54 protein-coding genes and 3 tRNA genes (1 of these 57 cut by a window edge) are annotated in these 55,989 nt (G+C 59.6%); 38 read left to right on the top strand and 19 right to left on the bottom strand.

All coding sequences use genetic code 11. The annotated features are described in order from the left end of the window. Nucleotides 1-166 precede the first annotated feature (166 nt). Nucleotides 167-242 (bottom strand) — tRNA-Val (locus tag FHT73_RS05990). Nucleotides 243-634: 392 nt separating this feature from the next. Between FHT73_RS05990 and FHT73_RS05985 the strand changes: the two genes are divergently transcribed. From FHT73_RS05985 to FHT73_RS05880, 22 genes are all read left to right on the top strand, one after another. Then, nucleotides 635-711 (top strand) — tRNA-Asp (locus FHT73_RS05985). A gap of 48 nt (nt 712-759) precedes the next feature. Then, nucleotides 760-836 (top strand) — tRNA-Asp (locus tag FHT73_RS05980). 258 nt (nt 837-1,094) lie between these two features. After that, on the top strand, nt 1,095-1,460 hold the full coding sequence (locus tag FHT73_RS05975; protein ID WP_034489570.1) for an NADH-quinone oxidoreductase subunit A: 366 nt from the start codon (nt 1,095-1,097) through the stop codon (nt 1,458-1,460). Then, the gene (locus FHT73_RS05970) at nt 1,451-2,032 is read left to right on the top strand and encodes an NADH-quinone oxidoreductase subunit B (protein ID WP_183710355.1); all 582 of its coding nucleotides are present in this window, start codon (nt 1,451-1,453) and stop codon (nt 2,030-2,032) included. The genes FHT73_RS05975 and FHT73_RS05970 overlap by 10 nt, the downstream gene beginning before the upstream one ends. 18 nt (nt 2,033-2,050) lie before the next feature. Beyond that, entirely contained in the window at nt 2,051-2,653 is a 603-nt protein-coding gene (locus FHT73_RS05965; RefSeq protein WP_112337529.1) for an NADH-quinone oxidoreductase subunit C, read from the top strand. A 66-nt stretch (nt 2,654-2,719) separates the two neighbouring features. Beyond that, entirely contained in the window at nt 2,720-3,910 is a 1,191-nt protein-coding gene (locus tag FHT73_RS05960; RefSeq protein WP_112398588.1) for an NADH-quinone oxidoreductase subunit D, read from the top strand. Then, the gene (locus FHT73_RS05955) at nt 3,910-4,227 is read left to right on the top strand and encodes a hypothetical protein (protein ID WP_183710353.1); all 318 of its coding nucleotides are present in this window, start codon (nt 3,910-3,912) and stop codon (nt 4,225-4,227) included. The genes FHT73_RS05960 and FHT73_RS05955 overlap by 1 nt, the downstream gene beginning before the upstream one ends. 15 nt (nt 4,228-4,242) lie before the next feature. Next, the gene (locus FHT73_RS05950; RefSeq protein WP_183710351.1) at nt 4,243-5,364 is read left to right on the top strand and encodes an NADH-quinone oxidoreductase subunit E; all 1,122 of its coding nucleotides are present in this window, start codon (nt 4,243-4,245) and stop codon (nt 5,362-5,364) included. Nucleotides 5,365-5,374: 10 nt separating this feature from the next. Further along, nucleotides 5,375-6,679: an NADH-quinone oxidoreductase subunit NuoF gene (gene nuoF / locus FHT73_RS05945; protein ID WP_112607157.1), complete on the top strand. Its 1,305-nt coding sequence runs from the start codon at nt 5,375-5,377 to the stop codon at nt 6,677-6,679. A 9-nt stretch (nt 6,680-6,688) separates the two neighbouring features. Next, nucleotides 6,689-7,447, top strand: a complete 759-nt coding sequence (locus tag FHT73_RS05940; protein WP_183710349.1) for a 5' DNA nuclease — start codon at nt 6,689-6,691, stop codon at nt 7,445-7,447. A 238-nt stretch (nt 7,448-7,685) separates the two neighbouring features. Then, a complete protein-coding gene (nuoG, locus tag FHT73_RS05935; protein ID WP_112607153.1) occupies nt 7,686-9,767 on the top strand; it encodes an NADH-quinone oxidoreductase subunit NuoG in 2,082 nt (693 codons plus the stop codon). A 12-nt stretch (nt 9,768-9,779) separates the two neighbouring features. Further along, entirely contained in the window at nt 9,780-10,823 is a 1,044-nt protein-coding gene (nuoH, locus tag FHT73_RS05930) for an NADH-quinone oxidoreductase subunit NuoH (RefSeq protein WP_034507519.1), read from the top strand. Between the two features lie 40 nt (nt 10,824-10,863). Then, nucleotides 10,864-11,355, top strand: coding sequence for an NADH-quinone oxidoreductase subunit NuoI (nuoI, locus tag FHT73_RS05925; RefSeq protein ID WP_092710917.1), 492 nt, complete (start codon nt 10,864-10,866; stop codon nt 11,353-11,355). A gap of 149 nt (nt 11,356-11,504) precedes the next feature. Further along, nucleotides 11,505-12,119: an NADH-quinone oxidoreductase subunit J gene (locus FHT73_RS05920; protein WP_015339514.1), complete on the top strand. Its 615-nt coding sequence runs from the start codon at nt 11,505-11,507 to the stop codon at nt 12,117-12,119. A gap of 31 nt (nt 12,120-12,150) precedes the next feature. Next, nucleotides 12,151-12,459, top strand: a complete 309-nt coding sequence (gene nuoK, locus FHT73_RS05915; protein WP_007689961.1) for an NADH-quinone oxidoreductase subunit NuoK — start codon at nt 12,151-12,153, stop codon at nt 12,457-12,459. A 7-nt stretch (nt 12,460-12,466) separates the two neighbouring features. Then, complete coding sequence (gene nuoL, locus FHT73_RS05910) at nt 12,467-14,461, top strand: NADH-quinone oxidoreductase subunit L (protein ID WP_112607151.1); 1,995 nt, start codon at nt 12,467-12,469, stop codon at nt 14,459-14,461. After that, entirely contained in the window at nt 14,461-15,972 is a 1,512-nt protein-coding gene (locus FHT73_RS05905; protein WP_112410596.1) for an NADH-quinone oxidoreductase subunit M, read from the top strand. The genes nuoL and FHT73_RS05905 overlap by 1 nt, the downstream gene beginning before the upstream one ends. Nucleotides 15,973-15,990: 18 nt before the next feature. Continuing rightward, nucleotides 15,991-17,433: an NADH-quinone oxidoreductase subunit NuoN gene (nuoN, locus tag FHT73_RS05900; protein WP_112607149.1), complete on the top strand. Its 1,443-nt coding sequence runs from the start codon at nt 15,991-15,993 to the stop codon at nt 17,431-17,433. Continuing rightward, a complete protein-coding gene (locus FHT73_RS05895) occupies nt 17,433-18,197 on the top strand; it encodes a biotin--[acetyl-CoA-carboxylase] ligase (RefSeq protein WP_112607147.1) in 765 nt (254 codons plus the stop codon). Before nuoN ends, FHT73_RS05895 begins: the two co-directional genes overlap by 1 nt. A gap of 14 nt (nt 18,198-18,211) precedes the next feature. Further along, a complete protein-coding gene (locus tag FHT73_RS05890; protein ID WP_183710347.1) occupies nt 18,212-19,885 on the top strand; it encodes a ribonuclease J in 1,674 nt (557 codons plus the stop codon). A 30-nt stretch (nt 19,886-19,915) separates the two neighbouring features. Then, a complete protein-coding gene (gene mce / locus FHT73_RS05885) occupies nt 19,916-20,320 on the top strand; it encodes a methylmalonyl-CoA epimerase (protein ID WP_183710345.1) in 405 nt (134 codons plus the stop codon). A gap of 150 nt (nt 20,321-20,470) precedes the next feature. Next, nucleotides 20,471-20,746 (top strand): DUF1467 family protein, encoded by a 276-nt coding sequence (locus tag FHT73_RS05880; RefSeq protein ID WP_183710343.1) that lies wholly within the window; start codon nt 20,471-20,473, stop codon nt 20,744-20,746. Nucleotides 20,747-21,121: 375 nt separating this feature from the next. Here the strand turns inward: FHT73_RS05880 and FHT73_RS05875 are convergent, their stop codons facing one another. Further along, entirely contained in the window at nt 21,122-21,385 is a 264-nt protein-coding gene (locus FHT73_RS05875; protein WP_146746692.1) for a hypothetical protein, read from the bottom strand. Between FHT73_RS05875 and proS the strand changes: the two genes are divergently transcribed. Genes proS through FHT73_RS05860 form a run of 3 tightly spaced genes read left to right on the top strand, consistent with a single transcriptional unit; the run spans nt 21,384 to nt 24,741 of the window. Further along, the gene (gene proS, locus FHT73_RS05870; protein WP_183710341.1) at nt 21,384-22,706 is read left to right on the top strand and encodes a proline--tRNA ligase; all 1,323 of its coding nucleotides are present in this window, start codon (nt 21,384-21,386) and stop codon (nt 22,704-22,706) included. The genes FHT73_RS05875 and proS overlap by 2 nt on opposite strands. A 26-nt stretch (nt 22,707-22,732) precedes the next feature. Beyond that, nucleotides 22,733-24,043, top strand: a complete 1,311-nt coding sequence (locus FHT73_RS05865; protein WP_183710339.1) for a lipoprotein-releasing ABC transporter permease subunit — start codon at nt 22,733-22,735, stop codon at nt 24,041-24,043. A 14-nt stretch (nt 24,044-24,057) separates the two neighbouring features. Further along, nucleotides 24,058-24,741 (top strand): ABC transporter ATP-binding protein, encoded by a 684-nt coding sequence (locus FHT73_RS05860; RefSeq protein ID WP_112337514.1) that lies wholly within the window; start codon nt 24,058-24,060, stop codon nt 24,739-24,741. 5 nt (nt 24,742-24,746) lie between these two features. Here FHT73_RS05860 and FHT73_RS05855 read toward each other — a convergent pair whose 3' ends face one another. After that, nucleotides 24,747-25,214, bottom strand: coding sequence for a DUF5680 domain-containing protein (locus FHT73_RS05855; protein ID WP_183710330.1), 468 nt, complete (start codon nt 25,212-25,214; stop codon nt 24,747-24,749). Between the two features lie 76 nt (nt 25,215-25,290). Further along, nucleotides 25,291-25,887, bottom strand: a complete 597-nt coding sequence (locus FHT73_RS05850; RefSeq protein WP_112607137.1) for a hypothetical protein — start codon at nt 25,885-25,887, stop codon at nt 25,291-25,293. Between the two features lie 353 nt (nt 25,888-26,240). On the opposite strand from FHT73_RS05850, the gene dnaE reads away from it, so the two are divergent. Then, complete coding sequence (gene dnaE, locus FHT73_RS05845; protein ID WP_183710328.1) at nt 26,241-29,735, top strand: DNA polymerase III subunit alpha; 3,495 nt, start codon at nt 26,241-26,243, stop codon at nt 29,733-29,735. A gap of 62 nt (nt 29,736-29,797) precedes the next feature. Here dnaE and FHT73_RS05840 read toward each other — a convergent pair whose 3' ends face one another. The 3 genes from FHT73_RS05840 to FHT73_RS05830 form a co-directional block, all read right to left on the bottom strand. Next, nucleotides 29,798-31,069 (bottom strand): L,D-transpeptidase family protein, encoded by a 1,272-nt coding sequence (locus FHT73_RS05840; RefSeq protein ID WP_183710326.1) that lies wholly within the window; start codon nt 31,067-31,069, stop codon nt 29,798-29,800. A gap of 190 nt (nt 31,070-31,259) precedes the next feature. Beyond that, nucleotides 31,260-32,303, bottom strand: a complete 1,044-nt coding sequence (locus FHT73_RS05835; protein ID WP_112398582.1) for a GH25 family lysozyme — start codon at nt 32,301-32,303, stop codon at nt 31,260-31,262. A gap of 190 nt (nt 32,304-32,493) precedes the next feature. Further along, the gene (locus FHT73_RS05830) at nt 32,494-33,783 is read right to left on the bottom strand and encodes a DNA polymerase IV (RefSeq protein WP_183710324.1); all 1,290 of its coding nucleotides are present in this window, start codon (nt 33,781-33,783) and stop codon (nt 32,494-32,496) included. Nucleotides 33,784-33,866: 83 nt separating this feature from the next. Between FHT73_RS05830 and FHT73_RS05825 the strand changes: the two genes are divergently transcribed. Further along, nucleotides 33,867-34,445 (top strand): GNAT family N-acetyltransferase, encoded by a 579-nt coding sequence (locus FHT73_RS05825; protein ID WP_112607126.1) that lies wholly within the window; start codon nt 33,867-33,869, stop codon nt 34,443-34,445. A 17-nt stretch (nt 34,446-34,462) separates the two neighbouring features. On the opposite strand, the gene FHT73_RS05820 is transcribed toward FHT73_RS05825, so the two are convergent. Together FHT73_RS05820 and FHT73_RS05815 are read right to left on the bottom strand one after the other, a co-directional pair. After that, nucleotides 34,463-35,110: a hypothetical protein gene (locus FHT73_RS05820; protein WP_183710322.1), complete on the bottom strand. Its 648-nt coding sequence runs from the start codon at nt 35,108-35,110 to the stop codon at nt 34,463-34,465. Between the two features lie 2 nt (nt 35,111-35,112). Next, the gene (locus FHT73_RS05815) at nt 35,113-35,421 is read right to left on the bottom strand and encodes a DUF3572 domain-containing protein (RefSeq protein WP_112337507.1); all 309 of its coding nucleotides are present in this window, start codon (nt 35,419-35,421) and stop codon (nt 35,113-35,115) included. Nucleotides 35,422-35,552: 131 nt separating this feature from the next. On the opposite strand from FHT73_RS05815, the gene FHT73_RS05810 reads away from it, so the two are divergent. Next, complete coding sequence (locus tag FHT73_RS05810; RefSeq protein WP_041677854.1) at nt 35,553-35,924, top strand: response regulator; 372 nt, start codon at nt 35,553-35,555, stop codon at nt 35,922-35,924. A 16-nt stretch (nt 35,925-35,940) separates the two neighbouring features. Then, complete coding sequence (locus FHT73_RS05805; protein ID WP_183710320.1) at nt 35,941-37,314, top strand: PleD family two-component system response regulator; 1,374 nt, start codon at nt 35,941-35,943, stop codon at nt 37,312-37,314. A gap of 816 nt (nt 37,315-38,130) precedes the next feature. Here FHT73_RS05805 and rpmG read toward each other — a convergent pair. From rpmG to FHT73_RS05760, 9 genes are all read right to left on the bottom strand, one after another. After that, a complete protein-coding gene (gene rpmG / locus FHT73_RS05800) occupies nt 38,131-38,298 on the bottom strand; it encodes a 50S ribosomal protein L33 (protein WP_003547442.1) in 168 nt (55 codons plus the stop codon). Nucleotides 38,299-38,394: 96 nt separating this feature from the next. Further along, a complete protein-coding gene (locus tag FHT73_RS05795; protein WP_183710318.1) occupies nt 38,395-39,579 on the bottom strand; it encodes an MFS transporter in 1,185 nt (394 codons plus the stop codon). A 306-nt stretch (nt 39,580-39,885) separates the two neighbouring features. After that, the gene (locus tag FHT73_RS05790) at nt 39,886-40,341 is read right to left on the bottom strand and encodes a DUF983 domain-containing protein (RefSeq protein ID WP_015339543.1); all 456 of its coding nucleotides are present in this window, start codon (nt 40,339-40,341) and stop codon (nt 39,886-39,888) included. A 32-nt stretch (nt 40,342-40,373) separates the two neighbouring features. Beyond that, nucleotides 40,374-42,752, bottom strand: a complete 2,379-nt coding sequence (rnr, locus tag FHT73_RS05785; RefSeq protein ID WP_183710316.1) for a ribonuclease R — start codon at nt 42,750-42,752, stop codon at nt 40,374-40,376. Then, nucleotides 42,749-45,418: a type I DNA topoisomerase gene (gene topA / locus FHT73_RS05780; protein WP_183711099.1), complete on the bottom strand. Its 2,670-nt coding sequence runs from the start codon at nt 45,416-45,418 to the stop codon at nt 42,749-42,751. Before topA ends, rnr begins: the two co-directional genes overlap by 4 nt. Nucleotides 45,419-45,697: 279 nt before the next feature. Beyond that, complete coding sequence (dprA, locus tag FHT73_RS05775) at nt 45,698-46,846, bottom strand: DNA-processing protein DprA (protein ID WP_183710315.1); 1,149 nt, start codon at nt 46,844-46,846, stop codon at nt 45,698-45,700. After that, complete coding sequence (plsY, locus tag FHT73_RS05770; RefSeq protein ID WP_183710306.1) at nt 46,846-47,463, bottom strand: glycerol-3-phosphate 1-O-acyltransferase PlsY; 618 nt, start codon at nt 47,461-47,463, stop codon at nt 46,846-46,848. The genes dprA and plsY overlap by 1 nt, the downstream gene beginning before the upstream one ends. A gap of 34 nt (nt 47,464-47,497) precedes the next feature. Beyond that, complete coding sequence (locus tag FHT73_RS05765; RefSeq protein WP_183710304.1) at nt 47,498-48,787, bottom strand: dihydroorotase; 1,290 nt, start codon at nt 48,785-48,787, stop codon at nt 47,498-47,500. After that, the gene (locus FHT73_RS05760; protein WP_112410580.1) at nt 48,784-49,740 is read right to left on the bottom strand and encodes an aspartate carbamoyltransferase catalytic subunit; all 957 of its coding nucleotides are present in this window, start codon (nt 49,738-49,740) and stop codon (nt 48,784-48,786) included. The genes FHT73_RS05765 and FHT73_RS05760 overlap by 4 nt, the downstream gene beginning before the upstream one ends. 184 nt (nt 49,741-49,924) lie before the next feature. Here FHT73_RS05760 and FHT73_RS05755 point away from each other — a divergent pair, with 184 nt between their 5' ends. The 6 genes from FHT73_RS05755 to FHT73_RS05730 all read left to right on the top strand — a co-directional run bounded on the left by FHT73_RS05755 (nt 49,925) and on the right by FHT73_RS05730 (nt 53,646). Beyond that, the gene (locus tag FHT73_RS05755) at nt 49,925-51,583 is read left to right on the top strand and encodes an acyl-CoA dehydrogenase family protein (protein ID WP_183710302.1); all 1,659 of its coding nucleotides are present in this window, start codon (nt 49,925-49,927) and stop codon (nt 51,581-51,583) included. A gap of 85 nt (nt 51,584-51,668) precedes the next feature. Further along, the gene (locus FHT73_RS05750; RefSeq protein WP_112607112.1) at nt 51,669-51,914 is read left to right on the top strand and encodes a type II toxin-antitoxin system ParD family antitoxin; all 246 of its coding nucleotides are present in this window, start codon (nt 51,669-51,671) and stop codon (nt 51,912-51,914) included. Next, a complete protein-coding gene (locus FHT73_RS05745) occupies nt 51,904-52,203 on the top strand; it encodes a type II toxin-antitoxin system RelE/ParE family toxin (protein WP_112607110.1) in 300 nt (99 codons plus the stop codon). Before FHT73_RS05750 ends, FHT73_RS05745 begins: the two co-directional genes overlap by 11 nt. A gap of 153 nt (nt 52,204-52,356) precedes the next feature. Continuing rightward, the gene (locus tag FHT73_RS05740) at nt 52,357-53,013 is read left to right on the top strand and encodes a TetR/AcrR family transcriptional regulator (RefSeq protein ID WP_112607108.1); all 657 of its coding nucleotides are present in this window, start codon (nt 52,357-52,359) and stop codon (nt 53,011-53,013) included. A 136-nt stretch (nt 53,014-53,149) separates the two neighbouring features. Next, nucleotides 53,150-53,317, top strand: a complete 168-nt coding sequence (locus FHT73_RS05735; RefSeq protein WP_162531105.1) for a hypothetical protein — start codon at nt 53,150-53,152, stop codon at nt 53,315-53,317. Further along, entirely contained in the window at nt 53,314-53,646 is a 333-nt protein-coding gene (locus FHT73_RS05730; RefSeq protein WP_041677358.1) for a DUF6105 family protein, read from the top strand. The genes FHT73_RS05735 and FHT73_RS05730 overlap by 4 nt, the downstream gene beginning before the upstream one ends. On the opposite strand, the gene ruvX is transcribed toward FHT73_RS05730, so the two are convergent. Further along, nucleotides 53,583-54,077: a Holliday junction resolvase RuvX gene (gene ruvX, locus FHT73_RS05725; protein ID WP_041677359.1), complete on the bottom strand. Its 495-nt coding sequence runs from the start codon at nt 54,075-54,077 to the stop codon at nt 53,583-53,585. The genes FHT73_RS05730 and ruvX overlap by 64 nt on opposite strands. Nucleotides 54,078-54,282: 205 nt before the next feature. Between ruvX and FHT73_RS05720 the strand changes: the two genes are divergently transcribed. The 3 genes from FHT73_RS05720 to gatA form a co-directional block, all read left to right on the top strand. Then, the gene (locus FHT73_RS05720; RefSeq protein WP_112607106.1) at nt 54,283-54,993 is read left to right on the top strand and encodes a metal-dependent hydrolase; all 711 of its coding nucleotides are present in this window, start codon (nt 54,283-54,285) and stop codon (nt 54,991-54,993) included. Nucleotides 54,994-55,079: 86 nt separating this feature from the next. After that, entirely contained in the window at nt 55,080-55,367 is a 288-nt protein-coding gene (gene gatC, locus FHT73_RS05715) for an Asp-tRNA(Asn)/Glu-tRNA(Gln) amidotransferase subunit GatC (RefSeq protein WP_037194314.1), read from the top strand. Nucleotides 55,368-55,425: 58 nt separating this feature from the next. Then, nucleotides 55,426-55,989 carry the start of an Asp-tRNA(Asn)/Glu-tRNA(Gln) amidotransferase subunit GatA gene (gene gatA, locus FHT73_RS05710; RefSeq protein WP_112607104.1) on the top strand. Its footprint extends 918 nt past the window's final position, so 564 of the gene's 1,482 nt are visible here — the first part of the coding sequence; the start codon lies at nt 55,426-55,428; the stop codon falls past the right edge of the window.

The following is a 55,989-nucleotide window of genomic DNA, read 5'->3' as shown; positions in this document are numbered from 1 at the left end:
TTGAAGGAGCTGCTGATCATCATAGCAGCCCTTGTGCTTGTTTCCGTGGTACTTCTGGGTGTGATTATTCTCGGCAACTACTGAGCCGCCGCGATAGCGCGCAACCTCGCTCATCGAGAGCGCAACAAAGCTGCTAGAAAATCAACTGACATTCAATCTGAAGAAGTGGTGGGCGATGAGAGACTCGAACTCCCGACATCCTCGGTGTAAACGAGGCGCTCTACCAACTGAGCTAATCGCCCTTCTGCGAAGCGGGTCATTGGCCCGCCGCGTTCGGTGGCCGTGATCTATGCGGAACGGGGAAAAACCGCAAGAGTGTTTATAAAGATTTTTTGATTTTTTTGATTTTTGCACATTCCTGGCCGCACTCGTCAACATATGCTGGCTCGATGCCCCGCGACGTTATTCCCATGCATATCAGGTTCTCATGAAATGCATGGGGTGGGAACCTGCCATGTGAAATCGAGAGGACCGAAAATTGCAGGAGTGCTTGTCCAAAACAATTCGCATTCTGTCATCGATTTGTATTCAAACCTGCTTGACACCCAAACACGAACCCCGTAGTTAGCCGCTCATCGAACGGCGAGGGCCGCTTTGATGGGTGCGGAAGCATCTGGAATGCTTGAAATGTAATGCGGGTGTAGCTCAGTCGGTTAGAGTGCCGGCCTGTCACGCCGGAGGTCGCGGGTTCGAGCCCCGTCACTCGCGCCATTTCAAGGCAAATTTCGGATCCGTACGGGCTGAAAGGCCAAACAATGCGCGGGTGTAGCTCAGTCGGTTAGAGTGCCGGCCTGTCACGCCGGAGGTCGCGGGTTCGAGCCCCGTCACTCGCGCCATTCTCTCCAAGCCATTACAATCAAACGTCAATTTATTGCGATTGCGAACGGGGCTTTTTGCGTTTGCGCCAATTTGTCGCGTTGTCGTCGCAACACATTGATATCTACCGCTCGACAGGACTCCGAACGACAGATTCAAAAGGCTTGCGCGCGCGCTCTGCCTGCGCTAACCACGGCTCTGTTGCAACGCTCTTTCGCTTGCTGGGCATTTGCTCAGATGCGCCGCCCCGGCGCTGACCGCAAGCAGGGATGGACATGATGACTGGACTGCTCAGTTCCTATATTCCGATAGCGATTTTCATTGGTATTGCCCTGGTGATTGGCCTGGCGCTGTTGATTACGCCGTTTGCCGTCGCCTTCAAGGCGCCTGACTCGGAAAAGCTGTCGGCTTACGAATGCGGCTTCAATGCATTCGATGACGCCCGCATGAAGTTCGATATCCGCTTTTATCTCGTATCGATTCTCTTCATAATCTTCGATCTGGAAGTCGCCTTCCTCTTCCCGTGGGCCGTATCTTTCGGTGCGATCGGCTGGTTCGGGTTCTGGTCGATGATGGTGTTCCTCGCGGTGCTGACCATCGGCTTTATCTATGAATGGAAGAAGGGAGCCCTGGAATGGGAGTAGCTCCAAGCAACACGACGCTCGTTGCGTCGCAGCCGAAAGGGATCATCGATCCCGCGACCGGCCGGCCTGTCGGCAGCAACGATCCGTTCTTCGGCGAGATCAACAACGAGCTCGCCGACAAGGGCTTTCTGGTCACCTCTACCGATGAGCTGATCAACTGGGCCCGTACCGGCTCGCTGATGTGGATGACCTTCGGTCTCGCCTGCTGCGCCGTCGAAATGATGCAGGTTTCGATGCCGCGTTACGACGTCGAGCGCTTTGGCTTTGCGCCGCGCGCTTCGCCCCGCCAGTCTGACGTCATGATCGTTGCCGGCACGCTCACCAACAAGATGGCGCCCGCTCTGCGCAAGGTCTACGACCAGATGCCCGAGCCGCGTTACGTCATTTCGATGGGCTCCTGCGCGAACGGCGGCGGCTATTATCACTATTCCTATTCCGTCGTTCGCGGATGCGACCGTGTCGTTCCGATCGACATTTATATTCCGGGCTGTCCTCCCACAGCGGAAGCGCTGCTTTACGGCGTGCTTCTGCTGCAGAAGAAGATCCGGCGCACCGGCACGATCGAACGGTAAGGCAGGGGACAAGGTATTATGAGTGAAGCCCTGAACGAGCTTGCCGCCTACCTCACGGAAGTCCGCAGCGCCTTGATCTCGTCGAGCGAGATCAAATATGGCGAGCTGACCGTGACGACGACGACCGAAAACGTTATCGCCCTGCTGACCTTCCTGCGTGATGACGCCAGGTGCGGCTTCGTCAACATGACGGATATTTGCGGCGTTGACTGGCCGCAGCGTGTCGAGCGTTTCGACGTGGTATACCATCTGCTGTCGCCCAAGAAGAACCTGCGCATCCGCGTCAAGGTTCCCGTCGGCGAAGATCAGCCTGTTCCCTCCGCCTGCGGTATCTATCCCGGCGCGGATTGGTTCGAGCGCGAAACCTGGGACATGTACGGCGTTCTCTTTACCGGCCATCCGGATCTGCGCCGTATCCTGACCGACTACGGTTTCGAAGGTCACCCGCTGCGTAAGGACTTCCCGACGACCGGTTTCGTCGAAGTCCGCTACGATGATGCCGCCAAGCGCGTCGTCTATGAGCCGGTGGAACTGAAGCAGGAATTCCGCAACTTCGATTTCCTGTCGCCGTGGGAGGGTACCGACTACGTGCTCCCGGGCGACGAAAAGGCGAAGGCCTGATTGTTGGCGTGTGGCGGGCTTCGGCCTGCCATCCTCTGAAATTCCGAAAACGCGAGCATCGCCGTCATGACAGAACATAACGTTCGCAACTTCAACATCAATTTCGGTCCGCAGCATCCGGCTGCGCACGGCGTTTTGCGTCTTGTCCTCGAATTGGACGGCGAAATTGTGGAACGCGTCGATCCCCATATCGGCCTGCTGCATCGCGGCACGGAAAAGCTGATCGAGACGAAGACCTATCTTCAGGCCGTTCCTTATTTCGACCGCCTCGACTATGTCGCGCCGATGAACCAGGAGCATGCCTATGCCTTGGCCGTCGAAAAGCTGCTCGGCATTGATATCCCGATCCGCGGCCAGCTGATCCGCGTCCTTTATTCAGAAATCGGCCGTATCCTGTCGCATCTTCTGAACGTCACGACGCAGGCTATGGACGTCGGCGCGCTGACGCCGCCGCTCTGGGGCTTCGAAGAGCGCGAAAAGCTGATGGTGTTCTACGAGCGCGCTTCCGGTTCGCGCATGCATGCCGCCTACATCCGTCCGGGCGGCGTTCACCAGGATCTGCCTGAAAAGCTCGTGCAGGATATCGGCGACTGGTGCGATCCTTTCCTGAAGGCGCTCGACGATATCGATGACCTGCTAACCGGCAACCGCATCTTCAAGCAGCGTAACGTCGATATCGGCGTAGTCTCGCTGGAAGACTGTTGGGCCTGGGGCTTCTCCGGCGTCATGGTACGCGGCTCCGGTGCTGCCTGGGACTTGCGCAAAGCGCAGCCTTACGAATGTTACTCCGATCTCGAATTCGATATTCCCATCGGCAAGAACGGCGACTGTTACGACCGTTACCTCATCCGCATGATCGAAATGCGCGAATCTGTCCGCATCATGAAGCAGTGCGTCAATCGCCTGCTCGGCGATGCCAGGACCGGACCGGTTTCATCGCTCGATGGTAAGGTGGTTCCGCCGAAGCGCGGAGAGATGAAGCGCTCCATGGAAGCGCTGATCCACCATTTCAAGCTCTATACCGAAGGCTATCACGTGCCGGCCGGCGAGGTTTATGCAGCCGTCGAAGCGCCGAAGGGCGAATTCGGCGTCTATCTCGTCTCGGACGGCTCCAACAAGCCTTATCGCTGCAAGATCCGCGCGCCGGGCTATGCGCATCTGCAGGCCATGGACTTCATGTGCCGCGGCCACCAGCTCGCCGACGTCGCAGCCGTGCTCGGTTCGCTCGATATCGTCTTCGGTGAGGTGGATCGCTGATGCGGATTTGGCAGGCGATAGTTCCGGCGCTTCTGGTCACTTGCGGTGCCTCGGCACAGCAGACCGGCAAAACGCCGAGCCTGCCGACCCTCAACATGCAGGGTTCGAATGCCACGAGCACGAATACTGCAAAAGGCGGAAATGAGGGTACGTCGGGCGGAGATTCAACCGTTGCGGACCTTCTCTCCCGTGGCTACCAGATCAAGGCCGCCGTGCCGAACGGCGGCAAGTTCGTTGTGTTTATGCAGAAAGACCAGTCGGCCTATGCCTGCGAATTCTCGTCTCTGACGAATACGCGGTGTGGGTCCTTAAACTGAGATAAGGCGTGAAAGATGTCCGTTCGTCGACTAGCCGAAGATCAATTCCAGCCTGCCGCCTTCGCTTTCAATGCGGAGAATTCGGTCTGGGCTGAAAAGACGATCCAGAAATACCCGGAGGGCCGCCAGCAGTCCGCGATCATCCCTCTGATGATGCGTGCGCAGGAGCAGGAAGGCTGGGTCACCAAGGCGGCCATCGAAACGATCGCCGACATGCTCGACATGGCCTATATCCGCGCGCTCGAAGTCGCGACCTTCTATACGCAGTTCCAGCTGCACCCGGTTGGCACGCGCGCCCACGTTCAGGTTTGCGGCACGACGCCGTGCATGCTGCGCGGCGCCGAGGGGCTGATCAAGGTCTGCAAGAGCCGGATCAACGATCACGCTTTCGAGCGCAATGCCGACGGCACGCTCTCCTGGGAAGAGGTCGAATGTCAGGGCGCCTGCGTCAATGCACCGATGGTGGTGATCGGCAAGGATACCTATGAGGATCTCACGCCGGCACGCCTGGAAGAGATCATCGATGCATTCGCCGCAGGCAAGGGTCATGAGATTCAGACCGGCCCACAGATCGATCGCGTTTTCTCCGCGCCGGAAGGCGGTTTAACGTCGCTCCTGTCGGATGAGGCTAAGGCAAAGAGCACGGCGAGCAAGGTGGCCAAGGCTACTGCTGATACCGTATCGATCCCGCCGTCCGAAGCTGCCCGTGCCAAGAGCACGGATGCGGAAACCAATAAGAGCCTAAAGACGCCGGCGACGGCGCCGAAGGAAGCGGCCAAGAACGCCAAGGCAGCGGAAACTCAGCCGCTTTCTGGGACTGCGGCTGCCGAGCCTGTCGCCGGAAAGCCGTCGCTCGACGACAAGAATCGTCCCGCCGGTATCGAAAGACCCGCGCAGCCGGACAATCTGCAGCTCATTTCAGGCGTTGGCCCGAAGATCGAAGGGACCTTGCATGAACTTGGCATCTTTACCTTTGCGCAGATTGCCAGCTGGCACGAAGCAGAGCGCCATTGGGTCGACGGCTATCTGAATTTCAAGGGCCGGATCGATCGTGACGACTGGGTCAGGCAGGCTGAGGCACTCGCTAAGGGTGGCGAAGCGGAATATATCAAGGTCTTCGGCAAGAAGCCGCGGTAAGAGGTGAAGCATGTTACAGGATCAGGATCGCATCTTTACCAATATCTACGGCCTCAAGGATAAATCCCTGAAGGGCGCGATGTCGCGCGGCCATTGGGACGGCACGAAGCAAATCCTCGAAAAGGGCCGTGACTGGATCATCAACGAGATGAAGGCATCCGGCCTTCGCGGTCGCGGCGGCGCAGGCTTCCCGACCGGACTCAAGTGGTCCTTCATGCCGAAGGAAAGTGACGGCCGTCCGCATTATCTCGTCGTCAATGCCGACGAGTCGGAACCCGGCACCTGCAAGGACCGCGACATCATGCGCCACGATCCGCATACGCTGATCGAAGGCTGCGTCATCGCTGGTTTCGCCATGGGCGCGAATACCGCTTACATCTATGTCCGCGGTGAGTACATGCGCGAGCGCGAAGCCCTGCAGGCAGCGATCGATGAATGCTACGATGCTGGATTGCTGGGCAAAAACAATAAGCTCGGCTGGGATTTTGATGTTTTCGTTCATCACGGCGCCGGCGCTTACATCTGCGGCGAGGAAACCGCGCTGCTCGAAAGCCTGGAAGGCAAGAAGGGCCAGCCGCGCCTGAAGCCGCCATTCCCGGCCAATATGGGTCTCTACGGCTGCCCGACGACGGTCAACAATGTTGAGTCGATCGCCGTTGCTCCGACGATCCTGCGCCGCGGCGCCGGCTGGTTCTCCTCCTTCGGCCGTCCGAACAATGTCGGCACGAAGCTGTTCATGCTCTCCGGTCACGTCAACCGTCCCTGCACGGTCGAGGAAACCATGGGCATCACCTTCCGTGAGCTCGTCGACAAGCACGCCGGCGGCATTCGCGGCGGCTGGGATAACCTGCTCGCCGTCATTCCCGGCGGCGCATCGTGCCCGGTCGTTCCGGCTGCTGACATCATCGACTGCCCGATGGATTTCGATGGCTTGCGCGAAGTCAAGTCGTCCTTCGGCACGGCTGCGGCGATCGTCATGGACAAGTCGACCGACATCATCAAGGCGATTGCCCGCATCTCGGCCTTCTTCAAGCATGAGAGCTGCGGCCAGTGCACGCCGTGCCGCGAAGGCACGGGCTGGATGTGGCGCGTTCTCGAGCGCATGGCTCGCGGCAACGCGCAGAAGCGCGAGATCGACATGCTGTTCCAGGTGACGAAGCAGATCGAAGGTCATACCATCTGTGCGCTCGGTGACGCAGCCGCATGGCCGGTTCAGGGCCTGATTCGCAATTTCCGTCCCGAGATCGAAAAGCGCATCGACCAGTATACCGCCAATGCGACAAGCCACGGCGCTGTTCTGGAAGCAGCCGAGTAAGGATCGAAGATGGCGAAGACCAACGATATCAGGCAGGAGAGCGGAGCGGCCGGTAACGCATCGGCCGATCTTGGCCGCACTGCTGCCGATATGTTTGGGAACGCGCCGATCATGCCGATCCATCCGCTGATGGCTCATCCGGCCGCAGCCATTGCCGCGGTCACCGCAATCGGTTTCGGCTTTACCTCGCAACTGGCCGGCGCGTTTTTTGGCGCTTTCCAGGGCGCGGTCGAAGCAACCACCCGGCTGGCCGATGCCCTTGAAGACGAAAAACATCCGGCTGAGGTCGCTGCGAAGCCAGCGGGCGTGGACGGTGGGGCAGGGGACGCCAAACCTGTAAAGCCCGAGGCTGCAGTCAAGGAGACTGCGGTCAAGGCTGTTGCACCGAAACCGGTTGCTGCGAAGCAGAGGCCGGCTGCCGTGAAGAAAGCCGAGCCGAAGCCCGCGGTTGTCTCACCCAAGGCGGTTACGGCTCCTGCAAAGAAGACGGCGAAGGTTGAAGCCGCTGCGCCCGTCGCCGTAAAGCCGGCTCCTGCGCGCGGCCGCAAGGCAGCCGAGAAGGCTGACGACCTGAAGCGAATTTCCGGCGTCGGTCCGAAGCTGGAGCAGGTGCTGAACGGACGCGGCATCAAGCGCTTCGCCGATATCGCCGCCTGGAGCGACGCGGATGTCGAGCGGATCGATGGCGAGCTCGGTTTCGACGGTCGCATCCGGCGCGATGACTGGGTTGGCCAGGCGAAGGCGCTGCTGCCGAAGGGCCGGAGTTAGGGTTTTCCTCGGCTGGATCGCGGCTGGGGAGGGTGAATGAAGGCGATGGAGACGATGTGGGTGCCCCACATGGCTCGATCGCAAAGCGGGTCTTGCGGGGACAAGGCTTGGCAAAGCTTATTGTGAGCAAGCTGGTGCTATCAGGCGTCTGAGCCGCCCCGATGGCAATCCGGTCTGCGATCATGAAATTGTCTGCGGCCAGGTTGGGCTGAAGACGTGACATAGGACTGAGTGGACGATGGCTAAACTGAAGATTGACGGTAAAGAGATCGAAGTTCCGGATCACTACACGCTTATCCAGGCGTGCGAGGAAGCCGGCGCCGAAGTCCCGCGCTTCTGCTTCCATGAACGACTGTCGGTGGCCGGCAATTGCCGCATGTGCCTCGTTGAGGTGAAGGGTGGCCCGCCGAAGCCGCAGGCGTCTTGCGCCATGGGCGTTCGCGATATCCGCGGCGGCCCGAACGGTGAGCTCCCGGAAGTCTTCACCAACACGCCGATGGTCAAGAAGGCCCGCGAAGGCGTGATGGAATTCCTGCTGATCAACCACCCGCTGGATTGCCCGATCTGCGATCAGGGTGGCGAATGCGACCTGCAGGACCAGGCCATGGCCTTCGGTATCGACAGCTCGCGCTATCAGGAAGACAAGCGCGCCGTCGAGGACAAATATATCGGCCCGCTCGTCAAGACGGTGATGAACCGCTGCATCCATTGCACGCGCTGCGTCCGCTTCACGACGGAAGTTGCCGGCATTTCCGAACTCGGTCTCATCGGCCGCGGTGAAGATGCTGAAATCACCACCTATCTCGAGCAGGCGATGACCTCCGAGTTGCAGGGTAACGTCGTTGACCTTTGCCCGGTCGGCGCACTGACCTCCAAGCCCTTCGCCTTCACGGCTCGTCCGTGGGAGCTGAACAAGACCGAATCGATCGACGTCATGGACGCTCTCGGCTCGGCAATCCGTGTCGATACGCGCGGCCGCGAAGTCATGCGCGTGCTGCCCCGCGTCAACGAGCAGATCAACGAAGAGTGGATTTCCGACAAGACCCGCTTTATCTGGGACGGCCTGAAGACCCAGCGCCTGGACAAGCCCTATGTCCGCAAGGACGGCCGTCTGCAACCGGCAAGCTGGAGCGACGCTTTCGCTGCCATCAAGTCGGCCGTTTCCGCCACCAGCGGCGACAAGATCGGCGCGATCGCCGGCGATCTCGCCTCGGTCGAGGAAATGTACGCCCTTGGCGAGCTGCTGAAGTCGCTCGGATCGGAAAATCTCGACTGTCGCCAAGACGGGACGGCGCTTGATCCGTCGCTCGGCCGCGCAAGCTACATCTTCAACCCGAGCATCCAAGGCATCGAAGCCGCTGATGCGCTGCTGATCGTCGGCGCCAATCCGCGCTTCGAGGCTGCAGTGATGAACTCGCGCATCCGCAAGCGCTGGCGTCGCGGCAAGTTCCCGATCGGCGTGATCGGCGAAGCTGCAGACCTTCGCTACTCCTATGACTATCTCGGCGCCGGTCCGGACACGCTGGCAGATCTCGTCAGCGGCTCGCACAGCTTCGCCGACGTGCTGAGGAATGCTCAGAAGCCGATGATCATCATCGGCCAGGGCGCCCTGATCCGCGAAGACGGTGCCGAGGTTCTGGCAAACGCCGCCAAGCTCGCTGCCGCCGTCGGCGTCGTCAAGGAAGACTGGAACGGTTTTGCCGTGCTGCACACGGCAGCTGCGCGTGTCGGCGGCCTTGATCTCGGCTTCGTGCCGGGTGCAAAGGGCGTCAATGCCGCTGCCATGCTGTCGTCGATGGAAGTCCTCTTCCTGCTGGGCGCCGATGAGCTCGACTTCAGCCGCAAGGGCGCGAAGTTTACGGTTTATATTGGCTCGCACGGCGATAACGGCGCTCAGAACGCCGATGTCATCCTTCCGGCGGCTGCCTACACTGAAAAGTCGGGCACCTGGGTCAACACCGAAGGCCGCATCCAGATGGGGAACCGCGCCGGTTTCGCACCGGGCGATGCCCGCGAGGACTGGGCGATCATCCGTGCCCTTTCCGACGTGCTCGGCAAGAAGCTTCCCTTTGATTCGCTGAGGGAATTGCGCGCCAAACTCTATGCAGCCTTCCCGCATTTCGCCGGCATCGACGAGATTGCCGAAGCTGATAGCGCCCAAATTGCCGCACTTGCGAAAAAAGCCGGCGCAATGGGCAAATCGGCATTTGCTTCGCCGATCAAAGACTTCTATTTGACGAACCCGATAACGCGCGCATCGGCTGTCATGGCCGAGTGCTCGGCATTGGCCCGCAACAATTTCCGCGTTGCGGCAGAGTAAGGGCAGAGGACTATGGATTCATTCGTTTCGACCTATCTCTGGCCGGCGCTGATCATGATCGGCCAGTCTCTGCTGCTTCTGGTCTGCCTGCTGATTTTCATCGCCTACATTCTGCTTGCCGACCGTAAGATCTGGGCAGCCGTGCAGCTGCGCCGTGGCCCCAATGTCGTCGGTCCCTTCGGCCTGTTCCAGTCCTTTGCCGACTTGCTCAAGTTCATGTTCAAGGAGCCGATCATCCCGGCTGGCGCCAACAAGACCGTGTTCCTGCTGGCTCCACTGGTTTCGGTGGTATTGGCGCTGTCGACCTGGGCTGTCGTGCCTGTCGCGCAGAACTGGGTCGTCGCCGACATCAACGTCGGCATCCTCTACATTCTGGCGATTTCGTCGCTCGAAGTTTACGGCATCATCATGGGCGGCTGGGCTTCGAACTCGAAGTATCCGTTCCTCGGCGCGCTCCGTTCGGCCGCGCAGATGGTGTCCTATGAAGTCTCGATCGGCCTCGTCATTGTAACCGTGCTGCTCTGCGTCGGTTCGCTGAACCTGACGGATATCGTGCTCTCGCAGCAGACCGGACTCGGCACCAAGCTCGGCCTGCCGGCCTCGTTCCTCGACTGGCACTGGCTGTCGCTGTTCCCGATGTTCATCGTGTTCTTCATTTCGGCGCTGGCTGAAACGAACCGTCCGCCCTTCGATCTTCCAGAAGCGGAATCGGAACTGGTTGCCGGCTTCATGGTCGAATACGGCTCCTCGCCCTACATGATGTTCATGCTCGGCGAATATGCCGCCGTCGTCCTGATGTGCTCGCTGACGACGATCCTCTTCCTCGGTGGCTGGCTGCCTCCGGTTGATATCTGGATCCTGAACTGGGTTCCGGGCATCATCTGGTTCCTGCTGAAGTCGTGCCTTGTGTTCTTCATGTTCGCGATGGTGAAGGCTTTCGTGCCGCGCTACCGCTATGACCAGCTCATGCGCCTTGGCTGGAAGGTTTTCCTGCCGCTGTCGCTCGCCATGGTCGTTATCGTTGCATTCGTGCTGAAGCTGACGGGATGGGCATGATGATGTCGATCCTCGCTTCAAGCAGATTTGGAGGTTGAAGATGGCCGGAATTTCCAACGCCGTCAGCTCGCTGTTCCTCAAGGAATTTGTCGGCGCATTCTTTTTGTCGATGCGTTACTTCTTCAAGCAGAAGGCAACGATCAACTACCCGTTCGAAAAGGGGCCGGTCAGCCCGCGCTTCCGCGGCGAACATGCGCTGCGCCGTTATCCGAACGGCGAAGAGCGTTGCATCGCCTGCAAGCTCTGCGAAGCCATCTGTCCTGCCCAGGCCATCACCATCGAAGCCGGGCCGCGCCGCAACGACGGCACCCGCCGCACGGTGCGCTACGACATCGACATGGTGAAGTGCATCTATTGCGGCTTCTGCCAGGAGGCATGCCCGGTCGACGCCATCGTCGAAGGGCCGAACTTTGAATTCGCCACCGAAACCCGCGAAGAGCTCTATTTCGACAAGGCGCGGCTTTTGGAAAATGGCGACCGCTGGGAACGCGAAATCGCGCGCAATATCGCGATCGATTCGCCGTACCGCTGAGCGGAGTTTTGAATATGTCGTGACAGGCGGCCGATTGTCGCCGTCGCGGTTGAATCTAGACCGGAGTTTTGTCGGACCTATCGTCCGGCCTGGCTCCATCGGGCAGGGAAACTCCCGGCTGCCCGGGGGAAGACGAAAAAGGCACCAACATGGGTCTGCAGGCTCTTTTTTTCTATATCTTCGCCTTTGTCGCTGTGGCGTCGGCGTTCATGGTCATCTCGGCGCGGAATCCGGTCCATTCGGTCCTGTTCCTCATCCTGGTATTCTTCAACGCGGCCGGCCTCTTCCTCTTGATGGGGGCTGAATTCCTGGCGATGATCCTGCTGGTCGTTTATGTCGGCGCCGTGGCGGTTCTCTTCCTTTTCGTCGTCATGATGCTCGATATCGACTTTTCGGAGTTGAGGGCTGGCATCCTGGAATATGCGCCGATCGGTGCTTTGATCGGGGTGATCCTTGCGGCCGAGCTCATCGTCGTCATCGGCGGCAGCGTGATTTCGCCGACTATCGCCAAGACCGTCGCCATGCCGATCCCGGCGCTGACGCAGCGGACCAACACCGCCGCCCTCGGCGATGTGCTCTATACCAATTACGTTTACTTCTTCGAAATCGCCGGCCTTGTGCTGCTGGTCGCGATGATCGGCGCAATCGTGCTGACGCTGAAGCATCGCACGCATATCAAGCGCCAGAACATTTCCCAACAGGTCGCCCGCACGCCCGCGACCGCCGTCGAGGTGGTCAAGGTCAAGCCGGGGCAGGGCGTCTGAGGCGAGGCACGAGGATCAAAGGAACAAGAACATGGTCATCGGACTTTCCCATTACCTCACGGTCAGCGCCATCCTCTTCGTGCTCGGCGTCTTCGGTATCTTTCTGAACCGCAAGAACGTCATCATCATCCTGATGTCCGTCGAGCTCATATTGCTCGCCGTCAACATCAACATGGTCGCCTTTTCGTCGTTCCTCAACGACATCGTCGGCCAGGTTTTCGCGCTATTCATTTTGACCGTCGCTGCCGCTGAAGCTGCGATCGGTCTCGCAATTCTCGTCGTCTTCTACCGTAACCGCGGCTCGATCGCGGTCGAAGACGTCAACGTGATGAAGGGCTGATAAAGCTATGTTCTTATATAAGGCTATCGTCTTTCTTCCCCTGATTGGCGCGATCATAGCCGGCCTTTTCGGCCGTGCGATCGGCGCCAAGGCTTCGGAATATGTAACCACCGGCCTGATGATCATCGCGGCCGTCCTTTCGTGGATCGTCTTCTTCACGGTGGCGCTCGGCCACACCGATGGCCCGATCAAGGTAGAAGTCCTGCGCTGGATCCAGTCCGGCGGCATCGACGTTTCCTGGGCGCTGCGCGTCGATACGCTGACCTCGGTGATGCTGATCGTCGTGAACTCGGTCTCGACCCTGGTTCACGTCTATTCGATGGGATACATGCATCACGATCCGCATCGCCCGCGCTTCTTCGCCTACCTCTCGCTCTTCACCTTCGCCATGCTGATGCTGGTGACGTCCGACAACCTCGCCCAGATGTTCTTCGGCTGGGAAGGCGTCGGTCTCGCCTCCTATTTGCTGATCGGCTTCTGGTTCAAGAAGCCGTCCGCCTCGGCCGCCGCGATGAAGGCCTTCATCGTCAACCGTGTCGGCGACTTCGGCTTCGTGCTCGGCATAGCCGGTGTCTTCGTCCTCTTCGGCTCGATCAATTTCGACGTCATCTTCGGCAACGCCCAGAGCTTTGCTTCCGGGCAGGGCGGTCAGCCGACCGATATCGTGCTCAATTTCCTGGGCATGCACCTCGATCGCGGCCACGCGCTGACGGCCGTCTGCCTGCTGCTCTTCATGGGCGCGATGGGTAAATCGGCGCAGTTCCTGCTGCACACCTGGCTGCCGGACGCCATGGAAGGCCCGACGCCGGTTTCCGCACTCATCCATGCCGCAACCATGGTCACCGCCGGCGTTTTCCTTGTCGCCCGCATGTCGCCGATCTTCGAATTGTCGCAGGATGCACTGACCTTCGTCACCATCATCGGTGCGATCACGGCCTTCTTCGCCGCGACCGTCGGCCTCGTGCAGAACGACATCAAGCGCGTCATCGCTTACTCGACCTGTTCGCAGCTCGGCTACATGTTCGTCGCCCTCGGCGTCGGCGCTTACGGTGCTGCGATCTTCCATCTCTTCACCCACGCCTTCTTCAAGGCTCTGCTCTTCCTCTGCGCCGGCTCGGTCATCCACGCCGTCGACGGCGAGCAGGACATGCGTCACATGGGTGGCCTGCGCCCACATATCCAGAAGACCTTCTGGATGATGGTCATCGGCACGCTGGCAATCACCGGCGTCGGTATCCCGCTGACCCATATCGGTTTCGCCGGCTTCCTCTCCAAGGATGCGATCATCCTGGCGGCCTTCGCCTCGCACAACGCAGCTGCAAGCTTCGCCTTCACGCTGCTGGTCATCGCTGCGATGTTCACCAGCTTCTATTCCTGGCGCCTGATTTTCATGACCTTCTTCGGCAAGCCGCGCGCTTCGCACGAGGTCATGCACCACGTGCATGAATCGCCGAACGTCATGCTGATCCCGCTTTACCTGCTGGCGATCGGCGCCGTCGCCGCCGGTATGTATTTCAATGCTGACTTCGTCGGCCACGCCTACGAGGAATTCTGGAAGCATGCGCTGTTCACGCTCCCGGACAACAAGATCCTCGAAGAGATGGAACATGCGCCTGTCTGGGTTGAGCTCAGCCCGTTCATCGCCATGCTTCTCGGCCTCGTTACCGCCTGGTACTTCTACATCAGGTCGCCGGAAACGCCGCGCCGCCTCGCTCAGCAGCAGCGCGTCCTTTACGAGTTCCTGCTGAACAAGTGGTACTTCGACGAACTCTATGATTTCCTCTTCGTCCGCTCCGCCAAGGCGCTTGGCCGCTTTCTGTGGAAGAAGGGCGATATCGGGGTCATCGACACCATCGGCCCGAACGGCATTGCCGCCCGCGTCGTCGATGTCACCAACCGCGTCGTGCGCCTGCAGACCGGCTACCTCTATCACTACGCCTTCGCGATGCTGCTCGGTATCGCAGCCCTCGTTACCTGGATGATGCTCGGGAGTTCCCTCTGATGACCGATTGGCCCATTCTTTCAACGGTCACCTTCCTGCCGCTGGTGGGCGTTCTCCTTCTGCTGTTCACGCAGGAGAACGGCGCCAACGGCCGCCGGAACGTCCTGAACATTTCGCTGGCGACGACCATCGTCACCTTCATCGTGTCGCTGTTCGTCTGGATCTGGTTCGACAATGCCAATCCGGGCTTCCAGCTGGTGGAAAAGCATGAGTGGCTGACGGGCGGCATCAGCTATCACATGGGCGTCGACGGCATCTCCATGCTGTTCGTCATCCTGTCGACCTTCCTGATGCCGTTCTGCGTGCTGGCAAGCTGGCTCTCGGTCGAAAAGCGACTGAAGGACTACATGATCGCCTTCCTCGTCCTCGAGACGATGATGGTCGGCGTGTTCGTGTCGCTGGATATCGTGCTGTTCTACGTCTTCTTCGAAGCCGGCCTCATCCCGATGTTCCTAATCATCGGCGTCTGGGGCGGCAAGGATCGCGTTTACGCCAGCTACAAGTTCTTCCTTTACACGCTGCTCGGCTCGGTGCTGATGCTGCTCGCCATCATGGCGATGTACTGGCAGGCCGGCACGACCGATATCCCAACGCTGCTCGCCTACAAGTTCCCGCCGCAGCTGCAGACCTGGCTATGGCTCGCCTTCTTCGCCTCCTTCGCGGTGAAGATGCCGATGTGGCCGGTCCATACCTGGCTTCCAGACGCGCACGTTCAGGCGCCGACGGCCGGCTCGGTCATCCTGGCAGGCATCCTTCTGAAGCTCGGCGGCTACGGCCTCATCCGCTTCTCGCTCGGCATGTTCCCGAATGCCTCGGAATATTTCGCGCCGCTCGTCTTTGCCCTTTCTGTCATCGCCATCATCTATACCTCTCTGGTCGCGATGATGCAGGACGATATCAAGAAGCTGATCGCCTATTCGTCGGTCGCCCACATGGGCTACGTGACGATGGGTATCTTCGCGGCGAACCAGCAGGGCGTGCAGGGTGCTATCTTCCAGATGCTGTCGCACGGCATCGTCTCGGGCGCGCTCTTCCTCTGCGTCGGCGTGATCTATGACCGCACCCATACCCGCGAAATCGCGGCTTATGGCGGCTTGGTCAACAACATGCCGAAATATGCCGTCGCCATGATGGTCTTCACCATGGCGAACGTTGGTCTGCCCGGCACCTCCGGCTTCATCGGCGAATTCCTGACCCTGATCGGCGTCTTCCGCGCCAATACCTGGGTTGCGCTCTTTGCCGCGACCGGTGTGATCCTGTCGGCCGCCTACGCGCTCTGGCTCTACCGCCGTGTCATTTTCGGCGCGCTGGAAAAGGAAAACCTGAAGAAGCTTCTGGATCTGTCGCCGCGTGAACAGCTGATCCTCTATCCGCTGATCGCGCTGACGATCCTATTCGGTGTCTATCCGGCTCCGATCTTCGATGCCACGGCGGCTTCGGTGGATCTGCTGGTGAACAATTATACCGCTGCCCTGCACGCTGCGCAGAATGTTGCGCTGTCGATGAATTGATGACGGGACTTATTCGACATGACTGCTGACACAATTCTTGCAAGCCTGCATCTTTCCATTCCGGAGCTCATCCTCGCGGTCGGTGCGCTTGTGCTGCTCATGATCGGCGTCTTCTCGGGCGAGCGGTCGGGACCCACGGTCACCGGTCTTGCCATCGCGGTCCTCGCGGTGGCAGGTCTCTGGATCATCTTCGTTCCGGGCGAAGGCCTGGCTTATGGCGGCGCCTATCTCGCCGACGGCTTCTCCCGCTTCATGAAGATCGTCGCGCTGGTCGGCTCGATCGTCGCCATGTTCCTCAGCATGGGGCATGCGCGCGAGCAGCAGCTCGACCGCTTCGAGTTCCCGGTTCTGCTCGTGCTCGCGACCCTCGGCATCCTGCTGATGATCTCGGCGCATGACCTGATCTCGCTCTATCTGTCGCTGGAACTGCAGTCGCTGGCCCTTTACGTCGTGGCCGCCATCAACCGCGACAGCCTGAAGTCGACCGAAGCCGGCCTGAAGTACTTCGTCCTCGGTGCGCTGTCCTCCGGTATGCTGCTTTATGGCATGTCGCTGGTTTACGGCTTCACCGGTCACACGAGCTTCGATGCGATCGCGACCGCACTCAGCGCCGAAACCCGTTCGCTCGGCCTCGTCTTCGGTCTGGTCTTCGTGCTTGCAGGCCTCGCCTTCAAGATCTCCGCCGTGCCGTTCCACATGTGGACGCCCGATGTCTATGAAGGTGCGCCGACCCCGGTCACAGCCTTCTTCGCGGCCGCGCCAAAGGTTGCTGCCATGGCGATCCTGACCCGCATCGTCGTCACCGCTTTCCATCCGGTGCTTGCCGACTGGCAACAGATCATCGTGTTCATCTCGATCGCCTCGATGCTGCTCGGCTCTTTTGCTGCAATCGGACAGCGCAACTTCAAACGACTGATGGCCTATTCGTCGATCGGTCACATGGGCTATGCGCTTGTCGGCCTCGCCGCCGGCACTAAGACCGGCGTCTCCGGCGTCATGCTCTACATGGTCATCTACATGGTCATGACGCTCGGCTCCTTCGCCATCATCATGGCGATGCGCCGCAAGGATGGCCGTCAGGTCGAAAACATCGACGATCTCGCCGGCCTTTCGACGACCAATCCTTTCATGGCGGTTGTCCTGACCGCGCTGATGTTCTCGCTGGCCGGCATTCCGCCGCTCGCAGGCTTCTTCGGAAAGTATTTCGTCTTCGTCGCCGCCATCCAGGCGCATCTCTATGCGCTCGCCATCATCGGCGTTCTGGCTTCGGTCGTCGGCGCTTACTACTATCTGCGCGTCATCAAGGTGATGTGGTTCGATGAAGCCAAGGATGAATTCGCACGCACGGCTGGTTCGCTGCGCCTCGTCTTCGGTCTCTCCGGTCTGTTCGTCATCGCCTATGTCTTCTTCGGTGGCGCAATCGGTGGTGCTGCCGATCTGGCCGCTGCGACGCTGTTTTGATGGCGTCTGACATGAATAGCCGGAAGTCGCTCGCCGACTTCCGGCATGATGCCCTTCAGGAAACCTCGTCCACAAACAGCGTCTGCCTCGAGCGGGCGCGCGCAGGCGACCCTGGAAACCTTTGGGTCACCGCTGAGCGCCAGACGGGGGGACGTGGTCGCCGCGGTCGTCCCTGGGTGTCGGAAGCCGGCAATCTCTACGCATCTCTTCTTCTGATCGATCCCGCTCCCATGGACCGCCTTGGCTCTCTGCCGCTTGCGGTGGCGCTCGCCGTGCATCAGGCGGTACGCGGCGTGCTGCCGCTCGCCGCCGAGCCGGTCGAGATCAAATGGCCGAACGATATCCTGATCGGTCGCAAGAAGACCTGCGGCATCTTGATCGAGGGCGAAGCGCTGCCGGACGGCCGGTATGCGCTCGTCATCGGCATCGGCATCAACATTGCCGTGATGCCTGACAATCCGATGTATCCGGTTACATGCCTGAGGCAGCAGGGTTCCATGGTGTCGCCGGAGGAATTGTTTGCCCATCTTTATGCCGCGATGTCGGAGGCGCTCTACGTCTGGAGCCGTGGTAAGGGCGTTCGCGAGATCACCGCGCGCTGGCGTGAATTTGCGTGCGGCATCGGGGAAAAGATCACGGTAAACTTGCCGGATCGCTCGATTTTGGGCCATTTCTCGGGAATCGATGATAATGGCTTGTTGATGCTCGAAACCGAGGACGGCAGGATTATGCCGATCGCGGCGGGCGACGTTTTCTTTAGATAATGGTTGGGGATCAGATGGCGAAGCAAGACGAACTGGTGTTTCTGCCACTCGGCGGCGTCGGCGAAATCGGCATGAATCTCGCGCTCTACGGCTACGGTCCGGCTGAGCAGCGCCAGTGGATCATGGTCGATTGCGGCGTCACCTTCCCGGGGCCGGATCTGCCGGGTGTCGATCTCGTCTTGCCGGATATCCGTTTCCTCGCCAAGGAACGCAAGAACCTCAAGGGCATCATCATCACCCACGCGCACGAGGATCACTACGGCGCGCTTAATGATCTTTGGCCCGGGCTGAACGTTCCGATCTACGCCTCGGCTTTTACCGCCGGTCTTCTCGAAGCAAAGCGCGATTACGAGAAATCGATGGGCGAGATCCCGGTGACGCTGTTCAAGGCCGGCGACCGCATCAATGTCGGCCCGTTCGAGATCGAAGGCGTGGCCGTCAACCACTCGATCCCCGAGCCGATGTCGTTGATGATCCGCACGCCGCTCGGCAATGTCGTTCATACTGGTGACTGGAAGATCGATCACGAGCCGTCGCTTGGGCCGCTGACCGACGAGACCCGCTTCCGCCAGCTCGGTGAAGAGGGTGTGCTGGCGCTGATGTGCGATTCCACCAACGCGTTGCGCGACGGCGTTTCGCCTTCGGAAAAGGACGTCTCGCAAAGCCTGCGCAAGATCATCGAGGATGCCGAGGGCAGGGTGGCGATCACGACGTTCTCGTCGAATGTCGGCCGCATCCGAACCATTGCCGAAGCTGCCGAAGCTGCCGGCCGCGAAATACTGCTGCTTGGCAGCTCGCTGAAACGTGTCGTCGATGTCGCCCGCGACATCGGCCTGATGGAAGGCATCAAGCCTTTCATCGCTGAAGACGAATATGGCTATATCCCGCGCGACAAGGTCGTGGTGATCTTGACCGGCAGCCAGGGTGAGCCGCGCGCAGCGCTTGCCAAGCTCTCCCGGGACGAGATGCGCAACGTCGCATTGGCGGCTGGCGATATCGTCGTCTTTTCCTCGCGCGCCATTCCCGGCAATGAGAAGGCCATTCAGGACATCAAGAACGGTCTGATCGAACAGGGCGTTCATGTGGTGACGGATGCTGAGGCGCTCGTGCACGTCTCCGGCCATCCCCGGCGCAACGAATTGCAGAAGATGTATGAATGGACGCGCCCGAAGGTCGTCATCCCCGTGCATGGCGAGGCGACGCATCTGACCGCCCATAAGGAATTGGCCGAACAGAGTGGCATTGCCACCGTGCCGCGCGTACGCAACGGCGATGTCGTGCGCCTTGCGCCCGGTCCGGTCGAGGTGATCGACGAGGCCCCGCATGGGCGCATCTTCAAGGACGGTATTCTGATCGGCGATTTCGACGAGATGGGCATCGGCGAGCGCAAGAAGCTTTCCTATGTCGGCCATGTCGCCGTCAATGTCGTGCTCGATGCCCGTTACGACATCGTCGGTGACCCTGACCTCGTGCCGATCGGCCTGCCGGCCTATGATGATGAAGGTGAGGAGATGGAGGACACGCTCTTCGACGCCATCGTCAGCGCCATCGAAAGCATTCCGCGCGCTCGCCGCAAGGATCTGAATATGCTGCAGGAGGCGGTACGCCGCGCGGTGCGCGCCGCCGCCAATCAGGGCTGGGGCAAGAAGCCGATGGTGACCGTGTTCGTGACGCGAACCGGCGGCTGAGTTCAACGGCCGATCGGGGAGGAGAGTACCGTGCTGGGACGGATCAATCATATCGCGATAGCCGTGCCGGATATTGCGGCGGCTTCTAAGGCCTATCGTGAAACGCTCGGTGCTACAGTATCTCAGCCGCAGACACTGCCAGAACACGGCGTTACCGTCGTTTTCGTAGAGCTGCCGAATACCAAGGTCGAACTGCTCGAGCCGTTGGGCGAAGCCTCGCCCATCGCTGCCTTCCTGGCCAAGAACCCGGATGGCGGCATGCACCACATTTGTTATGAGGTCGCCGATATCTTCGCCGCTCGCGATAAACTTGTTGCGTCGGGAGCACGCGTGCTCGGCAATGGCGAGCCGAAGATCGGCGCGCATGGCAAGCCCGTGCTCTTCCTGCATCCGAAGGATTTCTTCGGCACGCTTATCGAGCTTGAGCAGGTGTGATGCCGGAGCGGGATGATTTTTGCCGGAGCTGGCCCAGAATCTGAATCCGCTTTAAAGTGCGCTGATCTGCGCTTTGAAAGACAACTGTTTTGCCCCTATAAGCAGTTTGGAAGAGGAGGAGACGAGCGGGCTCGTCTCGAAGGGAGCATAATGGCACAGCAGATCATCGCCAGTTTCGCCGTTTATTTCGTCATCTGGTGGATTACGCTTTTTGCCGTTCTACCGTTCGGTCTGCGCACCCAGGCCGAAGACGAGCATGTGATTCTAGGTACGGTCGAAAGTGCACCAACGAAATTCCACGCTTGGCGAGTGGTTCTCATCACGACGCTGGTGTCGGCTCTCCTGTACGCCACTTGGTATGTTGCATCGCATTATTTCGGGCTGAGCATAGATTCCATTCCAAGGTTCGTGCCGAACTACAATTGATGTAAAGGGCGCAGTAGAACACGGATCAATCATTTGAGCCGTCTCTTTGCTTGCGCCTCGCAATCGCCATCAATTCGTCACACGTCTGTCATGTGCATGGCGCATCAAATCCCGGACGACATTTGAGTTGTTCTGCCGAAAGGCCGAAGACACTTTCTCGCAATTGGACTGATCTGTAGTAGATCGAGCTGAGAAAGCAAAAAAAAACAAGGCCATAAGCCTTGTTTTAAAGTATCGCGTGATCCTTATCCGTTACCGGGGCAGCGAGCGAGCGCGCCTAAGATCTGATCCTCCCAAGACTTGACCGCGAAACGACAAGAATTTAGCCTTCCTGCCTCTTTTGTGAGCTGAAATTAGCTCAAACATTGAGCTTTGTCATCCTTTTTTTTGCTTTTTTGCTACAGTCGCGCAGAATTTTTCTGTTAGCGGATTTTTGCCGTAAATCCTTATAAATGTGTGCTTTTTCGAACCAGCCGAAATAGGCGCTTTCCCTTGCATTTCCGGGCTTTTACCAAAATCTTCTGTTGAAGAATGCGGGTTTCCTTCCTTCGCCGAAGCAGTTATGAACTGCCTCCAGTACATAATTTGCCAACGATTCCGCCGCGAGCGGAACGTCAAACCATCTGGAACAAGCGTCATGCGTCTGTCTCGTTACTTCATGCCCATCCTGAAGGAAAATCCCAAGGAGGCTGAAATCGTTTCCCATCGGCTTATGCTGCGCACCGGCATGATCCGGCAGCAGTCGCAGGGCATCTATTCCTGGCTACCGCTGGGCAAGCGCGTACTGGACAAGGTCAATAAGATCATCCGCGAGGAACAGAACCGTTCCGGCGCCATCGAGCTGTTGATGCCGACACTGCAGTCGGCCGAGCTTTGGCAGGAAAGCGGCCGTTATGACGCCTATGGCAAGGAGATGCTGCGCATCAAGGACCGGCAGGATCGGCCCATGCTTTATGGTCCGACCAACGAGGAGATGGTCACCGACATCTTTCGGTCTTACATCAAGTCCTACAAGGACTTGCCATTGAATCTCTATCACATCCAGCTGAAGTTCCGCGACGAAATCCGTCCGCGTTTCGGCACGATGCGCTCGCGCGAATTCATGATGAAGGATGCCTATTCCTTCGATCTGAAGCAGGAAGGCGCCGTGCAATCTTATAACAAGATGTTCGCCGCTTATCTGCGCACTTTCAATCGGCTCGGCCTGAGAGCAATCCCGATGCGCGCGGATACCGGTCCTATCGGCGGCAATCTCAGTCACGAATTCATCATTCTTGCCGATACCGGCGAGTCCGAAGTTTTCTGCCATAAGGATTTCGTCAATTTCGACATTCCGGGCGAAGACACGGATTTCGATGATGCCGCCGGCCTGAAGGGGATTTTCGACAAGTGGACCTCGGTCTATGCCGCAACCTCGGAAATGCATGACGAAGCCGCCTTCAACGCTATTCCCGAAGGGGATCGCCTGTCTGCGCGTGGCATCGAGGTCGGCCATATCTTCTATTTTGGCACCAAGTATTCCGAGCCGATGGGCGCGAAGGTGCAGGGTCCCGACGGCAAGGAACATGCTGTCCACATGGGATCTTACGGTATCGGCCCGACACGCCTTGTTCCCGCCATCATCGAAGCATCGCATGATGAGAACGGAATCATCTGGCCGGCTTCGGTCGCGCCGTTCGATGTCGTGGTGATCAACATGAAGGCCGGGGACCAGGCCTGTGACGAAGCTTGCGAAACGGTCTATGCCGCGCTGTCGAAGGCCGGCAAGGACGTGCTGTACGACGATCGCGACGAGCGCGCCGGAACGAAGTTCGCCACGGCCGATCTGATCGGTGTGCCCGTGCAGATCATCGTCGGCCCGCGTTCGATCGCGAGCGGCGAAGTGGAAGTGAAGGACCGTAAGACCGGCGCTCGCGAGACGATGACGGTCGAGGCAGCGATCAATCGGCTGGCAGGCTGATTGACGATACAAAGGATGAAAGGCGAATGGCGGTGAGCGCGGCAGTGGAACAGCAGGAAAATTCGTTCAAGGCCGGCCCATCGTCTCGCCCGTTCTCCGGTTTCGAGCGGCTCGTCGCCTGGCGCTATCTGCGCTCCCGGCGCAAGGAGGCCTCGATTTCGGTAATTGCCGGCTTCTCGTTGGTCGGCATCATGCTCGGTGTCGCTGCCCTGATTATCGTCATGGCCGTGATGAACGGTTTCCGCGCCGAGCTCTTCAAGCAGATTCTCGGCTTCAACGGTCATGTCGTCGTGCAGCCGATTGATTCGCCGTTGAACGATTATGCTGATCTGGCAAAGAAGTTTTCTGCTGTTCCCGGCGTCACCATGGCCCTGCCGCTCGTCGAGGGCGAAACACTTGCTTCCGGCCGCGGCGGCTCCGGCACTGGCGCACTGGTCCGCGGCATCCGTTCGGAAGATCTGACCAAGCTCAAATCGGTCTCCGATCACATCGTTTCCGGTGACATTGTCGGCTTTGCTTCCGGACAGGGCGTTCTTGTCGGCAGTCGGTTAGCCCGGCAACTGGGATTGACGGTCGGCGATCAGATCACCCTTACGGCACCGGATGGCGACGTCACGCCCTTCGGCGTCAACCCGCGCGTCAAGGCATACACGATCTCCGGTATCTTCGAAGTCGGCATGTCGGAATATGATTCTTCCGTCGTCTTCATGCCGCTGGAGGAGGCACAGGTCTTTTTCAATGCCGAGGGCATTGTCGAGAAGATCGAGCTCTTCGTCACCAATCCGGATGACGTCGATCAATTGCGGCCGAAGATCGAAGAGGCGGCGGGGCGACAGATTTTCCTGACGGACTGGCGGCAGGTCAACGCCACTTTCTTCTCGGCACTCCAGGTCGAGCGCAACACGATGTTCATGATCCTGACGCTGATCGTTCTCGTCGCCGCGCTGAATATCATTTCCGGCCTGATCATGCTGGTGAAGGACAAGGGCAGCGACATCGCCATCCTGCGCACTATGGGGGCGACGTCGGGCGCGATCATGCGCATCTTCTTCATGACGGGGGCGGCGATCGGCGTCGTTGGAACGTTCGCCGGCGTCATACTCGGTGTCCTGGTCTGTCTCAATATCGAGTCCATCCGCCAGTTCTTCTCCTGGATTTCCGGCACCGTGATTTTCAATCCGGAGGTCTATTTCCTCAGCAAATTGCCGGCCCAGATGAATCTCAGTGAGACCATCTCCGTCATCGTGATGGCACTCACTCTGTCCTTCCTTGCCACCATCTTTCCCGCCTGGCGGGCCTCGCGGCTCGATCCGGTGCAGGCGCTGCGCTACGAATAAGGATATTTCATTTGATGAAACGCAACGTCGTTCTCCAGCTCTCTGGCGTGGAGCGTCACTACGGGCAGGGCGAGACGCGGCTGTCGATCTTGAAGGGGGCGGATTTCACGCTGCACAGCGGCGAGATTGTTGCGCTCGTCGCGCCGTCAGGCACAGGTAAATCAACGCTTCTGCATGTGGCCGGGCTGCTTGAGCATCCGGATGGCGGCGAAGTGCTCGTCAACGGTCAGGCCTGTGAGGACTTGTCTGACGATAGACGTACGGCCGTGCGCCGCAGCGAGATCGGCTTCGTCTATCAGTTCCATCACCTGCTTCCGGAATTCTCGGCGCTTGAGAATATCATGATGCCGCAGCTCATTTCCGGCCTTTCGCGGAAGGATGCCAGCGAGCGAGCCGCTCAGCTTCTAGACTACATGCGTATCGGCCATCGCGGTGATCATCGCCCCGCCGAATTGTCCGGCGGCGAGCAGCAACGCGTCGCAATCGCGCGGGCCGTCGCCAATGCCCCGCTGGTGCTGCTGGCGGATGAGCCCACCGGCAATCTCGATCCGGCGACCGCGCATTACGTCTTCGATGCACTGGAGGCGCTGGTGCGCCAATCCGGTCTTGCGGCCCTGATCGCCACGCACAATCACGAACTCGCTGCCCGCATGGATCGCCGTGTTACCTTGAGCGAAGGCAAGGTTGTGGAGGTCTGATCCTTTTACGGGATGATCAGGCCGCCGCGATAATCCAGTTCGTAAGCCTTGCGTTCGCTAACGATGATAGCTTCGTAGCCGCTGAAATGGTGGCAGTCGCCAATGTTTTCATCGATGTAAAGCCCATAGGCATGCTCGAACTCGAAGCCGCCGAGAAAGCGCCTTTCGTCAAGATAGAGCCGCAGGAGGGCCGCCTTGATCACCATGCCGGCGCGCGTTCCGTCGATCAGGTCGTGTTCGACGATATGGCCGAAATAGTTCATGGCCCATACCGGCTCGCCGTCATGCCATACGAGCTCTTGTCCGGCGAAGTCCGTGCCGCCGAAGTAGCTGTCGAGATAGCGCCAGCGCCCGCTCGCATAGCCAATGTCATGCGAGCCGCTACGGCAGGATGGCAGCCTCTCGCCGTCACCGACATAGGTTTCGGCTTTGGCGACGACAATAAAATCGTTCAGCTCGGCAAGATCCGGCATGACCCTCTCCAATTTTGGTAAGCGGCCAAGATGCCATTCAATGCGAGATTTGTAAAGAACAAAAAGAGAACATTTGCTAGCGATGGCTGCTTTCGCAGGCCTTCTGGCCGATATCATCCTGCCAGTCCTGTATGCTGATGGTCTTGGCATCGGCCTTTAGTATCTTGTCGTCCTTGGTCACCTTGCCGGTCAGGACGTTGTAATCGCAGCTATAGCTGTTACCGGGTTCGAGGTTGTCACGAAAATCGTAACTATAGCCGGCAACCAAAAATGCGCTGTTGCGATAGGCAAGCGTCAAAGTCTGATGCCATCGGTCGCGCCCGATCGCATCGTTCTGCGAGGTGATCGCGATTGAACCGCTCGGCAGTGCGGCGATCGATGGTTCCTGGCCGTAGATGCCGCCAGGCTCAGCGCGGCCCCATACCTTATCAGGGGCGGCGGCGGCAAGCTTCAGTAGCTCGTGCTCCTTGTCGCGGAGATAGATGTAGATCCCGATCTCATAATCTGCCTCGTCATTCGGCGGCATCGTCACCAGTAATGCAAGGTCCGGCTTGCCGTCCTTGTTCCAATCGCCGATCGCCGCGTCGATGATGCGGTCGGAAGCAATGGTGTCTTCGGCGCGAGCCGCGATTGCGGTCAAAAGAAGAATGAGAGCGCAGCCAAGTGACTTCATCGTGACCCCCGGTTTGCCTCTGCATAGCGCCGGGCCGCGCGGGCGTCCATCGCGGGCTAAAAAGTTCTCTGATGAAATTTACTGATGCTTCTATTGACTCTCGAACAAAAATGGAACAAAAAGAAAACATAACGAGTAAGGAGCGCCTAAATGACCGACATTATTCGAGACGTTGCAGCATTCACTTCCATCGTCATGTTCGTCGCCAGCTTTTCCCTCATCATGATGGCGATGTAAGTTTTATCCCCGTTTGCACATGCTGTTCCCATATTTGATGGGAGTAACTTCTGGACTTTATGGTCCGCAATGCCGAAAATGTCGCTGATTCATTCAGGCGTGCGGAAGGGTATGAAATGGCGGATGCAGGTGGCAGCGGCGTGGCAGCGCCGGTCGGCGAAATGCCGGAGTTTGTGCACCTCAGGGTTCATTCCGCCTATTCTCTGCTAGAGGGCGCATTGCCGCTCAAGAAGATATTGGCCAAGGCTGCCGGGGACAGTCAGCCGGCCATTGCGATTACCGATACGAACAATCTGTTCGTCGCCCTGGAATTCTCGCAGAAGGCGATGGATGAAGGGCTGCAGCCGATCATTGGCTGTCAGGTATCGATCGATATGGAGGATGGCGGCGAGAGCGAGAAGCGCGGGCCGCAGCAAGCTTTGGCGAAGATGCCATCCATCGTGCTGCTTGCCGCGACCGAGCGGGGATATGAGCGCCTCGTCGATCTCGTCAGTCGGGCCTATCTCGGCGGCGAGGGCAACAGCGCCGTTCACATCGCAGCCTCATGGCTGGATGAGATCGGTACGGGAGGGTTGATCGCGCTCACCGGTTCGCTCACCGGCCCGGTCGATATGGCTTTGAAAGAAGGGCATGCCGCACAGGCGCTCTCCCGGTTGTTGAGACTGAAGCAGCTGTTCGATGACAGGCTCTATGTCGAATTGCAGCGCCACGGCACCTATGATCGTCGTCACGAGCAAAAGATGATCAAGCTGGCTTACGAGCACGAGATCCCGCTTGTTGCCACCAACGAAGCCTTTTTCCCGACGCGGGACGATTACGATGCGCATGACGCCTTGATGGCGGTGGCCCACAATGCCATCGTCTCGGACGATACGCGATTTCGCCTGACGCCGGATCACTATCTGAAGAGCCGCGCAGACATGGCAAAGCTTTTCGCCAACTTGCCGGAAGCGCTTGAGAACACGGTCGAAATCGCTCGCCGCTGCTCCTTCGTGTTGAAGACCCGCTCGCCGATCCTGCCGCGCTTTACCGGGGCGACTGACGACCCTGAAGAGGCCGGGCGCGCCGAGGCGGCCGAGCTGCGCGCTCAGGCGGTAGAGGGCCTCGAGCAGCGCATAACCTCGCTTGGTATGGCACCGGGTTACGAGGAGAAGGACTATCGCGATCGGCTGGAATTCGAACTGAGCGTCATCGAGCGCATGAAGTTTCCCGGCTACTTTCTGATCGTTGCCGATTTCATCAAATGGGCCAAGCGCCACGATATCCCTGTCGGCCCCGGTCGCGGTTCCGGTGCGGGTTCGCTGGTCGCCTACGCCCTTACCATCACCGACGTCGATCCGCTGCGCTTCTCGCTGCTGTTCGAGCGCTTCCTCAACCCGGAACGCGTCTCCATGCCGGACTTCGATATCGACTTCTGCCAGGATCGGCGTGAAGAGGTGATTCGCTACGTGCAGGCCAAATACGGCCGCGAGCAGGTGGCGCAGATCATCACCTTCGGTTCGCTGCAGGCACGCGCCGCCTTGCGCGATGTTGGCCGCGTGCTGGAAATGCCCTATGGCCAGGTCGATAAGATCTGCAAGCTGGTGCCGAACAATCCTGCCAATCCGACCCCGCTGAGCAAAGCGATCGAGGAGGAGCCGCGCCTGCAGGAGGAGGCGGACAAGGAGCCGGTTGTCGCCCGTCTTCTCGATATCGCCCAGAAGATCGAAGGCCTCTATCGCCACGCATCGACACATGCCGCCGGTATCGTCATCGGCGACCGCCCGTTATCGAAGCTCGTGCCGATGTATCGCGACCCGCGCTCCGACATGCCCGTCACCCAGTTCAACATGAAATGGGTGGAGCAAGCCGGCCTGGTGAAGTTCGACTTCCTCGGTCTGAAGACGCTGACCGTCCTGAAAACGGCGGTCGATTTCGTCGCGAAACGCGGTATCTCGATCGATCTTGCCAGCATCCCGCTCGACGACAAGAAGACCTACGATATGCTCTCGCGCGGTGAGACGGTCGGCGTGTTCCAGGTGGAAAGTGCGGGCATGCGCAAGGCGCTGATCGGCATGCGGCCGGACTGCATCGAGGATATTATCGCGCTCGTGGCGCTTTATCGTCCAGGTCCCATGGAGAACATCCCGGTCTATAATGCCCGCAAGCACGGCGAGGAAGAGATCGAATCGATCCACCCGAAGATCGATTATCTTCTCAAGGAAACCCAAGGCGTTATCGTCTACCAGGAGCAGGTGATGCAGGTCGCCCAGGTGCTCTCGGGCTATTCGCTCGGCGAAGCCGATCTTCTGCGCCGCGCCATGGGTAAGAAGATCAAGGCGGAGATGGACCAGCAGCGCGAGCGCTTCGTTGACGGTGCCATCAAGAACGGCGTGTCGAAGGGGCAGGCCGATGTCATCTTCGATCTGCTCGCCAAATTCGCGAATTACGGCTTCAACAAGTCGCACGCCGCCGCCTACGCCATCGTCTCCTACCAGACCGCCTATATGAAGGCGCACTATCCAGTGGAGTTCCTGGCCGCGTCGATGACGCTCGATATGTCCAATACCGAGAAGGTCAACGACTTCCGTCAGGACGCCAAGCGGCTGGGCATCGAGGTCATCGCGCCTTCCGTGCAGACCTCATTCCGCCATTTTGAAACGGGCGAAAACCGCATCTATTATGCACTGGCCGCCATCAAGGGCGTCGGCGAATCCGCCGTCGACCATATCGTCGAGGTGCGCGGCGATCAGCCCTTTGCCAGCATCGAGGATTTCTGCCTGCGCATCGATCCCAAGCAGATCAACCGCCGCGTTCTGGAAAGCCTGATCTGCGCCGGTGCTTTCGATTGCTTCGAAATCGACCGTGCGCAGCTGATTGCCGGCTTGGACCGCGTCATGGGCTATGCCCAGGTGGCGCAGGAAAACAAGCGCAGCGGCCAGCATGACATGTTCGGAAGTGCTGCCTCCGGTCCGGAAAAGATCGTGTTTCCGCCCTATACGCCGTGGCTCGCCTCGGAGCGTCTCCTGCGCGAATTCCAGGTGCTCGGTTTCTATCTGACGGCACATCCGCTCGATACTTATAAGAGCGTGCTCGACAAGATGCGGGTGCAGCCCTTCGCCGATTTTTCCGCGGCGGTGAAGCAAGGCGCCAGCAACGGTCGCTTGGCCGGCACTGTCATCTCGAAGCAGGAGCGCAAGACGCGCACCGGCAACAAGATGGGCATCTTCGTCTTTTCGGATGCTTCCGGCCAGTTCGAAGCCGTGCTTTTCTCTGAAACGCTCAACCAGTATCGCGACGTTCTCGAAGTCGGCAAATCCTTCGTGATCACGGCTCAGGCGGACGAGCGCCCCGAGGGTATCAGCCTGCGCCTGCAGACAGCACAGTCGCTGGAAGAGAAGTCGTTGCAGATGCAGAAGGCGCTGCGCGTCTATGTCCGCGATTCCGGCCCGCTGAAAGCCGTTGCCGCGCATCTGAACACGAAAGGCGACGGCCTCGTTTCCTTCATTGTCATCAAGGAAGAGGGGTTGCGAGAGGTCGAGGTGGCGCTACCGGAGAAATATCGCATTACGCCTGAAATCGCCGCCGCATTGCGCACGGCGCCGGGCGTGATCGACGTGGAGCTGGTCTGAAGCAATTCCGGGAAAAGTGTATAGCGGTTTTCCGTCCGGAATTGCGTAAAAACAAAAAGGCTCTAGCCCTTTTTACCCAGCGCGCCGTTGTTGGTAAGGGTGATGAAATCGGTCTCGTTGCCGGTTTCCGGTCCGACGCCGGTATCGGAAATCGTCAGCGACGATCCCGCGGTCAGCAGATCCTCGATGCGGTGACGGATATCGTCAGGGATGGTGATGCGATTGAGCGCCTGTCCGGCTGCGTCGAACGATTGCGATTGTTCCTCGCTGGTGATGCCGTAGCGCTTCTTCGTCTGCTTGCTCAGATCTTCCTCGAGCGTCATGCCGAACCAGTCGGCCTTGCCGCTGATCCGGTCGATCGCATTGGCGGTGAAGAAATGTACGCCGAGCGCCTCCTGCGGCTCTGCAATGATGGCCGGTCCTTCGAACAGCGGTTTGAAGTTCTGCCGGACCATGATCGCGCCGTTCGGCGGTTCGCCCTTGCCGGCCGCGGCATAGATTGCCTTCATCAGCGCGGGGCTGACGAGGCCGCCCGTCGTCTTGATGTCATGCGCCTTCTTGAAGTCCTCGATCGCCTGTACTGTCGCAGGCCCCAGCATGCCGTCGGGCGTTCCCGTGATGAAGCCCATCCCGTTCAGGATGCCCTGAAGGTCGCGCACGTTTTCGCGCAAGCCCCGCCGGGTGATGAGGATGCTGAGCGGAGCGGGATCGGCCGGTGGCGCCAGAGTCTCCCGCGCCTTCGGTATCTGGATCGACGTCACGTCGTTCGTCGCCACCTGCAGCTGTTGTGCCTGCGGCAGGAAGCTTGCAGTCATCGGACGGAGTTCGATGCCGGAAAACAGCACCGGCGGTGGAGCTGGCAGCGGCTGGAACAGCATCGCGTTTTCAAACGGCTGCGGCACCAGCGGCTGATCGGCGATGACGACATGCACGCCGCGCTCGGTCATTTGATAAAGCGTCTTCGCAAAGGCCTTCGGCATCCGCACGCAGCCATGCGATGCCGGATAATTCGGGACGGAATTGGATTCGTGCAGCGCGATCCCCGACCAGGTCAGCCTCTGCATGAAAGGCATGGGCGAGGCCGAATAGAGATTGGATTCGTGATACACCTTCTTCTCCAGAATGGAAAAGATGCCGCTGGGGGTCGTGTGGCCGCGCTTGCCGGTGGAAACCTTCGAAGTCGCGATTACCTTATCGCCGTCATAGACCGCGAGCGACTGCCTGTCCTTCGACACCACGATCTGCAGGGTGCGGGAATCCGGCGCAGCAAAGACGGGATGGGAAAGGGCGGTGGCTGACACCAGCGCGAGCCCCAGCAACAAAAATGGCTTCATAGACACAACCAAAACGCAATACTCGTTGTACCTGAGGTTAGACTTGGAAGTTTAAGGAAGACTTGCCGAAGACTCATGCCTTTCTGCGTCCATGAAAGCGTGAGTTCGCCGAACGCCCAATGCGGCATCGCCGAAGCGGAGCGTTCAAACTCTGCTTCGGCGACGATTGAAAACTTGAGCTAACGGGGAATCAGTGGACGCTGGAGGCCACCCAGTTGTGCCAGTCCTGCTCGCTGCCGTGGAAAGCGTTGAGGTCGATCTTGCCTTCGACGCCGTGGGATACACCGGAGCCGGAATATTGCCAGAACAGCCATTTACGGCCTGGATAGACCTTGGACGGATGTTGAGCCACGGCGCGCAGCCAGAAGGGATAGTTGAGCAGCTCGCCACTCAGATTGTCGCGATAGAAGTCCGGAGCCGTGTAGACGATCGGACGCTGGCCGTAATGCTTTTCCAGCTTGTCCATGAAGACCTGCATCTTGGCGAGAACCTGCTCGCGCGAGGGCCGCCGCTTGCAACTTGACTCGCCGTTCCATTCCACGTCGATGACCGGCGGTAGGGCTCCGGCTTCCTTCGGCACGTTGCGAATGAACCAGTCGGCCTGCTCTCCGGCAGTCCGGCACCAGTAGAAGAAATGATAGGCGCCATGTTTCAGGCCGGCCTGCTGGGCAGCCCGCCAGTTCTTCTTGAACATGGGATCGATGTGATCGCCGCCGTCCGTTGCCTTGATGTAAACGAAGTTCGCACCCTGTGTGCGCAGCGTATCCCAGTCGATCTCGCCCTGCCAGCGAGAGACGTCGACGCCATGGACAGCGAGCTTCCGGGGCGAGGTGGACGCACCGAAGTTGATCGGCTTGGCATCGCGGAAGCGATGGCTGTAGATCTGCATCGGCTGCTGCCGCAGGGCGCGGGGCACCGGATTCGATGGCGAGAGCATGGCGAGCGGTCGTTGCAGCGGGACTGGCGCGTCATCGTCGCCGCTCTGGTCGGAGGGCATAAGGCCCTCAGGCCGGAGATTCGTTGGCATCGCGACTGCGAGCGCCTGCTGCCGCTCGACGCGCGAAACGGTTTCGCCGATTTCGACCGAAGGCACGACCCTACTGGTCTTTGTGATGGAACCGGTCAATTCTTTCGAAGGCGGGGCGGCTTGCGCGGCTTCGCGCTCACCTCGGGCGGCGCAGCCTGAAATCGTCAGGCAGGCGAGAAGAATGGTCGATACAGCCGATAGACGCATAGGAACCCGTACGCAAAACACTGGAGGCGACGAGTTCACGCCGCCGGAAAGTTACAGAATCCAAGTCCTAATGGAAATTTACCAAAAAAGTTTGAATCCGAGCTTTCTCGCGCTAAAGAATCGCGCACGTCGTTCAATTATTTGCGACGCAGCCAAAAATCACCATCCGGTGACTTGTGCTAAATAATTGTTATTTTTGGCTTTTGTCGCCGAACGTGTAGCCGGTTTCGACTGTCTTGTTGCCGAATTTTTCTCGGAGTTTGTCCATGGCTGCTTCCGCAGCGGCCCGTCGCATGGCCTGAACGTCGATAAGATCGGGCGGATCTGCGCGCCCGGCATCGCCAAGATCGGTAACCCCGATGCCGATGAGACGGAATTTCGTGCCGTCGGTTTCAGGTTCGAGCAGCCGCAGTCCGGTGCGGAAAATCCGATCCGCGAGTTGGGTTGGGTTCTCCAGCCGACGATTGCGCGTGCGGATCTTGAAGTCTGCGGTCTTCAGCTTCAGCACGACGGTCTGGCCGGCAATGCCGCTGCGCTTCAGACGCCGGGAAACCTTCTCGGAGAGATCGCGCAGGATCGGCACGAGATCTTCATGGCGCCAGATGTCTTCGAAGAAGGTGGTTTCGGAAGACACGCTCTTTGCCGCTTCATTGGGATGCACGGTTCGGTCGTCGATCCCGCGCGCGAGACGGAAAAGCCGTTGGCCGATGACGCCATAACGGCGCATGAGGTCACCTTCCTCCATGGCCTGCAACTGGCCGATGGTGCGAATGCCGTCGCTTTCGAGCGTAGCGGCAAAGGCCTTGCCTACTCCCCAGATGGTGGTGACCGATCGTGGCTCCAGGAAGGAGAGCGCCTCTTCCTTGCCAATGACGAAGAAGCCTCGCGGCTTCTGCAGGTCGGAGGCAACCTTGGCGAGGAATTTGCAGTAGGAAAGGCCGACGGAGATGGTGATGCCGACTTCCTGCTCCACGCGCTTGACGAACTTGGCGAGGATGCGCGCCGGCGGATCGTGATGAAGCCGCTGCGTGCCCTCTAGCTCGAGAAAGGCCTCGTCGATCGAAAGCGGCTGCACCAGCGGTGTCAGGTCCTGCATCATCGCACGGACCTCGCGGCCGACGCGCACGTATTTCTCCATGTTCGGCCGGATGACGACGGCCTGCGGGCACGCTTCCAACGCCTTGAACATCGGCATGGCGGAGCGAACCCCATGGATGCGGGCGATATAGCAGGCGGTGGAGACGACGCCGCGCTTGCCGCCACCGATGATAACGGGCTTGTCGGCCAACTCCGGATTGTCACGTTTCTCGATGGAGGCATAAAAAGCATCGCAATCGATATGCGCCAGCGTCAGTGCGTAGAGTTCCCGGTGGTAAACGAGGCGAGGGCTTCCGCAGCTCCGGCAGCGCGTGCGCGTGGCCGATTGCTCGCTCAAACAATCGCGACAGAAGCCGGAAATCTTGTCGGGCGCATGGGTCATCGAGTGAGAACAAAAATTGAACATCGCCACTTTATGATCTAAGCTCGCGAGTCTCAAGCTGGAAAACTGCCGGGGAGGCGCGAGTGCAGAACTTAGTCGTGCAGGCATTGACGCCGGATCGCTGGGGCGATTTCGAGACACTGTTTGGACCAAGCGGTGCCTGCTATGGCTGTTGGTGCACTCATTTCCGTGTCGCGACATCGCAGCGCAAGACGATGGATGCGGCAGCAAAGAAGCAGTTGATCCAGGAGCGAATCTCGGCTGGGCCGCCGCCCGGTCTCCTAGGCTACATTGATGGGCAACCGATCGCTTGGGTGCAGGTTGGTCCGCGTGCAGAGCTGCCGCAATGGAACTCGCCGAAAACAGTGTCTCGTCCGCTCGATCCAGCCGATGCGGAAGACAGCACTGTTTGGGCGGTAAGTTGCTTCTTCATAAATTCGAAGGATCGCGGCAAGGGGTATAGCCATCGCATGCTGTCGGAGGCTGTGAATTTCGCCCGTGCTTCCGGCGCGCGGCTGCTGGAGGGCTGCCCGATCGAGCGTACGAAGCAGTCGAAATCGGTCGGTCTCTATGTCGGTTCGCAGCGCATATTCGAGGCCGCCGGATTTTCTGAAGTTGCGAAGCGGAAGGACGGCAGGCCTCTGATGCGTCTCGCTCTTTGAGGGTAGGTAGGATGACGTCAGCGTGCGATATGAGCCTGGATCAGCGGTGCTGCCTGGTCCCATTCATTGGCTTCCGGAATACCAGCGGCGACGGCGGGCGCCATGCGATGAACGATGGAGGCCGGTTTCAGATTGATGAGGAGGCATCCCGGGACATATTCGCTGACCGAATGCAGGTTGTGGGCCATGTCGTCGACGAAGGCGACGGGCATCTCGCGCTGTCGATGCAGCGAGCGTACGATCGGCCCCTTCGGCTGCAGCGACGCGAGCAACGGATAGTCAAGCTCAAGCCTGTCGAGGAGCCGCCGCCTCTGCTCCCAGAACTGCGGCGGCATGGCTGTCAGGAAAACGATATCGGCATCTTTCGAAAACGTGGCGAGCGTGTCCACCACGCGATCGAAAGGCGTCTGCCATTGCTCCTGCGCCTCGAAGAACGCCTCGATCAGCCGGCGGACATCCTTTTCTTCCAGCGCGGAGCCATTGGCCTTGGAAACGATGTTGCCCGTCAGCCGGAAGGAGCGCGGGAGGAATTCATGGCCTTCGGCGTCGATGAAGGCCAGGAAGGGCGCAAAGAAATGCAGAACAACGTCATCGACATCGCAGACGATCAATGGCCGTTCCTGAAGTTGGATATGCGATACGTCGAATTCGATCGGGGCATCCATGATCAGTATTCTCCAGAGGCAAGGCCGGGCGGCGAAAAATGCGCCGACGCGGCGGCGACGGCCTCCGGTGGAATGCCGCTGGCCTCGCAGAAGGCCAATAATGTCGGTTCATGGTTCATGAGGAAATCGAGCATGCCAGCAAGGAAGGCGGGCTCGTTGATGGCGTTGCGCACCTGCGCCGGCTCCACGCCGGTGAGCGCCAGGAAGCGGCCAAACATATCGGGTTCATTGGCGAGCCAGCCGAGTACGGCAATAGCAGTCTCTTGCGGGTTGGCCGCGCTCTTCTTCGGGTTCTTGAAGTTACTTTGCATTTTGAGGGGTGAGTTACCTATTTTTCAACCAAATGCCGGTAATTTGCGATTCAACTATTTCTGGAATCGGTTCCTCGCGACCCTATATTTCGAGAGAATGGATGCAATACCGGATGCAGGGGCAGCGTTCCATGGCTAAGCAGGTAATGATTGTAGAAGACAATGAGCTGAATATGAAGCTCTTTCGCGATCTGATCGAAGCCTCCGGCTATACAACGATCCAGACCCGCAATGGCATGGAAGCGCTCGATCTCGCGCGCAAGCACCGTCCAGATCTGATTCTCATGGATATTCAGCTGCCGGAGGTCTCCGGTCTGGAGGTCACCAAGTGGCTGAAGGAAGACGACGACCTGCACATGATCCCCGTGATCGCAGTCACGGCCTTCGCCATGAAAGGCGATGAGGAGCGCATTCGCCAGGGTGGCTGCGAGGCCTATGTCTCGAAGCCGATTTCAGTGCCGAAATTCATTGAGACCATTAAAACCTATCTGGGCGACGCCTGATGATGGGGAGCAGCTGATGACCGCACGCATCCTGGTAGTCGACGATATTCCGGCCAACGTAAAGCTTCTGGAAGCGCGGCTGCTTGCCGAATATTTCGAAGTGCTGACGGCTGAGGACGGCTTGAAGGCGCTCGCCATTTGCGCGAGCACGCAAGTCGATCTGATCCTTCTCGATATTATGATGCCCGGCATGGACGGCTTCGAAGTGTGCGAGCGCCTGAAATCCGATCCCCGAACTGCGCATATCCCGGTCGTCATGGTGACGGCGCTCGATCAGCCTGCCGACCGCGTGCGTGGTCTGAAGGCCGGTGCCGACGATTTCCTGACGAAGCCGGTCAATGACCTCCAGCTGATTTCCCGCGTCAAAAGCCTGCTTCGCCTGAAGACATTGAGTGACGAGCTGCATATGCGCAACGAGACCGCGCGCAACTTCGGCATCGGCGATCTGATGCGCTCCGGAGAAGGTCGTTCCGAGGAAGCCGGCCAGGTGCTGCTGGTCGACGGCCGCGCCAATTCGCAGGAGCGGATTATCCGAACGCTGAAGCCGATTGCCCAGGTCATTGCGATGTCCGATCCGCAGGCGGCTTTGTTCGAAGCGGCCGAACGGCCGTTCGAGCTTGTCATCGTCAATTCTAATTTCGACGATTATGATCCGCTGAGGCTTTGCTCGCAGCTGCGCTCGCTGGAGCGTACGCGCTTCCTGCCAGTGCTGCTGGTGACGGAGCAGGGGGCCGATGACATGATCGTTCGCGCGCTGGATCTCGGCGTCAATGATTATATCGTCCGACCGATCGATCCGAACGAGCTCGTGGCCCGCTGCCTCACGCAGATCCGCCGCAAACGCTATAACGACCGTTTGCGTGCCAGCGTACAGCAGACGATCGAGCTTGCCGTCACCGACGCGCTCACCGGCCTGCACAACAGGCGCTACCTCGACAATCACTTAAAGGTGCTTTTTGATCGATCCCTGGCACGGGGCAGGCCGCTCTCGATTCTGATCACCGACATAGACCGCTTCAAGACCGTAAACGACACCCATGGTCACGATGCCGGCGACGAAGTTCTCAAGGAGTTTGCCGCACGGATCCGCTCAACGGTGCGCGGCGCCGATCTTGCCTGTCGTTACGGAGGTGAGGAATTCGTAGTCGTCATGCCGGATACGCCCGCCGATATCGCCGCAGCCGTCGCAGAACGTCTACGCGCTGCGGTAGAAAATATGCCTGTGAGACTACGCGACACTGGTGTGGCGCTTAACATTACCGCATCCTTCGGAATTTCGTGCCGTTTGGAGACGATCGATACGCCGGAGCAGTTGATGAAACAGGCCGATCTTGCGCTTTACGAAGCCAAAAGGGCAGGCCGCAACAGGGTCGTAGCTTCAGCCGCATAGGGGTAAACGGCCGAAAATGGCAATTACCCATCGATACTGAGGTAGCTTCCAGGTTTTTGAACCGCGATTCAGTTCTTCCCGTTCTTTATCTCACCTCCACAGCCACTTGAGTTCTGGTTCAAAGAAATAAGAATACTTATACTTTAATTTTCGGAATAAATTCTCACTTTCTGCCCCAAGGCGAAATATTCGTATTATATTACTATATGTTTTTATCTTGTTCGTGGCTTGGTGGTCAGGTGGGAGCTGGAAGGGCAGGAGCTTGATTGAAACTAAATTGAATATTCAATTTTACTTTAGTATCTGTATTGTATATTTTCTAGCGAGAGAGGAAATCTCTCTTTATTCTTGATAATTTCTTGACCATTTTTCGTTAATGCTATCGGGCATTCTTTTCCGTCAAAGTCATGAATTTTAACCATGCGGGCAGACAGGCATTTTTATCATTAAGAATTTGTTGATTTTCTTTTGATTTCGCGCGAATTTAGTCCCGTATACAGACAACCGATTAGGGTATCCGAGATACCCCATGATGCTCAGGTCCGCCGCATCTCCTGGGTCGTGGGGTCGGTCGGCTGGCAGGCAGAAGATAACGGTTCCTCGTGCCGTTTTGCAGGCTAGCCGACCCCCATTCAAAGCGCCGCTCTTCTTTCTGAAGGGCGGCGTTTTTCTTTGCCGTGCCGGCAAGGCATTGTTCGACTGAGGCGTTTCCAACCGCTATTGCAAAATCGGACGGCGATCGAGATGAGGTTTATAAAACAAAAAAAGGCGCCAACCCGAAGGTCGCGCCTTTTTGTAACCTGAAGTTTAGGAAACTTACTTGATCTTCGTTTCCTTGAACTCGACATGCTTCTTAGCAACCGGGTCGTACTTCGTCTTCGTCATTTTGTCCGTCATCGTACGGCTGTTCTTCGTCGTGACGTAGAAGAAACCGGTGTCGGCCGTCGACAGCAGCTTGATCTTGATGGTGGTAGCCTTGGCCATGGTCGTCCTGCCTTTAATAAAAATGAACGCCGTGGACGGCCAGTGCGGAGGTCCACGGCGAATTCTGGCGCGAAAATACAAATCGCGCCCGAAAAGTCAACCTCTGTTGCCCATGAAAAGCAGTCGTATCCCCGAAAGCAGGACATAAAGACCGAAGAAAAACGCCACGGCCCAGGCAAAGCCGCTGGGATTGGCGACATCCATGGCCGTGCCGACCGTCGGCGGCCCGAGGACCATGCCTACGGCGTAACAGAAAACGAAGGCCGCATTGGCGGCGACGAGATCGACGCCGGTCAATCGCGTGCCGAGGTGGCTGAGGCCGACCGTATACATGCCGGAAACGCAGCCACCCCAGAAGAGCAGGATGATGGCAAGAATGATCCAGTTCGATGACAGCGACGGTAGCAGGAGCGCTCCGACAAACCCGATCGTGGCCATGATCGACAGCAGCGGCCGCTTGTCCCGCATGCGGTCGGCAAGCAGCCCGAGCGGGATCTGGAACACGAAGTTGCCCACACCCATGACGGTCAGCAGCAGTGCCGCCTGTGATTCGTTGAAACCGAGGCGGGTTGCATAGCTGGTGAAGAGCGATCCGCCGCCGACGGTAACCGCACCAAACACGAAGACCGCAGCCGTGGCCGTCGGCACGAGGAAGATGTAGCGCACGAAATGCAGTTCCGGCTTCTCGTCAACCATCGGGCTCTCGTTTCGCGCAATGAAGATCGGGATGGAGGCGGCCAGGATGATGCAGGCGCCGATGAGGAAGGGCATCAGGCCTTCGCTGCCGACGACGGAAAAGACGAGGGGGCCGGCCGCAAATCCCAGAGAGAAGACGGTGGAATAGAGACCGAGCACGAATCCGCGTTTGGAAGGCGGCGAGGCGGCGTTGATCCAGAATTCCGACAGGATGAAGAGCGTTGTCGTCGCCCCATGGAAGACGATGCGCAGCGGAAACCATAGAAGCAGATTTTCCGCATAGTAGAAACCGAGTGAACTCAGAGCCGATAGGAAAACCGCCCAGATCATTGTCTGCACGACGCCAAAGCGATGCGCGAGCTTGGTCGTAACGACCGCTGCCAGCATCGAGGCGACGCCCATCATGGCCGTGTTGAGGCCGATGAGGCTCGAGGGAACACCGCGCTTTTCGAGAATGATACTCAGAAGCGGCAGTCCCAGCCCGATGGCGATGCCAACGGCGGATACGGAGGTAATGGCTGCGACGAGCGAAGGCCAGTGAATTTCTTCGACGTGGCCGGCCTTGTCGTTCGTCGGTTCAAGCATAAAAAAATCCCTGGGGCATGAGGCGCGCGAATCGATCGCAATGTGGAGCACAGGAAGCCACGGCTCGGCCAAATTCAGGTGACGGGTCGGCTTTCATGTGATCGATCACACCCTCCGGAGTAGTCCCTATGACGCGCGGCATGTTCAGACAAGAAATGCTGCTCATGTCAAGCGGTTGCCGGCAAAGCAGTTCGTCTGAAGCACGATTAAGCGACAAAACCTCTGCGGTTTCCGATATAGCAGCGCAATGCGCGGAAGCAATCTCTGCCAACGATAGAGACCGGCGGCATGAACCGGATAGCATGGTCACGACCGGCCGTTTCCTTGATCCCATTCCTCTGGGGTGTCGTCATGGCCACCGAAGCCATGCATGCGCAGCGCCCATTGCAGGCCGATGACGCCGCCCTTGATCGGCTGGATGATGGCAAGTGCCGCGATAATGGTGATGGGTGCCCAAATGGCAAGATGCGCCCAGAGTGGCAGCTTGAAGGTCATATCCGTCAGCATGTAGCCGCCGACGATCAGGTGGCCGAGAACCAGGATCACCAGATAGGGCGGCAGGTCGTCGGCTCGCTGATGAGAGATATTTTCATCACAGACCGCGCATCGGTCGACTGGCTTCAGAAAGGCGCGAAAGAGCTTGCCGGTGCCGCAGCGCGGGCAGCGGTTCAGCATGCCGCGTAGAATCGAGCGTCCGAGTGGACGTTCGCTTTCGTCTGAGCCACCGAAGCGGATGGGGGAGTCGGATGGGCTGCCCGTCATGAATGCGCTTCCTCCGTGCCGGCAGCCGTTCTTTATCTGCGGCCGCGCGGCGGTCTCGTGCCCGGTGCCTTGCGCGCCTGGCTCTTGTTGCGGCGGGTGGCCTTATGAAAGGAACGCACCGCCGTCGGCATCGGCTTGCCATCGCTCAGCATTTCGAAGCGCAGCGCTCCGGCAAGTGGCACGGCTTCCGCCAGCCTCACCGTTACATCGTCGCCGAGACGAAATCCTAGCCCCGTTCTTTCCCCTGTCAGCGCCTGATGGGCCTCGTCGTAGATGAAGTAATCGGTGCCGAGCGTAGATATAGGGATGAAACCGTCGGCGCCATAGTCCGGCAGGGTGACAAAAAGCCCCGACTTGGTGACGCCGCCGACGCGCGCCTCGAACTCCGCGCCGACACGACCGGCGAGGTGGTGGGCAATGAGCCGGTCCACCGTCTCGCGCTCCGCGGCCATAGCGCGGCGCTCGAAGGTCGAGATTTCGGCTGCAATATCGTCGAGCGAAGCTTCTTCCTCCGGCGTGATCGCACCTTCGCCGAGGCCAAGCGAGCCGACCAGCGCGCGATGCACGATCAGATCCGCATAGCGACGGATGGGCGAGGTGAAGTGGGCGTATTTCATCAGATTCAGGCCGAAATGCCCGATATTGTCGGGGCTATAGATCGCCTGGCTCTGTGAGCGCAGCACCATCTCGTTGACCATGGTCTGATGCGCCGTACCCTCGGCTTTCGCCAGAATGCCGTTGAAGCTATTGGCGCGCACATTGCCGCCCTTGGCAAGCGAAATGCCGAGGGTGGCCAGAAATTCGCGCAGGATTTCCTGCTTGGCGAGCGTCGGTCCATCGTGAATACGGTAGATCAGCACCTGCTTGCGCTTTTCCAACGTCTCGGCCGCAGCAACGTTCGCCTGGATCATCATTTCTTCGATGAGCTTGTGCGCATCGAGGCGCGGCGGCACGAAGACACGATCGACGGTGCCATCCGGCTTCAGCAGGATCTTGCGCTCGGGCATATCGAGTTCGAGCGGCTGGCGCCGGTCGCGGCCCTTTTTCAAAATCTCATAGGCGTGCCAGAGCGGCTTGAGAATCGGCTCCAGCATCGGTCCGGTCTTGTCGTCGGGCTTGCCGTCGATCGCAGCCTGCGCCTGCTGGTAGGAAAGCTTGGCAGCGCTCTTCATCATAACACGATGGAAGGTATGCCCAGCCTTGCGGCCTTCCTTGGAGAAGACCATTCGAACCGCGAGGGCAGGGCGGTCGACGCCTTCCTTGAGCGAGCAGAGATCGTTGGAGATGCGCTCGGGCAGCATCGGCACGACGCGGTCGGGGAAATAGACCGAATTGCCGCGCTTCAGCGCCTCGCGGTCGAGCGGCGAGTTCGGACGCACGTACCAGGAGACGTCGGCGATGGCGACGGTGACGATCACGCCGTCCGGATTGTCGGGCGAGGGGTCCATCTCGGCATAGACGGCGTCGTCATGGTCCTTGGCATCGGCCGGGTCGATGGTGATCAGCGGCAGGCTGCGCCAATCCTCGCGATGGGACATGGTGGCGGGCTTGGCCGCATCGGCTTCCGCAATGACTGCGACGGGGAAGACATGCGGAATACCATGTGCATGAATGGCGATCATCGAGATCGCTTTTTCCGAGGCAACAGAACCGACAACAGACAGAACCTTGGCGCGCGGCAGACCGAAGCGGCCGAGACGCGCCACTTCGACCTCGACCAGATCGCCATCCTTGGCGCCGCCGGTATAATCGGGGTCAATGACCATTTCCTCGCCGCGCCGTTCGATGGGCATCAGCCGGCCACCGCCGCCCGGCGTTTCGCGGAAGACGCCCATGGAGGCGCCCTGCCGCTTGTCGATGACCTTGATGATGCGAGCCGTATAGGCTGGGCCGCCGCGATCGACGGCCGAGAAGATCTTCGCAAGAATGCGGTCGCCCATGCCGGCGACCGGCGCCTTGCCCTTGCCGTTGCGACCGGCGGGCGAGGAGGACTGCTTGATCATGACTGCGGGCGCGACGCCGTTTTCGTCGGCCCATTCGGCGGGGCGGCCGATCAGCATGCCGTCCTTGTCGCGCGTCGTAATATCGAGAACGGCAATCGGCGGCAGCGCGCCAGGGCGGATGAGAGACTTACGGCTCTTCTGCACCATGCCTTCTTCTTCAAGCTCGCGCAGCAGTTCCTTTAGCGCGACGCGGCTCTCGCCTTTTAGGCCAAAGGCCTTGGCGAGTTCGCGCTTGGAAGCCTGTTGCGGATGATCGGCGATGAAGCGCAGGATGACCTCGCGCGGCGGCAGCTCGCCGTGGATAATTGCCATCATCGGCTCAACCTCGCCGCCTGCCTTGCTGGCGCGGCCGGGCTTACCGGAACGCCGTTCCGACGATGGGTTCCTGCCGCGCGGTTCTCTGCTCACTCTGCACTCTTCTTTTTCGCCGCCGTCTTGGCCGCAGGCTTCTTTGCAGCAGCCTTCGGCTTGGCAGTCGTTTTCGTGGCTTTTGCGCCGGCTGCCGCGGCCTTTGCCTTGGCGGGTGCCTTCTTGGTGGTGCTGCCGCTCTTGCCGGCCTTCGCTGCGATCAGAGCTAGGGCTTCCTCGACGGTGATCGCCTGCGGATCCGTCCCCTTCGGCAAAGTCGCATTGACCTTGCCCCAATTGACGTAGGGGCCGTACTTGCCGTCGCGAACGGTGATCGAGCCGCCGCCATCCGGATGCGCGCCGAGATCCTTCAACGCTGCGGGTGTTCCGCCGCGCGCTCCACCGGCTGCCTTGCTCTGCTTTTCGGCAAGAACGGTGACGGCGCGGTTCAGACCAACGGTGAAGACATCCTCGACGCTTTCGAGGTTGGCGTAGCTGCCGTCGTGCAACAGGAATGGTCCATAGCGGCCGATGCCGGAAGAAATCATCTTGCCGGTTTCGGGGTGCTTGCCGATGTCGCGTGGCAGCGAGATCAGCGCCATCGCCTTTTCATAATCGATATCCTCCGGCTTCCAGCCGCGCGGCAGCGATGCACGCTTGGCATCCTTGCCGTCGCCGCGCTGGATATAGGGACCGAAGCGGCCCGAACGCAGCGTCAGCTCTTCACCGGTCACCGGATCGGTGCCGAGCGCTTTCGGTTCGTTCAATCCGTTGGATTCAGCCTCCGCGCCGCCTTCCGACGAAAGCTGGCGGGTATAATTGCATTCCGGATAGTTCGAGCAGCCGACGAAGGCGCCGTATTTGCCGAGCTTCAGCGAGAGGTTACCCGTGCCGCATACTTGGCAGATGCGCGGATCGCTGCCGTCTTCGCGCTTCGGGAAGACGAGCGGCGCCAATGCGTCGTTCAGGGCATCTAGAACATTGGTGACGCGCAGTTCCTTCGTGTCTTCGATCTGGGCGAAGAAATCGCGCCAGAAATCGCGAAGCACGTCCTTCCAGTTCAGCTCGCCAGCGGAGATGCGGTCAAGCTTCTCCTCCAGATCGGCCGTGAAGTCGTATTCGACATATCTGGTGAAAAAGCTTTCGAGAAAGGCTGTAACCAGCCGTCCCTTGGCCTGCGGCACAAGCTTGCGCTTGTCGATGGTCACATAATCGCGGTCGCGCAGCGTTGCGAGCGTCGCGGCATAGGTGGAGGGGCGGCCGATGCCGAGCTCTTCCATCTTTTTGATCAGCGATGCTTCCGAGTAGCGCGGCGGCGGTTCGGTGAAATGCTGGGTCGAATTGATCTTCTGTTTGGCGAGATTTTCGCGTGCGTTGATCTCTGGCAGGCGGCCGCCTTCTTCGCTGTCGTCGCTCTGCTCGCCGTCTTCCTTCTGGTCGGTATAGGCGGCGATGAAGCCGTCGAAACGGATGACAGAGCCGACGGCGCGCAGGCCGGCCTTCTTGCCGGCATTGTCAGCGAGGATCTCGACCGTCGTACGCTCGATTTCGGCCGATGCCATCTGGCTGGCGATGCCGCGCTTCCAGATCAGATCGTAAAGTTTCAGCTGATCGTCATCGAGGAACTTGCGGATGCGATCCGGCACGCGATCGAAATCGGTCGGACGGATCGCTTCGTGCGCTTCCTGGGCATTCTTAGCCTTGGTGGAATAGAAACGTGCCTTTTCCGGCAGGTAACGGTCGCCGAACTGGTTGGCTATGGCGTGACGTGCCGCATCGATCGCTTCCGGGGCCATCTGAACGCCGTCGGTACGCATATAAGTGATGAGACCAACGGTTTCGCCGCCGATATCGACGCCTTCATAGAGCTTCTGCGCCACCTGCATGGTGCGCGAAGCCGAGAAGCCGAGCTTCGAGGAGGCAGCCTGCTGCAGCGTCGAAGTGGTGAAGGGTGGGCTCGGATTGCGCTTGACCGGCTTTGCCTCGACCGTGCCAACGACATAGGAGGCACCTTCGAGCAGCGCCTTCAGCTTGCCGGCCTCTTCGCCGTTGCCGATCGCGCGCGGCTGCAGGCGCTTGCCGTCGGCAGAGACCAGGCGGGCTTCGAATTCATCGCCGCGTGGCGTTTTCAGGATCGCAGAAAGGTTCCAGTATTCTTCCGAGATGAAGCGTTCGATCTCGGATTCTCGGTCGCAGACGAGGCGAAGCGCCACGGATTGCACGCGGCCGGCCGACCGGGCGCCCGGCAGCTTGCGCCACAGAACCGGCGACAGGTTGAAGCCGACGAGGTAGTCAAGCGCGCGGCGGGCGAGATAGGCGTCCACCAGCGGCACGTCGATGTCGCGCGGGTCGGCCATGGCGTCGAGCACGGCCTTCTTGGTGATGGCGTTGAACACCACGCGCTTCACCGGCTTGCCGTTGATAACGCGCTTCTTGTTCAACAGATCGAGCACATGCCACGAAATGGCTTCACCCTCACGATCGGGGTCGGTCGCGAGAAAAAGGCCGTCGGAGGATTTCATCGCGTCGGCAATGTCCTTGATGCGCTTTTGCGAGGCACCATCGACTTCCCACAGCATTTCGAAATCCTGGTCAGGCAGTACCGAACCGTCTTTGGCGGGCAGGTCACGCACATGGCCGAAGGATGCAAGAACCTTATATCCGGGTCCCAGATATTTATTGATTGTCTTGGCCTTGGCAGGCGATTCCACCACTACAACGTTCATCATCAAGTCTCTGAATAAGAGGTCGCGCCGGTATAAGACGCGGGAGATACCGGGTTTTTCCGTCTTCCCGGCCTTCCGACATGGACAGGGAAATCGTCGCGGTCAAGAGGCTATTGCATAATTCCTTAAATCGGAATCGATTGAAGCATAAAATTATGCGGCACCTCTAACGTGTTACAGCGACCTTTGCGCGTCATATGTGACGCGCGGCGCTGTAATGCGATTTTTGCGCTTGGCGCGGCGATGCTATGCTTAGAATCGGTACGCGTATCACAGTTTTCAATCCAGCATGGAGATCGACACCAGTCCGCCGGGATGCCGATGCAGCCGGCCGGCCATGTCGAGTTCGAGAAGAACGGAATGAACGGCCGATATCGACAAGCCGGTGTGACGGACGATATCGTCGATCTCGACCGGCGTCGGCCCTAGCGCCTCGACGATATGGTCCCGCTCTGCATCATCGGGCGGCGTGGAGAGCGGCTTGCTTCTTTCGAGGGGTGCCGTTGCGGGGCGCGGGCGAAAGAGATCCGGCTCGGTGAGCGGCCGTAGCGCTTCGACGACATCGTCCGGTGTCGTGACGATCATCGCGCCATCTTTCAGCAGGCCGTTCGTTCCTTCGCAGCGCGGATCGAGCGGCGAGCCGGGAACGGCAAAGACGAGCCGGCCGAATTCGCCGGCAAGTCGCGCTGTTATCAGCGAACCGGATCGCGTTGCCGCCTCGACCACCACGACACCGAGCGAGATGCCAGCGATGAGGCGATTACGGCGCGGAAAGTCGCGCGCTCGCGGCTCCCAGCCAAAGGGCATTTCGCTGACGGCAAGCCCGTTGCCGTCCCATATGTCGTTGAGCAGGCTGATATTCTCGGGCGGGTAGGGTTGGTCGAGGCCACCAGCCATGGCGGCGATCGTGCCAGTGGCGAGGCTTGCGCGATGGGCGGCCGTGTCGATGCCGCGTGCCAGACCGGAAACCACCGCATAACCGGCCTCGCCGCAGATGCGTGCAATCATGGCGGTGAATTTGGCGCCGCTGATCGAGGCATTTCGTGAGCCGACCATGCCGATGGCCGGCCTCGTAGCTACGGACATGTTGCCTTTGACGGCAAGCAGCGGCGGCGCGCCATCGATCTCGCGAAGGGCAGGGGGATAGTCCGGCTCACCGATGCCGATGAAGCGTGCGCCGAAGCGGTGCGCTGCCTCCAGCTCCCGCAGGGCATCCCGCTCATCGGCAATGCGGATCGCGCGCGTCGAGCCGCCGCGCTGCGAAAGCTCCGGAAGCGCAGCCAGAGCCGCTTCAGCCGAACCATAGTGATTGATGAGGTCACGAAAGGTGGACGGACCGACATTGTCCGAACGGATGAGCCTGAGCCAGGCGATCCTTTGTTTTTCGGTCAGCGCAACTCCCGTCCGTCTTGCGCTGCCTGTGTCCATTATCCCTTTGCTCCGATCTTGCCTTCCGTTCCCGCGGTCAGCCGGGCAATATTGGCCCTATGCTTGTACCAGGAGATGACGGTCATCAGCGCCATGACGGCGGCGATCTTATCGGCCCCCAATATCCACAATACAACCGGGATGACAAGAGTTGCAACCAGTGCGGAAAGCGAGGAATAGCGGGTGGTAAAGGCGATCGCCAGCCAGACGATGGCAAAGATCAGGGCCATCAACGATGCAAGCCCGAGCAGGATGCCGAGATAGGTAGCGACACCCTTGCCGCCCTTGAAGCCGATCCAGACAGGGAAGATGTGACCGATGAAGGCGGCAAAGCCGGCAAGAACGCCGGCATCCTCGCCAAAGAAATGCGCGGTGATCAGCACGGCGGCCGTACCCTTGCAGGCATCGAGCAGCAGGGTTGCGGCTGCAAGCCCCTTGTTGCCGGTGCGCAGCACGTTGGTCGCGCCGATATTGCCCGAACCGATGTTGCGCACGTCGCCGAGCCCGGCCATGCGGGTCAGCAGGAGGCCGAAGGGAATGGAGCCGAGCAGATAGCCGATGACAAGCGCGGCCAGCGCGGTCTGCAGGGTAAGCTGCCAAGTCCAGAAATCAGCCATCGCGTCTTATTCTCCGTAAACCCTGGCGCTTGCCTTAGAGACTGTGAACCAGCTTGCCGGCGACATAGGTTGCAACCGCCCGGCCGCTCATTCTCGCGTCTTCGAAGGGCGTATTCTTCGAGCGCGACAAAAGCATGTCTTTTGCGACAAGCCAAGGCTCGTCGAGATCGACGAGAGCGATATCCGCTTTGGCGCCGGGCTTCAGTGTGCCGGCGGGCAGCCCGAAGATCTGTGCCGGCCGCGTCGAGAGCGCATCGATGAGCCGCATCAGGCTGACTTGGCCACTATGATAGAGCCGGAGCGCTGCCGGAAGCAGCGTTTCCAGCCCGACCGCACCGTCCTCTGCCTCGCCGAACGGCAGGCGTTTCGTATCCACATCTTGCGGATCATGCGAGGAGACGATGATGTCGATCGTGCCGTCGGCCAGCGCCTCGATCATGCCTGTGCGGTCATCCTCGGAGCGCAGCGGCGGGTAGAGCTTGAAGAAGGTCCGGTACTCGCCGATGTCGTTCTCGTTGAGCGCCAGATTGTTGATGGAGATGCCGCATGTGACCTTGGCGCCACGCGAGCGGGCGAGGCGGATCGCCTCGGCCGATTCCGGCACGGAGATCATAGCAGCGTGATAATGGCTGCGCGTCAGCGCCGCGATGCGAAGATCGCGCTCGAGCGGAATGAGTTCAGCTTCCTTCGGAATGCCTGAGAGCCCGAGCCAGCTTGCGAGCAGCCCTTCATGCATCACGCCGTTTGCGCCTAGATATTTGTCACGTGTCTCGCAGGAAATCACCGCGCCGAATTCGCGTGCATAGGTCATCACTCGGCGCAGAATCTGGCTATCGTGGACGCTGGAATGCGCGTCGGTGAATACGACGGCTCCGGCTTCGCGCAGCAGGCCGATTTCCGTCATCTCATCGCCGGCCAGCCCCTTGGTGAGAGCCGCTGCCGGATAGACATTGACGACGGCCGTATCGCGCGCCGTCTTCCTGACGAATTCGACAAGGGCAATATCATCGATGACCGGGTCCGTGTCCGGCATCATGATGAAAGAAGTGACGCCGCCGGCCGCTGCCGCGCGGCTGGCAGACGCGATCGTTTCGCGATGTTCGCCGCCAGGCTCGCCGACATGGACGCGCGCATCGACCAGGCCGGGAATGGCGACAAGCCCATTGCAGTCGCGAACGGTCGCGCCCTTGCGAACGCCGTGGCTCTTCGCATCCTTGCTGGAGGCTACGATGACACCGTCTTCGACAACGATCGTGCCGACCTCGTCGAGATCGCGGGAGGGATCGATGATGCGGACGTTCTGAAGGATGATCGAGTTGCTCATGCGCCTGCTCCCTCGCTGCGAGGCCCTTGGTTCTGTGAAACGAGCAGCGTTTCCATCACGGCCATGCGGACGGCGACGCCCATCTCGACCTGTTCGGCAATGACGCTTTGCGGGCCGTCCGCTACTTCGGAGGCGATTTCCACCCCGCGGTTCATCGGCCCCGGATGCATGACCAAAGCATCCTCCTTGGCGGCCTTGAGCGTTTCTGCGTCGAGTCCGTAGAAGTGATAATATTCGCGCACCGAAGGCACGAAGGCGCCGGACATACGCTCGCGCTGCAGCCGCAGCATCATTACAACGTCGGCATCCTTCAGCCCTTCTTTCATCGAATGGAAGACTTCAACGCCCATGTCGGCGATGCCGGCCGGCAGCAGCGTGGCGGGTGCGACGACGCGGACGCGTGCACCCATGGCGTTGAGAAGCAGGATATTGGAGCGGGCGACGCGCGAATGCAGCACGTCGCCGCAGATGGCGACGATGATGCGCGAGAGCTTGCCCTTGGCGCGGCGGATCGTCAGCGCGTCGAGCAGGGCCTGGGTTGGATGCTCGTGCTGGCCGTCGCCGGCATTGACGACGGAGCAGGAGACCTTCTGCGCCAAGAGCGCGGCAGCGCCTGCGCTCGAATGGCGGATGACAAGCACGTCGGGCCGCATGGCATTCAGCGTCATCGCCGTATCGATCAGCGTCTCGCCCTTTTTGACCGACGAGTTGCCGACCGACATATTCATCACATCGGCGCCCAGCCGTTTTCCGGCCAACTCGAAGGAGGATTGCGTGCGCGTCGATGCTTCGAAGAAGAGATTGATCTGCGTCAGCCCGCGAAGCGTCGATGTCTTTTTCTCGCGCTGGCGGCTGATCTTGACCGCCTCGTCGGCCTTGTCGAGAAGATAGGTGATATCCTGCTCGGTGAGGCCCTTGATGCCAATGAGGTGGCGGTGGGGAAAGAAGACCATAAACCTGCCTCCGGATTTCGTCAGGCGGTCTATAAAGAGGGAGCGCCGATGGGGCAAGCGGGGGTATGTGCCGAGGCCGTTTGTTCCCCATGCAATTTCGCCCGAATCCCGCTACAGGAGCGATGCCGGTGGGAGACGTAACTTCCAGTTTCCCTTTGCAACCCACTTGTTCTACAAGCGATTCATGACCCAAGCGACCCGGACTGACGACCCCTTTGCCGACCTGAACCAGCCGAGCCTCTGGACCGGCATCAATGCCTATCGTTCCGATCCGCTGATCGTCGATCTCACCTCCGGCCTGCCGCGTTCGATACGGGAAGAACTGGAGCAGCATGGTCGCTTCGTCACCTCGCACGAGGCCCAGGAACTGGCGCGCATGGCAAACCAAGGCACGCCGCAACTGCGCTCCCATGGCCCGCGCGGCGAGCGTCTCGATGTCGTGGAGTTTCACCCCGCCTGGCACGCGCTGATGCGTCGCTCCATGGCGATGGGCCTGCATTCCTCGATCTGGGATGCGCAGGCTGACCCTGAAGCAAAGGGTCATTCGCACAAAGTGCGCGCCGCCCGTTTCTATCTGACGGCGCAGCTCGAATGCGGCCACCTCTGCCCCCTCACGATGACCAGTGCCTCGGTTGCCGCCATGATGGCCTCGCCGGCGGTGCAGAAGGATTGGGCACCGAAGATTCTCTCGCGTAAGTACGATTCGTCCAACAAGCCCGCCATGCAGAAGAGCGCCGTCACTATCGGCATGGGCATGACGGAGAAGCAGGGCGGCACGGATGTGCGCGCCAACCGGACGATTGCCGATAAAGTCAGCGATGGGATCTACAGGCTTTCAGGCCACAAGTGGTTCATGTCGGCGCCGATGAGTGACGCCTTCATCATGCTTGCGCAAACCAAGGACGGCATGGGTTGCTTCCTGGTGCCGCGTCTTTTGGAAGATGGTTCGGCCAACGGCCTGCATTTCCAGCGGCTCAAGGACAAGCTCGGCAACCGATCGAATGCCTCCTCCGAGGTCGAGTTCACCGATACGTTCGGCTTCCTGCTCGGAGCACCCGATGGCGGCATCCGCACCATCCTTGACATGGTGACGCTGACGCGACTCGACTGCGCTCTGGCATCCGCCGGCATCATGCGCGCCTCGCTCGCCGAAGCCGTGCACCATGCGCGCGGCCGCAGCGTCTTCGGCAAGATGCTGGTCAACCAGCCGATCATGACGCGCGTGCTTGCCGATATGGCGCTCGATGTCGCCGCCGCGACTGCACTCGCCTTCCGCCTGGCCGAGGCCTTCGACAAGGCCAGCGGCAGCACGGAAGATGCGGCCTATGCCCGCGTCATGACGCCGGTCGCCAAATATTGGTGCTGCAAGATCGCGCCCGCGCTGATCTATGAGGCCATGGAGTGCATCGGCGGCAGCGGCTACATCGAAGAGCGCCCGATTGCCCGCCATTATCGCGAAGCCCCCGTCAATGCGATCTGGGAAGGCTCCGGCAACGTCATGGCGCTAGACGTCCTGCGCGTGTTGAACCGGGGCAGGGACCTGTTCGAGACCGTCTTTGCCGGTCTCGCCCGCGATCTCGGCCCGGCCGGCAAGAAGACCATCGATGTCCTGCGTGCCGCCATGGCGCTTTGCGAGCAGGACGAGGGCGCTGCCCGCCTGCTGGTGGAACAGATGGCGCTCGCGGCCGGGGCCGCCGAGCTTTATCGCCTCGGAGCCGGCAAGATCGCCGATGCCTTCATTGAAACCCGTCTTGCTGGCGGCTGGCGCGCCACCTATGGCATGCTCGATTCGCGCTTCGATGCCAGCTACATCGTCGATCTATTGTATCCGCCTGCGACATAGCACTGCGCCAGCGGCTCTGTCGCGGCATCCTTGATTGATGCGATACCAATATTTATTATCTATTGGTATCGGCAAGGAGGGCTTCATGGCTCGCAACACATCCATCTCGCTGGGGGATCATTTCAGCGCCTTCATCGAGGCACAGATAAAGACAGGCCGGTATGGCTCTGCCAGTGACGTTGTTCGCGCAGGTTTGCGCTTGCTTGAAGAGCACGAGGCAAAGGCCAAGGCTCTGCAGAGTGCGTTGATCGCCGGTGAGGAATCTGGGGAGGTTGCTTCCTTCGATAACGTCGCATTCCTCAAGCGAATGCGCACGACCTATGGTGAATAGGTCCCGCAAGTATGGTCTTTCCCCGCTTGCGTTGGCCGATCTTGAAGGTATCTGGCGATATACGGTCGAGAACTGGTCTGTAAGACAGGCCGAGATCTACCATGCCGAAATCGTCGGGGCTTTCGAGGGATTGGCATCCGGTGTGAAAATTGGCCGCGCGACCGACATCCGCGACGGCTATTTCAAATATGCCGTAGGGTCCCATGTGATCTACTATCTTTTGCGGGATGGTGAAATCGCGATCATTCGTATATTGCACCGGCGAATGGATGTCGGTCGGCATCTTTGAAGAGATGTCTGGCGTCCGAAACGACAGTGTGGTTTGGTCAGTTCCTCTAATCTGTGGATTCGCGCGTTTTGACGGACAGAGGCCTGACGGCTTTGTTGTTTAGGGCGACTTGGCTTGTTATTCACCGCTCGGTGACAGATTGGAGTCGAGTCGATGGCCCCCGCGAACGCTGCCGTTAAAATCCCTTTGGAAATGCCTGTCGTCGAAAAGCGCGTGCGCAATCGCGCCGCGACTGAGCAGGCAATCCTGGACGCCGCCAAACGGCTTCTGGCGGAGGAGGGGTTCCAGAATTTCGGTATCAATGCGGTCGCTCGCGGCGCCGGCTGCGACAAGCAGCTGATTTACCGCTACTACGGCGGCTTGAATGGCCTTGTGGAGGCCATCGGCACCGATCTCGGCAGCTGGGTCACCGATCGCATTCCCGACGACACCGGCGGCATGTTCCTTCTGACCTATGGGGACCTGATGGAGCGGCTTTCGATGCTGTTTCTCGATGCTTTGCGCGCTGATCCCCTCATGCGCCGCATCGTCGCCTGGGAAGTCTCGGAAAACAGCGAGCAGGTGCGCCGACTGTCCGAGGCCCGATCCAAGGCGCTCGCCGGCTGGATTGAGCGCATGCGCGGCTCGCTCATGCCCCCCAAGGGTGTCGATGCCCAGGCTGTCAATGCCATGATCTTTGCGGCCATCCAGCATATCGTCCTGGCCGCGGCTGTCAGCGACCAATGCGCCGGTCTTGCGCTGAAAAATGCAAAGGATTGGGAGAAGGCGGCAACGGCCTTGAAGCGGATCGTGCGCGGCGTCTACGGCTGATATCGACCACGGGGCAGCGGATATCCACAGGCTCGCTCCGCCATTAACCTTAACAAATGGTTTACGTTGCGTCGCAGCGGTTAACTCGTCACTGTTGGAAGATGATTAGTTAACCATCAAGCGTGCAGCCATGGGGTTGAAACCCACTAAATTCGTGTTTCTCGTGACGGCGGTGATGTTCTTCGCTGTGCTCGCACTAGATATCACGCTGCCCGCGATGGTCTTGAGCGCCATGGCGCTGTCGAACTGGCTCGTCCTTTCGGCTGGCACGACGCAATTTCAGCGTCGAAGGGGTACCGCATGAAGTGGTTGTTGATTTGCTGGGCCGGACCGGTCTCGTTTCTCGGGGCATGGTATTACCTGTCGTACTACGACATGAGCTTCGGCATCTTCATGCTGACGCGGCAGATGCATGACCTCGTATTCGACATTTACGGCAAGATTCTCGGCATTCCGCCGGAAACCATCCCGCCGCTGGTAGCCCGTGCGATCGCCTTCGACAGCCTGCTCGTCTTCGCGATTTTCGGCTTCCGCCGCCGCGCTGCCATCATGGAATGGTGGAGGCGCCGTCAGGCATCGAGGTCGGGCAAGGTCGCTCTTCCGAGTGCCGACAGCCTATCCAACGCTCCCTGAAGAATGAAGCTTGCCGCTGCCGAGTCGATCCGTTCGGCGCGCTTGGCCCGTGAGACGTCCATTTCCAGAAGCGCTCGCTCGGCGGCAACGGTCGAGAGCCGCTCGTCCCAGAAGACGAAGGGTAGGGCGGTCTTTTCCGCCATGCTTCGCACGAAGGCGCGCGTTGCCTGCACGCGCGGTCCGGCAGAGCCATCCATATTCATCGGAAGCCCTATGACGAAGGCTGCGACCTTTTCCTTCTCGGCGAAAGCAAGCAATGTTTGGGCATCCTGGGTGAATTTCACGCGCTTGAGGACCGGGCGAGGCGTGGCAAAGCGCCGCCCGAGATCGGACATCGCAAGCCCGATCGTCTTCGTGCCGAGATCGAGACCGGCAATCGGCTGGCCGGGCAGGAGCATCACGGCTAGGTCTTCGATGGTCAGCGTCGTCATCAGGGTCTCGCTCTCGTCAAAACAAATTGAAGTCCTAACCGCTTTTCTTTGCTGCGGTTTGGGATATCTCCTAGAGCATTTCCAGCAAAAGCGCACAGCGGTTTTGCCTGCGGAAATGCGGAAGAGCCAATAGAAGGAGCGTTTCCATCGGAAATGCTCCAGACACCAGCCTTTCATTTCAAATCAAGTCATAAGGAGAAATCCAATGAAGATCACCTGGCTCGGCCATGCCGCTTTTCGTATCGAAACGGCCAAGGCAAAAATACTGATCGATCCATTTCTGTCTTACAATTCTTCCTTTGCGGCCGCCGGTCTCAACATCAAGGACGTTGCGCAGGGCGTGACCCACATCCTGCTGACGCACGGCCATGCCGACCACGTCGGCGACACGGTTCAGATCGCCAAGGACACCGGCGCGGTCGTGCTCGCGAATGCCGATCTCGCTTCCTGGCTCAGCACCAAGGGCGTCGAGAAGCTGGAAATGGGCAATACCGGCGGCACCGTCGGCCTCGGCGGCTTCTCGGCCACCTTTACCAATGCGCTGCATTCCTCCGCCCAGATCACCGAAGACGGCGTTTCCCACGCGCTCGGCAACCCGAACGGCCTGATGCTGCATTTCGACGACGAGCCGACGCTGTTCCACATGGGCGATACCGACATCTTCTCGGACATGGCCCTCATCAACGAACTGCATCAGCCCGATATCGGCATCCTGCCGATCGGCGACCGCTTCACCATGGGCGGTGCCGTGGCCGCACTCGCCTGCCAGCGCTTCTTCAACTTCAAGACGGCCATTCCCTGCCACTACGGCACTTTCCCAATCATCGACCAGACGCCGGAAAAGTTCATCGCCGGCATGGAAGGCTCGAAGACGGCGGTTGCGGCGCCGAAGGCGGGCGAGAGCATTTCTGCCTGACGATACCCGTTGCGTATGGCGGGCATGGCCTTTATAGCGTGAAGCAAATCCACTTCGGTGGGTAATCTTGCTATCCGGAGAATGCCATGTCCGTCGATCTCGCTACTGTCAAACGCGTCGCCCATCTTGCCCGTATCGCCGTCAATGAAGACGAAGCACAGCGGATGATGGGCGAGCTTAACGGCATTCTGGGCTTCGTCGAGCAGCTTTCCGAAGTGAATGTCGATGGCGTCGAGGCCATGACCTCGGTAACCCCGATGGCGATGAAGAAGCGTGCCGATGAAGTGACGGATGGCAATAAGGCCGCCGACATCGTCGCCAATGCGCCGAATACCGATCAGAATTTCTTCCTGGTGCCCAAAGTCGTCGAATAACGGTTCCCTCGAGCCCTTTCCGACCCGTTGCCCAATTCCAGATCTGAAGCGAAACAAAATGAGCGAACTGACCAGCCTGACCATTGCCGAAGCCCGCGACAAGCTGCGCGCCAAGCAGATTACCGCCACTGAACTGACCGAGGCCTATATCTCGGCGATCGATGCGACCAACGGTCAGATCAATGCCTATATCGCTGTTACGCCCGACAAGGCGCGCGAGATGGCCAAGGCCTCGGACGCCCGTCTCGCCGCCGGCAACGCCGGCGCGCTCGAAGGTATACCGCTCGGGATCAAGGATCTGTTTGGCACCGAAGGCATCCACACCCAGGCCTGCAGCCACATTCTTGACGGCTTCAAGCCGCGTTATGAATCGACTGTCACGCAAAACCTCTGGAATGACGGCGCCGTCATGCTGGGCAAGCTCAACATGGATGAGTTCGCCATGGGCTCCTCCAACGAGAGCTCCTACTACGGCCCGGTGATCAACCCCTGGCGTGCCGAGGGTTCGAACCAGCAGCTGGTTCCGGGCGGCTCGTCCGGCGGTTCGGCTGCAGCCGTTGCCGCGCATCTCTGCGCAGGAGCGACCGCTACCGACACCGGCGGCTCCATCCGCCAGCCGGCC

Source organism: Rhizobium sp. BK098 (assembly GCF_014193155.1).
In the GTDB taxonomy this organism is placed as follows: domain Bacteria; phylum Pseudomonadota; class Alphaproteobacteria; order Rhizobiales; family Rhizobiaceae; genus Rhizobium.
The sequence above is the reverse complement of the archived record's forward strand: the minus strand, read 5'-3'. Positions and strand labels throughout refer to the sequence as shown.

What these genes read in the sequence shown, in the direction of transcription:
- FHT73_RS05975 (WP_034489570.1), top strand. Translation starts at nt 1,095, where the DNA reads ATGACTGGACTGCTCAGTTCCTATATTCCGATAGCGATTTTCATTGGT.
- FHT73_RS05970 (WP_183710355.1), top strand. Translation starts at nt 1,451, where the DNA reads ATGGGAGTAGCTCCAAGCAACACGACGCTCGTTGCGTCGCAGCCGAAA.
- FHT73_RS05965 (WP_112337529.1), top strand. Translation starts at nt 2,051, where the DNA reads ATGAGTGAAGCCCTGAACGAGCTTGCCGCCTACCTCACGGAAGTCCGC.
- FHT73_RS05960 (WP_112398588.1), top strand. Translation starts at nt 2,720, where the DNA reads ATGACAGAACATAACGTTCGCAACTTCAACATCAATTTCGGTCCGCAG.
- FHT73_RS05955 (WP_183710353.1), top strand. Translation starts at nt 3,910, where the DNA reads ATGCGGATTTGGCAGGCGATAGTTCCGGCGCTTCTGGTCACTTGCGGT.
- FHT73_RS05950 (WP_183710351.1), top strand. Translation starts at nt 4,243, where the DNA reads ATGTCCGTTCGTCGACTAGCCGAAGATCAATTCCAGCCTGCCGCCTTC.
- nuoF (WP_112607157.1), top strand. Translation starts at nt 5,375, where the DNA reads ATGTTACAGGATCAGGATCGCATCTTTACCAATATCTACGGCCTCAAG.
- FHT73_RS05940 (WP_183710349.1), top strand. Translation starts at nt 6,689, where the DNA reads ATGGCGAAGACCAACGATATCAGGCAGGAGAGCGGAGCGGCCGGTAAC.
- nuoG (WP_112607153.1), top strand. Translation starts at nt 7,686, where the DNA reads ATGGCTAAACTGAAGATTGACGGTAAAGAGATCGAAGTTCCGGATCAC.
- nuoH (WP_034507519.1), top strand. Translation starts at nt 9,780, where the DNA reads ATGGATTCATTCGTTTCGACCTATCTCTGGCCGGCGCTGATCATGATC.
- nuoI (WP_092710917.1), top strand. Translation starts at nt 10,864, where the DNA reads ATGGCCGGAATTTCCAACGCCGTCAGCTCGCTGTTCCTCAAGGAATTT.
- FHT73_RS05920 (WP_015339514.1), top strand. Translation starts at nt 11,505, where the DNA reads ATGGGTCTGCAGGCTCTTTTTTTCTATATCTTCGCCTTTGTCGCTGTG.
- nuoK (WP_007689961.1), top strand. Translation starts at nt 12,151, where the DNA reads ATGGTCATCGGACTTTCCCATTACCTCACGGTCAGCGCCATCCTCTTC.
- nuoL (WP_112607151.1), top strand. Translation starts at nt 12,467, where the DNA reads ATGTTCTTATATAAGGCTATCGTCTTTCTTCCCCTGATTGGCGCGATC.
- FHT73_RS05905 (WP_112410596.1), top strand. Translation starts at nt 14,461, where the DNA reads ATGACCGATTGGCCCATTCTTTCAACGGTCACCTTCCTGCCGCTGGTG.
- nuoN (WP_112607149.1), top strand. Translation starts at nt 15,991, where the DNA reads ATGACTGCTGACACAATTCTTGCAAGCCTGCATCTTTCCATTCCGGAG.
- FHT73_RS05895 (WP_112607147.1), top strand. Translation starts at nt 17,433, where the DNA reads ATGGCGTCTGACATGAATAGCCGGAAGTCGCTCGCCGACTTCCGGCAT.
- FHT73_RS05890 (WP_183710347.1), top strand. Translation starts at nt 18,212, where the DNA reads ATGGCGAAGCAAGACGAACTGGTGTTTCTGCCACTCGGCGGCGTCGGC.
- FHT73_RS05880 (WP_183710343.1), top strand. Translation starts at nt 20,471, where the DNA reads ATGGCACAGCAGATCATCGCCAGTTTCGCCGTTTATTTCGTCATCTGG.
- proS (WP_183710341.1), top strand. Translation starts at nt 21,384, where the DNA reads ATGCGTCTGTCTCGTTACTTCATGCCCATCCTGAAGGAAAATCCCAAG.
- FHT73_RS05875 (WP_146746692.1), bottom strand. Translation starts at nt 21,385, where the DNA reads ATGACGCTTGTTCCAGATGGTTTGACGTTCCGCTCGCGGCGGAATCGT.
- FHT73_RS05865 (WP_183710339.1), top strand. Translation starts at nt 22,733, where the DNA reads ATGGCGGTGAGCGCGGCAGTGGAACAGCAGGAAAATTCGTTCAAGGCC.
- FHT73_RS05860 (WP_112337514.1), top strand. Translation starts at nt 24,058, where the DNA reads ATGAAACGCAACGTCGTTCTCCAGCTCTCTGGCGTGGAGCGTCACTAC.
- FHT73_RS05855 (WP_183710330.1), bottom strand. Translation starts at nt 25,214, where the DNA reads ATGCCGGATCTTGCCGAGCTGAACGATTTTATTGTCGTCGCCAAAGCC.
- FHT73_RS05850 (WP_112607137.1), bottom strand. Translation starts at nt 25,887, where the DNA reads ATGAAGTCACTTGGCTGCGCTCTCATTCTTCTTTTGACCGCAATCGCG.
- dnaE (WP_183710328.1), top strand. Translation starts at nt 26,241, where the DNA reads ATGGCGGATGCAGGTGGCAGCGGCGTGGCAGCGCCGGTCGGCGAAATG.
- FHT73_RS05840 (WP_183710326.1), bottom strand. Translation starts at nt 31,069, where the DNA reads ATGAAGCCATTTTTGTTGCTGGGGCTCGCGCTGGTGTCAGCCACCGCC.
- FHT73_RS05835 (WP_112398582.1), bottom strand. Translation starts at nt 32,303, where the DNA reads ATGCGTCTATCGGCTGTATCGACCATTCTTCTCGCCTGCCTGACGATT.
- FHT73_RS05830 (WP_183710324.1), bottom strand. Translation starts at nt 33,783, where the DNA reads ATGACCCATGCGCCCGACAAGATTTCCGGCTTCTGTCGCGATTGTTTG.
- FHT73_RS05820 (WP_183710322.1), bottom strand. Translation starts at nt 35,110, where the DNA reads ATGGATGCCCCGATCGAATTCGACGTATCGCATATCCAACTTCAGGAA.
- FHT73_RS05815 (WP_112337507.1), bottom strand. Translation starts at nt 35,421, where the DNA reads ATGCAAAGTAACTTCAAGAACCCGAAGAAGAGCGCGGCCAACCCGCAA.
- FHT73_RS05810 (WP_041677854.1), top strand. Translation starts at nt 35,553, where the DNA reads ATGGCTAAGCAGGTAATGATTGTAGAAGACAATGAGCTGAATATGAAG.
- FHT73_RS05805 (WP_183710320.1), top strand. Translation starts at nt 35,941, where the DNA reads ATGACCGCACGCATCCTGGTAGTCGACGATATTCCGGCCAACGTAAAG.
- rpmG (WP_003547442.1), bottom strand. Translation starts at nt 38,298, where the DNA reads ATGGCCAAGGCTACCACCATCAAGATCAAGCTGCTGTCGACGGCCGAC.
- FHT73_RS05795 (WP_183710318.1), bottom strand. Translation starts at nt 39,579, where the DNA reads ATGCTTGAACCGACGAACGACAAGGCCGGCCACGTCGAAGAAATTCAC.
- FHT73_RS05790 (WP_015339543.1), bottom strand. Translation starts at nt 40,341, where the DNA reads ATGACGGGCAGCCCATCCGACTCCCCCATCCGCTTCGGTGGCTCAGAC.
- topA (WP_183711099.1), bottom strand. Translation starts at nt 45,418, where the DNA reads ATGAACGTTGTAGTGGTGGAATCGCCTGCCAAGGCCAAGACAATCAAT.
- dprA (WP_183710315.1), bottom strand. Translation starts at nt 46,846, where the DNA reads ATGGACACAGGCAGCGCAAGACGGACGGGAGTTGCGCTGACCGAAAAA.
- plsY (WP_183710306.1), bottom strand. Translation starts at nt 47,463, where the DNA reads ATGGCTGATTTCTGGACTTGGCAGCTTACCCTGCAGACCGCGCTGGCC.
- FHT73_RS05765 (WP_183710304.1), bottom strand. Translation starts at nt 48,787, where the DNA reads ATGAGCAACTCGATCATCCTTCAGAACGTCCGCATCATCGATCCCTCC.
- FHT73_RS05760 (WP_112410580.1), bottom strand. Translation starts at nt 49,740, where the DNA reads ATGGTCTTCTTTCCCCACCGCCACCTCATTGGCATCAAGGGCCTCACC.
- FHT73_RS05755 (WP_183710302.1), top strand. Translation starts at nt 49,925, where the DNA reads ATGACCCAAGCGACCCGGACTGACGACCCCTTTGCCGACCTGAACCAG.
- FHT73_RS05750 (WP_112607112.1), top strand. Translation starts at nt 51,669, where the DNA reads ATGGCTCGCAACACATCCATCTCGCTGGGGGATCATTTCAGCGCCTTC.
- FHT73_RS05745 (WP_112607110.1), top strand. Translation starts at nt 51,904, where the DNA reads ATGGTGAATAGGTCCCGCAAGTATGGTCTTTCCCCGCTTGCGTTGGCC.
- FHT73_RS05740 (WP_112607108.1), top strand. Translation starts at nt 52,357, where the DNA reads ATGGCCCCCGCGAACGCTGCCGTTAAAATCCCTTTGGAAATGCCTGTC.
- FHT73_RS05730 (WP_041677358.1), top strand. Translation starts at nt 53,314, where the DNA reads ATGAAGTGGTTGTTGATTTGCTGGGCCGGACCGGTCTCGTTTCTCGGG.
- ruvX (WP_041677359.1), bottom strand. Translation starts at nt 54,077, where the DNA reads ATGACGACGCTGACCATCGAAGACCTAGCCGTGATGCTCCTGCCCGGC.
- FHT73_RS05720 (WP_112607106.1), top strand. Translation starts at nt 54,283, where the DNA reads ATGAAGATCACCTGGCTCGGCCATGCCGCTTTTCGTATCGAAACGGCC.
- gatC (WP_037194314.1), top strand. Translation starts at nt 55,080, where the DNA reads ATGTCCGTCGATCTCGCTACTGTCAAACGCGTCGCCCATCTTGCCCGT.